Origin of the sequence: Parahaemophilus parainfluenzae (assembly GCF_001053575.1) — a bacterium.
GTDB lineage: Bacteria > Pseudomonadota > Gammaproteobacteria > Enterobacterales > Pasteurellaceae > Haemophilus_D > Haemophilus_D parainfluenzae_S.
This window is the reverse complement of the sequence record NZ_JVSL01000040.1, coordinates 57,672-115,342: the sequence shown is the minus strand read 5'-3', so window position 1 is coordinate 115,342 and position 57,671 is coordinate 57,672. Positions and strand designations below refer to the sequence as shown.

The window sequence follows — 57,671 nt, the reverse complement described above, 5'->3', positions numbered from 1 at the left end:
ATGTTTAATGTTTCAGGCCCTGGTATGCAAGGTATGGTGGGGATGGCAGCTCGCGTATTTTCAGCGATGTCAAAAGCGGGTATTTCAGTTATTTTAATTACGCAATCGTCCTCTGAATACAGCATTAGTTTCTGTGTGCCTGTTAAATCAGCGGATGCAGCGAAAGCGATTTTAGAACAAGAGTTTGCGACAGAATTAAAAGCGCATGACTTAGAACCAATTGAAGTCGCAAAAGATCTATCTATCATCTCAGTTGTAGGAGATGGTATGAAACAAGCTAAAGGTATCGCAGCTCGTTTCTTCTCTGCCTTAGCACAAGCGAATATCAGCTTAGTTGCAATTGCACAAGGTTCTTCTGAGCGTTCAATTTCAGCGGTAGTGGCTCAAAACAAAGCAATTGAAGCTGTGAAAGCCACTCACCAAGCGCTTTTTAATAACAAAAAAGTTGTTGATATGTTTCTAGTCGGCGTCGGTGGCGTTGGTGGTGAGTTAATTGAACAAATTAAACACCAAAAAGAATACCTCGCAAAGAAGGACATTGAAATCCGTGTTTGTGCCTTAGCGAATTCAACAAAAATGCTTTTGGATGAAAACGGGTTGAATTTAGATAATTGGAAAGCGGATCTTGAAAATGCAACCCAACCTTCTGATTTCGATGTGTTGTTATCTTTCATTAAATTGCATCACGTGGTGAATCCAGTCTTCGTAGATTGTACAACGGCTGAATCGGTCGCAGGACTTTATGCACGTGCGTTAAAAGAAGGCTTCCATGTGGTCACTCCAAATAAAAAAGCGAATACCCGTGAATTAGCCTATTACCACGAATTACGTCGCAATGCACAAGCGAGCCAACATAAATTCCTATACGAAACCAACGTAGGCGCTGGTTTACCGGTTATCGAAAACTTACAGAACTTATTGGCAGCTGGTGATGAGCTTGAGTATTTTGAAGGCATTTTATCGGGCTCACTTTCTTTCATCTTCGGCAAATTAGAAGAAGGACTTTCTCTTTCAGAAGTGACCGCACTTGCTCGTGAAAAAGGCTTTACAGAGCCCGATCCTCGTGATGATTTATCGGGGCAAGATGTGGCACGTAAATTGCTTATTTTAGCGCGTGAAGCAGGGTTAGAACTTGAGCTTTCTGATGTGGAAGTGGAAGGCGTGTTACCGAAAGGCTTCTCTGAAGGCAAATCAGCTGATGAATTTATGGCGATGTTGCCACAATTAGATGCGGAATTTAAAGCACGCGTTGAAGCTGCGAAAGCAGAAGGCAAAGTATTGCGTTACGTAGGACAAATTAAAGATGGTCACTGCAAGGTATCAATCATCGCTGTGGATCAAAATAATCCATTGTATAAGGTGAAAGACGGTGAAAATGCCCTTGCATTCTACACGCGTTATTATCAACCAATTCCGTTGTTATTACGTGGTTACGGTGCGGGTAATGCAGTGACTGCAGCGGGCATCTTTGCTGATATTTTAAGAACATTACACCACTAAGAAGGACATAATATGTTAAGAATTTATGCTCCGGCATCGAGTGCAAATATTAGTGTAGGGTTTGACACATTAGGCGCAGCCATTTCACCGATTGATGGTTCATTATTAGGTGATGTCGTACAGATTGAGTCTATTCCAAGTGGTTTTGAACTCGAAAGTGCGGGCTATTTTGTGCGTAAATTGCCAAAAGAGCCGCAAAAAAATATCGTGTATCAGGCCTATGTACTGTTTAGTGAGCAATTAAAATTACGCAATGTGAGAGTTAAACCATTGCGTTTGACCCTTGAGAAAAATATGCCGATTGGTTCGGGATTGGGTTCAAGTGCGTGCTCTATCGTGGCTGCATTAGTGGCATTAAATAAATTCCACGATGAACCATTCTCAAAAATGGAACTGTTAGAAATGATGGGAGAGCTAGAAGGTCGTATTTCTGGTTCAATCCATTATGATAACGTTGCGCCTTGTTATCTCGGTGGTGTGCAATTTATGGTACAATCCCTTGGTAACATTTGCCAAAAGCTGCCATTTTTTGATAATTGGTATTGGGTCTTAGCTTACCCTGGCATTGAGGTTTCAACTGCTGAAGCGCGTGCAATTTTACCGAAAAGCTACACGCGTCAAGATGTGATTTCCCATGGTCGTCATTTAGGTGGCTTTGTGCACGCGTGTCACACGCATCAAGAAAATCTTGCAGCGATGATGATGAAAGATGTGATAGCAGAACCTTATCGTGAGGCTTTATTACCAAACTTCGCGGAAGTGAAACAAGCTACGCGTGATTTAGGCGCGTTAGCGACGGGGATTTCAGGCTCTGGACCAACGATTTTCTCCATCGCACCTGATTTACAAACGGCAACAAAATTGGCGACTTATTTAGAAAATCATTATTTACAAAACAATGAAGGCTTTGTTCATGTTTGTAAGGTCGATAATGACGGCGCGAGAGAGCTAGGTTAAGCAGTCAATCATTTTCCCCTCTTCTTATTAAGAGGGGAATAACATTTTATTAAAACTCTATAATTAACGGATATACAATGAATTTGTACAATATCAAACACCCTGAAGAACAAGTGAATTTTGCGCAAGCAGTACGTCAAGGACTTGGTAAAGATCAAGGTTTGTTCTTTCCGGAAACAATCCCCGCTTTAACCAATATTGACGAGTTATTATCCTTACCATTGGTTGAACGTAGCCAAAAAATTCTTGGCGCATTAATCGGTGAAGAATTACCGAAAGCCACACTAGATGCAATGGTGAAAAATGCATTTACTTTTCCTGCACCGTTAGAAAAAGTAGAAGACAATATTTATGCCCTTGAATTATTCCACGGTCCAACTTTAGCATTTAAAGACTTTGGTGGTCGTTTTATGGCGCAGGCACTTGCTGCAGTACGTGGTGATGGCAAAATTACCATTTTAACAGCAACATCTGGAGATACCGGTGCGGCAGTTGCCCATGCATTTTATGGGTTGGAAAATATCAATGTGGTGATTTTATATCCGAAAGGCAAAATCAGCCCATTACAAGAAAAACTATTCTGTACTTTAGGTGGGAATATCCGCACTGTTGCGATTAATGGCGATTTCGATGCGTGCCAAGCGTTAGTCAAACAAGCGTTTGATGATGCCGAATTACGTCAAGCAATTGGTTTAAACTCAGCAAACTCCATCAACATTAGCCGTTTATTAGCACAAGTTTGTTATTACTTTGAAGCGGTGGCGCAGTTACCAAAAGAAAAACGTGATAATGTCGTGGTTTCTGTACCAAGTGGTAACTTTGGTAACTTAACCGCAGGTTTAATTGCGAAAACATTAGGTTTACCAATTAAACGCTTTATTGCATCAACCAATGCGAACGACACAGTGCCGCGTTATTTAGAATCAGGTAACTGGGCACCTAAAGCGACTGTAGCCACGCTTTCTAATGCGATGGATGTAAGTCGTCCGAACAACTGGCCGCGTGTAGAAGAACTATTCAAACGCAATGGCTGGAATTTAAGTGATTTAGGTTCAGGTATGTTAAGTGATGGCGAAACAGAAGAAACCTTAAAAGCGATGTACGCAAAAGGTTATTTATGTGAACCACACGGTGCGATTGCCTATCAAGTATTGAAAGACCAACTTAAAGCGGATGAAACCGGTATTTTCTTATGCACGGCACATCCTGCGAAATTTAAAGAGTCTGTGGAGCGTATTCTTTCGCTCGATCTTCCATTGCCGGAAGCGTTGGATAAACACAATAAATTACCATTACTTTCTGATGAAATGGATGACGATTTTGCACAATTACGTGCATATTTGTTGAAATAATAAAAAAGTGCGGTTGATTTTGACCGCACTTTTGTTTTATTACTCAAAAGGGCGGGATAAACGCCCTTTATTTTTAGGAGTTAATCTTCTTTTCCTAAGATTTGATTCACTTCACTCTTATAGAGTACGGCTTTAGCACCGAAAATAGCCTGTACGCCACCGCCGACTTCAAGCACATCAATCGCGCCTAATTTTTTCAATGTGGCTTTATCAACAGCTTTCACGTCCTTAACAGAAACACGTAAGCGAGTAATACACGCATCCACGTTTTCAATATTTTCAGCACTACCTAATGCTGCAATAATTTTATGTGCATTTTCTGTAAGTGAGCTAGTTTCTTGTTCTACATTTTCTTCGGTTTCTTCACTGCGTCCTGGCGTCATCACATTAAAGATGCGAATCAAGAAAACGAAAGAGAAATAATAGAGCAGAGCCCAAGGAATACCGACGAAAATGACACGCAACCAATGGGTGTTTTCATCACCTTGTAAGATACCAAAGAGCAAGAAATCAATAAAACCACCAGAGAAAGTATTCCCAATAGAGATATTTAAATAATCGGCAATAAAGAAAGACACCCCATCTAAGAATGCGTGGAATACATAAAGCCATGGTGCAACAAACAAGAACATAAACTCGATTGGTTCAGTAATCCCAGTAATGAATGATGTTAGGGCTGCACCAAGGAATAAGCCGCCAATTTGTGCACGACGTTTTTTCGGTACACAGTGATACATGGCTAAACAGGCAGCTGGTAAGCCAAACATCATGGTATCAAAACGGCCGGCAAAGAAACGGGTTCCTTCAGTAAATAACCCGTGGTGATTTGGATCCGCTAATTGAGCAAAAAAGATTTTTTGTGCACCAACAATCATCTCACCATTGACCATTTCCACACCGCCTAATTCAGAGTACCAAAACAGTGGGTAAATCATGTGATGTAAGCCAACCGCACCAGATAATCGCATTAAGAAACCGTATAAGAATGTTCCAAATGTTCCCATGGATGCGATGCTTTTACCTGCGGATACGAGCCATTGCTGGAAAGTTGGCCAAATGAGGAAGAAAACTAATCCAACGAAAATAGCTGAAAAAGCAGTCACAATTGGCACAAAGCGAGAACCACCAAAGAAACCTAATACTTGTGGTAATTGGATGTTGTGATAGCGATTGTGTAATTTAACGGTAATCAAGCCCATCACCAATGCGCCAATTACACCCGTATCAATGCTTTTTACATCAGGAGAGAAAATCGGAATTAATGCGGCAATGGTACCCGTCATAATGAGATAACCGACAACCGCAGCGAGAGCAGCAACGCCTTTGTCACGTTTGGCTAATCCTATACCTAAACCAATGCACAATAATAAGGCTAAATTAGCGAACACCACGCTACCGGCTGCAGACATGATCTGAAACAGGCCTTGCAGAGCCTCATTATTTAAAATTGGATAAGCTTGCACCGTTGCTTTATTGGAAAGCGCCCCACCAATCCCGAGTAAAAGACCTGCAGCAGGCAAAATAGCAATCGGCAACATGAATGCCTTACCGACTTGTTGAAGTTGTTTAAACATAGAACCTCCTGTGATTACTTTTTTGAAATGTAACGTATTTGATAAGAAAAATCTGTGAAACTGCTCACAGTTTCAATCTAACACCTTGCTTTGATGAGTTTTAGCTTATGTTGGCGTGCGGTGGATTTCCTTTTATAATGCAATCAAACTTGCGTGTTTATTCATTATTTTTATGACAACTTTTATTGCCTACGCCAATATTCAACAACCTTTTCCTTTTGATGAAATTCCTAGAGGGCTCGTCCCTGAAAATTTGTGTACAGAACCGCTGGGAAATTCTCGGATAACGCAACGGCATCAATGCCGTCGATTGGCGCATTTTTTACTTTGGCAGTTGCTAAAAACAGCAGAAAAATCAACCGCACTTTTAGGGCGAATTTATCGTACACAAAGTGACAGACCACAATTTCCCGTCGAGAATATTGATTTTAATATTAGTCACTCTGGTGATTGGGTTGCTGTATTGCTGCATATTAATGAATCAGAAAAAAGTGCAGTCGGTATTGATATTGAATTACCCAAAAAACGGAATTTTTCTGCGCTCATGGCTCATTTTGCGCCACAAGCAGAACAAGATTGGTTTGCTAAACAGCCTGATGCAGACCTGGCCTTTTATCGTTGTTGGTGTTTGCGTGAAGCTGTATTGAAATCACAAGGCGTAGGAATAGTGAAGTTATCAAGTGTGACGCATTTGCCAGAACAACTGCAGATCTTTTCAGATTATTGTCCGAAAGGTAAGTTGATTTTTACAGATGAATTGCCTTTTTACTTTGCGGCATTTATAAATCAGTCAAAAATTCAACCGCACTTTTATCACTGGGATGGAAAAAAATTACTCGAAAAAAATATAAAAAAATCCTTGATTTACCAAGTAAATGAATAAAAGAAAATCCTTGAAAATATTCAAGGATTTTTTATTTTATAAAACTTGATTCGCCACTTGTATTTTCATAGACTAACCCCATTTATTTCGATAAACTCATTAAAATTTTTAGACAAATGGAGTACGTAATGTCGCAAAACGGTCCAGATCAAGATCCTTGGGGTAAACCGGGACAGAGCAGCGGTCCAAAACAGTCAGATAATTCATCAGATAAGCAAAATGAAAATGGCTGGGGCTCGCGAGACAATAAAAATCAGGAGCAATCACCACCAGATATTGAAGAAGTATTCAATAATCTGTTGAAAAAATTAGGTGGGGGTAATAAAAAAGGCGGTTCAAATAATACTTCACCGAATATACCTTCATTCAATTTAGGTAAAATTTTACCGATCGCCGCGGTGATCGGGGGAATTATTTGGGGAGCAAGCGGTTTTTACACCATTAAAGAAGCGGAACGAGGTGTGACGTTACGTTTTGGCGAGTTTCATTCTATCGTTCAACCAGGTTTAAACTGGAAGCCAACCTTTGTTGATAAAGTAATTCCAGTGAATGTAGAACAAGTTCGTGAGCTTAAAACGCAAGGTGCGATGTTAACCAAAGATGAAAACATGGTTAAAGTGGAAATGACTGTACAATATCGCGTGCAAAATCCAGAAAAATACTTGTTTAGCGTGAGTAATGCAGATAATAGTCTTGGACAAGCAACTGACAGCGCACTTCGTTATGTGATTGGTCATATGACCATGAATGATGTGCTGACAACGGGTCGTGCCGTGGTGCGTGAAGATACGTGGAAAGCATTGAACGATATTATCAAACCTTATGATATGGGACTTGAAGTGATTGACGTGAACTTCCAATCCGCACGTCCGCCAGAAGAGGTGAAAGATGCTTTCGATGATGCGATTAAAGCACAGGAAGACGAACAACGTTACATTCGTGAGGCAGAAGCCTATGCCCGCGAGAAAGAGCCAATCGCTCGTGGTGATGCACAGCGTATTGTTGAAGAAGCAACTGCTTATAAAGATCGTGTTGTGCTTGATGCACAAGGGGAAGTAGAACGTTTACAACGTCTTCTACCTGAATTTAAAGCTGCGCCTGATTTGTTAAAAGAGCGTCTTTATATTCAAACCATGGAAAAAGTCATGGCAAATACGCCGAAAGTCATGTTAGATGCAAATAATGGTAACAATTTAACCGTATTACCATTAGAACAATTAATGGGTAAAAAAGCGGCTCAACCGACCACTACAACGCCTGAAAGTGCGGTCAGTTCTGCACCTGTTTCAACACAGGAACGTCGTGTAGAAACGCAAACGGCTCAACCAGTTCAATCAAATGAAGGCATTCGCCAAGGGAGATTTAACTAATGCGTAAATTTTTACTTCCGATTATTGTGGTGATTGCTGCGGTGCTATATTCCAGCGTCGTGGTTGTAACTGAGGGCACTCGTGGCATCATGTTGCGTTTTAACAAAGTACAACGTGATGCAGAAAACAAAGTAGTGGTGTATGAACCAGGTTTGCATTTCAAATTGCCTTTAATTGATAGCATTAAAGTGCTTGATGCGCGTATTCGTACCCTTGATGGTTCAGCTACTCGTTTTGTGACAGTCGAGAAAAAAGACTTGTTGGTAGATTCCTATGTGAAATGGAAAATCAGCGATTTCGGTCGTTTCTATACAGCAACGGGTGGTGGCGATTATAACCAAGCTGCAAGCTTATTAAGCCGTAAAGTGAATGACCGTCTGCGTTCAGAAATAGGTACTCGTACAATTAAAGATATCGTTTCAGGTACACGTGGTGAATTAATGGCGGGGGCGAAAAAAGCGTTAAATTCAGGGCAGGATAGTACCTCTGAATTAGGGATTGAAGTCGTCGATGTTCGCGTAAAACAAATCAATTTACCGGATGAAGTTTCTTCTTCGATTTACCAACGTATGCGTGCGGAACGTGATGCCGTTGCTCGTGAACATCGTTCACAAGGTAAAGAAAAAGCAGCGTTCATTCAAGCAGACGTGGATCGTAAAGTGACCCTAATCTTAGCGAATGCAAATAAAACAGCACAAGAATTACGAGGTAATGGTGATGCGGCAGCGGCAAAACTATATTCTCAAGCTTTTGCCCAAGAACCACAGTTTTATAGCTTTATTCGTAGCTTAAAAGCCTATGAAAGCAGCTTTGAAGGTTCAGATAATATGATGATTTTGAAACCTGATAGTGATTTCTTCCGCTTTATGCAAGCGCCAAAGAAATAAACAAGAGATAATAAAAGCAAAGTGCGGTTAGAAATAACCGCATTTTTTATTGCTTAATTTTAGGGGAATTCTCACTTATAAGATAAAAAGGCCTTTAATGCAATCAATCGAATCCATAGCCAAAGTTAATTAAATCCATACAAAATATAAGCCAATTTTTTGGCATAATCACCTTACTTTAAGCTTTACGTTTCTTTTTATGTTTATTGATCGTTTGGAGGATTATTAGATGAAAAAACTGATTATTGGCGGTGCAGCCATTGCTATCTTAGGTTATTTGGGCGTTGTGGGGTATCTACACCAATTTGATAAAGAGAATTAGACCCAACTTTTAATGGAAAATCGCTATACTGGCGAACAAGAAAAAGTGGCAAAAGCCTTATTTGATAATAGCTGCCAATATTGCCATAGTCCAAACACACCTCTTCCATTTTATTCAAAATTCCCGATTGTGGGTGATGAAATGCAATCGGATATTCAAAGTGGGCTTCGTGCTTTCCGCCTAGATCGTTTACTTGAAGGTTTAAAAGATCCGAGCAAATTATCCCAAGCTGATTTAGCAAAACTACAGCGTGTGCTTGAAAATAATGAAATGCCAATTGCTAAATTCAGACATCTTCACTGGGGAAGTAAACCAGATGAGCAAGAAAAAGTGGCATTGCTTAACTGGATTCGTGAAGCACGTAAAATGTCTTTACCAAAAGAAACACCCAATGTTGATGCAGATCGTTTAGTGCAACCGATTCCAGACAGTATTGCAACAGATGAAGCAAAAGTCACGTTAGGCCATGATCTTTTCTTTGATGGTCGTTTATCAGGCGATGGTTCTATTCAATGTCACACTTGTCACCAATTAGATAAAGGTGGTGTGGATAGACTTGAAACCTCAACAGGGATTGAAGGTAAAAAAGGTCCAATTAACGCACCAACCGTATTTAATGCTGCGTTTAACTTTGTGCAATTCTGGGATGGCCGGGCGGCAGATCTAGCTGATCAAGCGAAAGGTCCTCCAACAAATCCAGTAGAAATGGGCTCGCATTCGTGGGATGACATCGTGGCACGTTTTGAAATGGATGAAGAATTTAAAAAAGAATTCTTAAAAGAATATCCACAAGTGACGAAAGAAACCTTAACTCATGCGATTGGTGAATATGAAAAAACATTAATTACACCAAATAGTGATTTCGACCGTTATTTAAAAGGGGATAAAACAGCGTTAACCGAGCAACAAGTTCGCGGTTATGAATTATTCAAACAGCATAAATGCGATACTTGCCATACAGGTGTAGCAATGGGTGGACAATCTTATGAATACATGGGACTTTACGGCGATTACTTTAAAGATCGTGGTACGCCATTAACTGATGCTGATGAAGGTCGCTTTGCTCAAACTAAAGATCCTTTCGATATGCATCGCTTCAAAGTGCCAACCTTGCGCAATGTCGCGCTTACTGCACCATATTTCCATGATGCCTCAGCAAAAGAATTAAAAGATGCTGTGAGTGCAATGTTGAAATATCAAAGTAATGTGAAACAGCCTGCTCAAAAAGATGTTGAAGATATCACGTCTTTCTTAGAAAGTCTGACAGGTGAGTTTAAAGGTGAAAAATTAAAATAATCCTTTGAGCGATAAATAGAAACGACCGCAAGTGCGGTCGTTTTTTTGTGCGTTTTGGTTAGATACCAAGTCGTAAATGACTTAGTCAAAAAACAGAAAAGCTAAATTTTAGGCATAAAAAAAGCCGCTTACGCGACAATCTTCTTTTTATATTTAAAATGGTGCCCGAAGCCAGACTTGAACTGGCACGCCTCGAAAGGCGAGGGATTTTAAATCCCTTGTGTCTACCGATTCCACCACTCGGGCATCGAGTGATTAACTAACTGCGTGGTTATGGAGGCGTGTCCCGGAGTCGAACCGAGCTACATGGATTTGCAATCCAGTGCATAACCGCTTTGCTAACACGCCGTTAGTTTGGAGCGGGAAACGAGGCTCGAACTCGCGACCCCGACCTTGGCAAGGTCGTGCTCTACCAACTGAGCTATTCCCGCATACGCTGTTAGTGCGGTGAATTTTACGGAAATTTTAAATTCTGTCAATCGAAGATCTGAAAAAAAAATTCAAATGTTGAAAAAATCTTCGTTTCGGTTGAAATTACAGCAAAATCTGACACAAGAATATAATTTTAGCTTAGTTTTCAATTTCTACTTTTATCGTGATTGGGTTTGTGACAAAATTGGAGCGCTTTGTTCGCCATTAAATCAAGAAAAGCGCGGTCAAATTTTTGCATGTTTTAGAGGTAAATTATGACACAACAATATTCTATCGATACATTATTAGCTCAAGCGGGAAATCGCAGTGATGAGCGCACTGGTGCAGTTTCTACGCCAATTTATCTTTCAACAGCTTATGGCCACCATGGGATTGGTGAAAGTACCGGGTTTGATTATACGCGTACGAAAAATCCAACGCGTACTGTTTTAGAAGATACCGTAGCCAAATTAGAAAATGGTGATCGTGGTTTTGCCTTTTCCTCCGGCATGGCGGCAATTCAAGTGTTAATGAATCTATTCAAAGGCCCAGATGAATGGATTTTATCAAGTGATGTATATGGTGGAACATATCGTTTATTGGATTTTGCTTATAAAAATAACAACAGCGTAAAACCCGTTTATGTGAATACCTCTTCTTTAGCTGAAATTGAAGCGGCTATTACAGCAAATACAAAAGCAATTTTTATTGAAACTCCATCAAATCCATTAATGGAGGAGTGTGATGTGGCAGAAATTGCAAAATTAGCGAAAAAACACAATTTATTAATGATTGTGGATAATACCTTCTTAACCCCTGTACTATCTCGTCCATTAGATTTAGGCGCGGATATTGTAATCCACAGTGGCACAAAATATATTGCGGGTCATAATGATAGCTTGGTGGGCTTGATTATTGCAAAAGGACAAGAACTTTGTGATCGTATCGCCTATATTCAAAATGGTGCAGGTGCCGTACTTTCGCCATTTGATTCTTGGTTAACCGTGCGTGGAATGAAAACCCTTTCATTACGTATGAAACGCCATCAAGACAATGCGAAGGCGATTGCGGAATTTTTACGTGAACAACCACAAATTGATAGCGTGTTATATCCAAATAAAGGCGGTATGCTGTCTTTCCGTTTGAAAGATGAAAATTGGGTAAATACGTTCTTAAAATCAATCAAGTTGATTACCTTTGCGGAAAGCTTAGGCGGTACAGAAAGTTTTATTACCTATCCTGCAACCCAAACTCATATGGATATTCCTGAAGCAGAACGTGTCGCCCGTGGTATTACAAACACATTGTTGCGTTTTTCTGTTGGTTTAGAAGATGTGGAAGACATCAAGGCCGATTTATTACAGGCATTTGCACAACTTAAATAATTAGTTTTTATCAATCGGACTAATCTGTGCAATTCAATATGCCTTGTGCTATTATGCACAACATCAATTAACGTTAGGTGTTGATTCGTCAACGTCTTATTAGATAAGGAAACAAAAATGAGCGAAGTATTACATATTAATGATGCAGATTTTGAAACTACTGTTGTGCAATCTGATATTCCAGTATTAGTGGATTTCTGGGCGCCATGGTGTGGCCCTTGCAAAATGATTGCGCCAATTTTAGATGAAATCGCACCTGAATTCGCAGGTAAAGCAAAAATCGTTAAAATCAACGTAGATGACAACCAGTTAGTTGCAGGTCAATTTGGTGTACGTAGTATCCCAACTTTACTACTTTTCAAAAATGGCCAACTTGTTGCCACACAAGTGGGTGCATTACCAAAAAATCAATTAGCGGCGTTTATTAATCAACACCTATAATTGAGTTATTAAACATAAAGAGCGGTCAAAAATAGTGATGTTTTTGACCGCTCTTATTTTTTCTCTCGCCAATAAGTGGCAAAACGAGGTTTTCCAGAATTAGTTAATCCACGATATTTGTAGGTAATCGTGCTACCAATAGGCGGTGGATTTTCGCGCTCACTCAGATTAAATCCTGAACCGATTTTAAATTTTCCCCGATGATTTTCACAGGTGAGCGATCCGAGTATATTCTCAAATTGGCCTTTCCCTTTGTGATGTGCTATCACGGTACATTCTTCATCATAAGTGCTTTTTAACTTTAAAATTTGTGTACTGCGTTTTCTTTCGTAAGGCGCATGAGGATTACGTAATACAATCCCTTCACCTTTTTTCCTTTCAATTTCATGCAAATACTCGAATAAATGTGTTTTATCTCGTATCGGAATTTGCGGAATAATCTTGATATAAGGCGTAGGGTGATCTTTCAAATAATCTTCTAAGATTTTGAGACGTTCAAAGAGATTGCCTGATGCATTAGGCACATCAAAAACATAAAGTGTTAATTTTGCCCAATTATCACCTTTAAAGGATTTCGTGATAGAAGCAATTTCTTCAAATTGATTACGTTCACTAAAGAGTTCACCATCAATGGCAAAAGGCGGAAATTGAGCAATAAAATAGGTCGGCGCAGGCAAGGGCAGTCCTTGACGACTTAATAATGTTTTGCCATCCCAATAACCTCGTACCCCATCTAATTTTTCAGACATCACCCAACCTTGAATATCTTGGTTTTCATAAGTGCCTAATAGCATTAAATCACGCTCATTTGCCCAGGTTATTTGACTGAATAGAAGGCAAAGTAATAAATAAACTACTCGCATAATCTCTCCTTTTTTAATTTATTGAGTTTAAAAAGTGCGGTCATTTTTTACAGCGTTTTTAATTGAATCTGTGATTAGTATCGCAAAATAATGAGAACTAAGCAGGAAAATAGAGAGGTAAGAAAGATCGCTAGATTATTTAAAATGAACGCTATACAATGCCAACGCTATCTCGAATTTTAATTTTTAAGGAGAATAAAATGTATTTTGATCAAATTAAAGCTGAGCTTGTGGAAGCACAAGACGTATTAAATAAGTTTGTTTCAGATGATAACAACATCAAACTCATTGAGAAAGCGGCTAAATTGTTAGCGGAAAGCTTTAAAAATGGCGGTAAAGTATTATCTTGCGGTAATGGTGGTTCTCACTGTGACGCCATGCATTTTGCTGAAGAACTCACAGGTCGTTATCGTGAAAATCGTCCAGGTTATCCTGCAATTGCGATTTCTGATGTAAGTCATTTAAGCTGTGTAAGTAATGACTTTGGTTATGAATATGTATTCTCTCGCTTTGTTGAAGCCGTCGGTAAAGAAGGCGATGTTTTATTCGGATTATCAACATCAGGCAATTCTAAAAATATCTTAAATGCGATTGAAGCGGCTAAAGCAAAAGGCATGAAAGTGATTGCGATGACAGGTAAAGATGGCGGTAAAATGGCGGGCTTAGCGGATGTTGAAATTCGTGTGCCACACTTTGGTTATGCAGATCGTATTCAAGAAATCCATATCAAAGTGATTCATATTCTAATGATGCTAGTTGAATTTGAGATGGCAAAATAGGCCTAATTCGCGATAAGTGCGGTTTAAAATTCAATGAGTTAAAGATCCCAAAAAGTTTTTTGGGATTTTTTTATAAAAACACTTGCATAATTAGTCATTAAAAAGTAATATTTATTCATTCTTAAAAATCAAGAGAGGATGGCAGTAAACTTAGTATGGCGATTAGTGTTAAAAATTTGAATTTCTTTTATGGTTCATCACAGGCATTGTTTGATATCAATCTTGATGCACAAGAAGGCGATACCGTGGTGTTACTTGGACCAAGTGGAGCAGGAAAAAGTACGTTAATCCGTACATTAAATTTATTAGAAGTGCCGACCTCTGGCGAATTGCATATTGCGAATAATCATTTTGATTTGTCTCAAGCGAATAATAATCCGAAAGCCATTCGTCAACTTCGTCAAGATGTCGGCATGGTATTTCAACAATACAATCTTTGGCCGCATTTAACGGTGATTGAAAACTTGATTGAAGCGCCCCAAAAAGTATTAGGCATTAGCGAAGAAGAAGCGAAAAAAGATGCATTAGAACTTTTAAAACGTTTACGTTTGGAAGAGCATGCCGATCGTTTTCCTCTTCACTTATCAGGCGGTCAGCAACAACGTGTTGCTATTGCTCGAGCATTAATGATGAAACCACAAGTGTTGTTGTTTGATGAACCAACGGCAGCACTGGATCCTGAAATTACGGCTCAAGTTGTTGATATTATTAAAGAACTTCAACAAACAGGCATTACTCAGGTGATTGTGACCCACGAAGTGAACGTGGCACAAAAAGTGGCGACCAAGGTCGTCTATATGGAACAAGGTAAGATTATTGAAATGGGCAGTGCAGATTGCTTTGATAATCCAAAAACCGAACAATTTAAACAATATCTTTCACACTCAGAATAAGGAAACACAACATGAAAAAATTACTTTTAAGCGTAATGTTAATGGGCTCAGCTTTTGCTGCAAATGCACAAGAAATCACTTTCGCGATGGAGCCGAGCTACCCGCCATTTGAAACAACAAATGAAAAAGGTGAAATTATCGGTTTTGATGTGGATGTAGCGAATGCAATTTGTAAAGAAATCCAAGCGACTTGTCATTTCAAAAGCCAATCTTTTGATGCATTAATTCCAAGCTTGAAAGCAAAACGTTTTGATGCAGCGATTTCTGCAATGGATATTACTGAAGCGCGTGCAAAACAAGTTTCATTTTCTAATGCGTATTATGACAGCACAGCAAGTTATGTCGCTTTAAAAGGCAAAGCAGATTTAGCTTCAGCAAAAACAATTGGTGTTCAAAACGGAACAACATTCCAACAATATACCGCAGCAGAAACCAAGCAATATAATGCAAAATCTTATGCAAGCTTACAAGATGCGATCTTAGACTTAAAAAATGGTCGTATTGATATCATCTTCGGTGATACAGCCGTATTGTCTGATATGATTTCTAAAGAGCCTGAAATTCAATTTGTTGGCGAGAAAGTGACTAACAAAAAATATTTCGGTAATGGTTTAGGTATCGCGGTGAATAAATCGAGCAAAGAATTGCTAGAAAGCTTAAATAAAGGTTTAGAAACCGTGAAAGCAAATGGTGAATACCAAAAAATCTATGACAAATGGATGACAAAATAATCTATGTTTTATGATTATCTTACATTAATTGGACATGCAGCCCTAATGACCTTAGGGCTTGCTATTTGCTCGTTAATTGTCGGTTTATTGCTCAGTATTATTTTTACGGCTTTAGAAGCGAATAAATATGTCTTTATTGCGAAACCAGCTTCTGTTGTGATCGCTTTATTGCGTGGTTTACCGGAAATCTTGGTGGTTCTACTGATTTATTTTGGTTCAACCCAAGTTGTGGAAATGCTGACGGGTGAGTATATCGAATTCAGCGCCTTTGGTTGTGGTGTATTTGCATTGTCTTTGATTTTTGCCTCTTATGCTTCACAAACCTTACGTGGTGCGATCCAAGCTATTCCAAAAGGACAGTGGGAATCAGGTGCAGCATTAGGATTAAGTCGACCTTATACCTTCATCCATTTGATTATGCCGCAAGTATGGCGACACGCTTTACCGGGCTTAAGCAATCAATGGTTAGTATTATTAAAAGATACAGCGTTGGTGTCGTTAATTGGTGTCGATGATTTAATGCGTCAGGCTGGGTATATCAATACTAACACCCATGAGCCTTTCACTTGGTATGGTATTGCTGCGTTAATTTATTTGGTGATTACGTTGATCAGCCAAGTAGGTATTCGCAAATTAGAATTACGTTTCACTCGATTTGAACGGGGAGTCGAATAATGTTTCAAGAGTATTTAGCAGTCATTGCTCAAGGTATTCCGACTAGCCTGTTACTTACGGTTGTCGCATTGTTTATTGCCTTTTTCCTCGCATTGGGCTTAACCTTTTTGCTTTCTATTGGCAATAAATTAGTCAAAAGTGCGGTCAATTTATTCCTTGTTTTATTTACAGGCACCCCACTTTTAGTGCAATTTTTCTTAATTTATGCAGGTCCAGGACAATTCCAATGGTTGGTGGATAGCCCATTATGGGGATTATTCTCCAACGCATGGTTCTGTGCAGCATTAGCTTTAGCATTGAATAGTGCGGCTTATTCAACCCAGTTATTCCATGGCGCAGTAAAAGCGATCTCTAAAGGCCAATGGGAAAGCTGTGCGGCACTAGGGTTAAGTCGTCTGCAGACTTTAAAAATCTTAATTCCTTATGCGTTAAAACGTGCGCTCCCGTCTTATACTAATGAAATTATCTTGGTATTTAAAGGTACAGCGTTGGCTTCTACCATTACGATTATGGATATCATGGGATATGCACGCCAACTTTACGGTACTGAATATGATGCGCTCACTATCTACGGTATTGCTGGTGGTATTTATCTCATCATTACCGGTATTGCTACTTTATTACTCCGTCAGTTAGAAAATAAAGTGTTAGCATTTGAACGTATTGATACCGCCAAGGCATAAAGTGCGGTCAAAAATAGAAACAAATCGGGCAGTTTTAAAATTGCCCGATTTTTTATTATAAATTCGAAGTGAATCTGTTTTTCAGGCTTATAATATAAAGTGCTGAGGAGGATATTATGAAACCTATTTGTGTCGTATTAACAGGCGCAGGAATTAGTGCCGAAAGTGGTATTCCCACATTTAGAGCGGAAGATGGTTTATGGGCCGAGCATAAAGTCGAAGAAGTTTGCACACCTGAAGCTTTGCTGAAGAATAGAGCGAAAGTGCTCGATTTTTATAATCAACGCCGTAAAAATGCCGCGGTGGCTAAGCCAAACGCAGCGCATCTCGCCTTAGTTGAATTAGAAAAAGCCTATGATGTCAGAATTATCACGCAAAATGTGGATGATTTACATGAACGCGCAGGAAGCTCAAACGTTTTACATTTACATGGCGAACTAAATAAAGCTCGCAGTAGCTTTGATGAAAGTTATATCGTAGATTGTTTTGGCGATCAGAAATTGGAAGATAAAGATCCAAATGGGCATCCAATGCGTCCATATATTGTTTTTTTTGGTGAAATGGTGCCGATGTTAGAGCGAGCAATTGATATTGTAGCGCAAGCAGATGTCGTGTTAGTGATTGGTACTTCTTTGCAAGTGTATCCAGCTAATGGCTTAGTTAATGAAGCGCCAAGCAAAGCGCCAATTTACTTGATCGATCCAAATCCCAATACAGGATTTGTTCGTAAGCAAGTTATCGCAATAAAAGAAAAAGCAGGGAAGGGCGTACCGGAAGTAGTGAGCGTATTGTTAGATAAAATAAAAGATTAATCTGTAGCTAAGCAATAAAGATAAAGTGCGGTCAAAATTCTCATTGTTTTTTGACCGCACTTTTTATTCCCCAGTTAGCCAACTTGCAAGCAAAATAACAATAGTAAAAATAGCCAACCAAATAAGATGGAGCTTAGTGCTTTTTCGATTAATTTCGGTGTTTTGTTGGCGTCTTTGTTCAAGTTTTTGTTTGTAAATTTCAAGATCTTCTTCTTTAAAGGAAAACCCACAATTTGGACAAAATTGCGCGGATTCGCTGATTTTTTTGCGACATTCTGGGCAGCGGGTGAGAGCCATTGATGATCCTTTATTAATTATTTTAATTTATATGCCTATTGTAAGTGAAAAAAACGGAATGATAAACGTGACATGGATCACAAAATTGAAACAATGTAAAAATTAAAATTTTGATTTTGATGATTTTCACTTAGAATACCGCCGACGAAGTCTAGTATATGACTAAATTTCGGTATTCATTTATTCCTGAGGAGTATTTTTTATGTTGTGGTTTTTCTTCTGCGTGGCGTTATTGCTTGCAGGTTATTTCTTTTATAGTCGTGTAATTGAGCGCATTTTTGTGATCAATCCAAACCGTCAAACGCCAGCTTATACAATGAATGATGGCGTTGACTATATGCCAATGTCTAAAACTAAGATTTGGTTAATTCAATTATTAAACATTGCAGGTACAGGTCCAATCTTTGGTCCAATTCTTGGTGCGTTATACGGACCAGTTGCAATGCTTTGGATTGTAGTGGGTTGTATCTTTGCTGGTGCGGTACACGATTATTTCTGCGGGATGTTAAGTGTGCGTAATGGCGGGGCATCTATGCCTAATCTTGCAGGTAAATACTTAGGTCGTCCAGTTAAAGCATTCATTAACGTATTAGCGGTAGTGCTTTTATTATTAGTGGGTGTGGTATTCGTGGCAAGTCCAGCTCAATTAATGGGTACGATTACAATGGATGTGTTCGGTGCCGCATCAGGTAGCATTTCTATTAGCAATGCGGAAGAAATCCATCAAGTAGCTGAAGCAGGTGGTATTACCGTTTGGGGTATGGATAAAGCGACAGTTATCAGTGTTTGGACTGGTATCATCTTCATTTACTATATTCTTGCAACATTACTTCCAGTTGATAAAATCATCGGTCGTATCTACCCATTCTTCGGTGCATTATTACTCTTTATGTCTGTAGGTATGGTATATGGTTTAGTAACTGCAGATCTTAGCTCAGCAGATCCAATTTCTTTCTATCGTTCTGTGGACGGTATGTCTTTTGAGAAATTCTTCCAAAACTTTGAAACCCGTGCAGATTTACCATTATGGCCACTCTTGTTCTTAACTATCTCTTGTGGTGCATTATCTGGTTTCCACGCAACACAAAGTCCGTTAATGGCACGTTGTACTGAAAACGAAAAAGAAGGGCGTTTCATTTTCTACGGTGCGATGATCGGTGAAGGTGTGATTGCATTAGTATGGTGTGCAGTTGGTTTAAGTTTCTATGATTCTTTACCAGATTTGTTAGCTGCGATTAAAGCGGGTTCGCCTTCTAAAGTGGTTTATGATTCTTCAATCCACTTCTTAGGTCTTGTTGGTGGTATTTTTGCAGTATTAGGTGTGGTTGTTCTTCCAATTACATCAGGCGATACAGCATTCCGTGCAGCACGCCTTGTTATTGCAGAATTTTTCCATTTAGAACAAAAAACCTTAGCTAAACGTTTAATTATTGCTGTGCCATTATTCGTGGTTGGTTATATCGTATCAAAAGTGGATTTCTCTATCTTATGGCGTTACTTCACTTGGGCGAACCAAACTACTGCGATGGTTATGTTATGGACTGCAGCAGCGTACTTATACCGTTATAATAAATTCCACTGGGTATGTACAATCCCTGCGGCATTTATCAGTACTGTATGTTTTACTTATCTTGCATACAACAAAATCGGTTTCGGTTTAGACTATCAATTATCTGTTTATATCGGCTTAGGCTTAACTGTTCTTTGCTTGGTATTATTCTTCACACAGCTTAAACCATTAGGTGATCGTGATGAAGAAGCGTATGTAAATAACTAATTAAATCGAGTTAAAAATTGAAAAACCGTTTGAGGGAAACCTTAGACGGTTTTTTTGTTTATTTTATTGCCAAAATTTACCAATCTTTACGTTTTAATTGCTTGCAAGTTAAGGCTACAACCGATAAACTTACGCAAAGTGGTGAAAAGTGGAATTTTGTGGAAAATTCTGCCAAATTTTTCTAAAAATAAACGTTTAAAGGTAGAGAAATGTTTCGTGGTGCAGCAGCGGTAAATTTAGATGCGAAGGGTCGTGTAGCGATTCCTACTCGCTATCGTGCTGAAATCATGGAAAAGAACCAAGGCCAAATGGTTTGTACCGTTGATATTCGTCAGCCTTGTTTATTACTTTATCCTTTAGATGAATGGGAAAAAATCGAACAAAAACTACTTTCACTCTCCAACTTTGACCCAAATCAACGCCGTTTACAACGTGTTATGCTCGGTTATGCCACTGAATGTGAAATGGATGCGCAAGGTCGTATCTTATTAAGTGGTCCATTACGTCAACATGCAAAATTAGAAAAAGGCTTAATGTTGGTAGGGCAGTTGAACAAATTTGAAATTTGGAGCGATACTGAATGGTACGCACAAATTGATGAGGATATCGAAATTGGCTCAAGTGCTGAATTCGGTGCTTCTGAAGAACTAAAAATGCTGTCATTATAGAACAGCAGCACTAGCGGGATAAGCGGTGCTTGCGCCGCTCTATCTTTTCTTTATCGATTTTGATTTAACTTTTACTTTTTATTTATGACTACGCAAAATTCCTTTTCTGCACCTGAACATATCACGGTTTTGCTTTACGAAGCGGTGAATGGTTTGGCGTTGAAAGAAAACGGAATTTATATTGATGGCACCTTTGGTCGTGGTGGTCATTCTCGTCTAATTCTTTCCCAACTTTCTGAACATGGTCGTTTAATTGCCGTTGATCGTGATCCACGTGCGATTGCTGAAGCTGAAAAAATTCAAGACCCTCGTTTTCATATTGAACATAATAGCTTTTCACACATTCTAGATATCTGTCAAAAACTCGATTTAGTTGGTAAAATTGACGGTATTTTGCTGGATTTAGGCGTATCATCTCCACAGCTTGATGAAGCCGAGCGTGGGTTCAGTTTTATGAAAGATGGCCCGTTAGATATGCGTATGGATACTACTCAAGGTTTATCTGCGGCAGAGTGGCTAAAACAAGTATCTGTTGATGATTTAACTTGGGTGTTAAAAACCTTCGGTGAAGAGCGTTTTGCAAAACGAATTGCGACTGTCATCGTAGAGTTCAACAAAAGTGCGGTCAAAAATGGCACAGAATGTTTAAGTCGTACTTCTCAACTCGCTGAATTAATTGCTCAAGCCGTACCGTTTAAAGATAAACATAAGCATCCAGCGACGCGTAGTTTCCAAGCCATTCGAATTTATATTAATGCGGAATTAGATGAATTAGAAAGTGTATTAAATTCTGCATTAGATATGTTGGCCCCTGAAGGGCGTTTATCGATTATCAGTTTCCATTCACTTGAAGACAGAATGGTAAAACATTTTATGCGTAAGCAAAGCAAAGGCGAGGATATTCCAAGAGGCTTACCACTACGTGAAGATCAAATCCAACGTAATCAAAAATTAAAAATCATTGGTAAGGCAATTCAGCCAAGTGAGGCAGAAATTTCAGCGAATCCACGTTCAAGAAGCGCGGTATTACGTATTGCGGAAAGGGTGAAATAAGATGTTAGAAAATAGCGAACGTTATCCTTTACAACATATTCTCGTTGAAGATATTTTTTCTTCTAATAAATTAATTGTCGTCTTACTTTTATTAATTTTAGCTTCTGCAATGGGCACAATTTGGATGACCCACCAAACAAGAGGCTTGATTTCTGAAAACGGGCAGTTGGTATTACAACACCAAGCCCTTGAAAACGAATATCGCAATTTGCAATTACAAGAAGCAACCGAAAGTGATAATACAAGAGTTGAATCCATTGCAATCGGTACATTAAAAATGCAACGTGTTCAAAGTGAACAAGAAGTGGTTATTTTGGAATAGGGATTTTGAATAAAATGGTTAGATTTAATTCCTCTAAGAAACCAGGAAAGCCAAAGAAAACAATTAGAAAATTGGCTCAACCTGCGTCAGTAAAACCAAATAAACCGAAGATGGTGTTTGAGAAATGCTTTCTTCGTGGTCGTTATCTTATTGCGACAAGTTTTATTTTCTTAGGATTAGGTGCATTAGTGGCTCGTGCTGCTTATGTGCAATCTGTTAATTCTGAAACCCTTTCTGGTGAAGCGGACAAACGTTCATTACGTAAAGATGACGTCCTTTCTGTTCGCGGTTCAATTTTAGATCGTAACGGCCAATTGTTATCGGTGAGTGTGCCGATGAGTGCAATTGTGGCTGAACCGCGCTTGATGCTAAAAGAAAATGCATTAGATGATAAAGAACGCATTAAAGCTCTCGCAAATGAATTAAATATGACGCCAGCCGAGTTGGTGAAAAAAATTGAGAAAAATGCCAAGTCAGGTTTCTTGTATTTAGCGCGTCAAGTAGAAGCGAGCAAAGCGAATTATATTCGTGATCTCAAAATTAAAGGTATTTCATTAGAGACTGAACCACGTCGTTTTTATCCTCGTGTAGAAGAGGCGGCCCAATTAATCGGCTTTACCAACATTGATGGTAAAGGGATTGAAGGGGTTGAGGCGAGCTTCAACTCAATGTTAGTGGGTAAAGACGGTGCGCGTGTTGTTCGTAAAGACAAACGTGGTAACGTGGTTGAACATATTGCCGATGAGAAAAAATACGATGCACAAGATGTTACCTTAAGTATTGATGAAAAGTTACAATCCATGGTGTATCGTGAAATCAAAAAAGCGGTAACTGAGAACAAAGCTGAATCTGGTACTGCGGTGTTGGTGGATGTGCGTACGGGTGAAGTATTAGCAATGGCAACCGCGCCTTCCTACAATCCGAATAACTTAGCCAATGTAAAAGACGAGTTAAAACGTAACCGTGCGATTACCGATACCTTTGAACCTGGTTCAACCGTAAAACCTTTCGTTGTGTTGACCGCACTTCAACGTGGTGCAGTGAGACGTGATGAGGTAATTAATACAGGTTCATTTACCGTAAGTGGTAAAGAAATTGTCGACGTAGCACCTCGCCCACAACAAACCTTAGATGAAATTTTGATTAACTCCAGTAACCGTGGTGTGAGCCGTCTTGCGTTACGTATGCCACCTTCAGCATTAATGGAAACTTACCAAAATGCAGGTTTAGGTAAAGATACTGAGTTAGGTTTAATTGGTGAGCAACGTGGCGTATTAAATGCAAACCGTAAACGTTGGGCAGATATCGAACGTGCAACAGTGGCTTATGGTTATGGTATTACTTCAACACCATTACAAATTGCGCGTGCCTATGCTACTTTAGGTAGCTTCGGGATTTATCGTCCACTTTCTATCACTAAAGTTGATCCGCCGGTTATTGGTCAACGTGTTTTCTCTGAAAAAATCACGAAAGACATTGTAGGTATGTTGGAGAAAGTGGCAATCAAAAATAAACGTGCGATGGTTGAAGGTTATCGTGTAGGTGTGAAAACCGGTACGGCACGTAAAATTGAAAATGGTCACTATGTTAATAAATATGTGGCATTTACAGCGGGTATTGCACCAATTAGCGATCCACGTTATGCATTAGTTATTTTGATTAACGATCCGAAAGCAGGGCAGTACTATGGTGGTGCGGTATCTGCGCCAGTATTCTCAAGCATTATGGGCTATGCATTACGCGCAAATGGTATTGCGCCAGATGCAGAACCAACAGAAAAAACAGCAAGACGCACTGTTCGCTTAAGCGATCAAAAACTTGAAAAAATGAATTAAGAAAAGGCAAAACAATGAAAAAATTGACCGCACTTTTTGAGCTTCCGGTGCTTTCAGATATGAATGTGAAGGCGATGGTGTTAGATAGCCGCAAAGTGACTCAAGGAGATCTATTTGTGGCAGTAAAAGGGCATCGTTTTGATGCGAGTCAATTTGTTCCTCAAGCTATTTCTTCTGGTGCAAGTGCGGTCGTTTTAGAGACAGATTTAGAAAACGAGCATTTGAACATCCAATGGCAAAATAATGTGCCAGTGATTCATTACTATCATTTATCTGCTCATCTTTCAGCATTGGCAGGTCAATTTTATGACAATCCTTCCGAAAAATTGACTTTAGTTGGTGTCACTGGAACAAATGGTAAAACTACGGTTTCTCAATTATTAGCTCAATGGGCTACGCTATTAGGCCACAAAGCAGCTGTCATGGGCACCATTGGCAATGGTTTATTAGGTCAAGTCAAAGAAGCCAAAAACACCACGGGTTCAGCCGTTGAAGTCCAAGAAAACCTCGCTGATTTTGTAGAGAAAGGGGCTGATTTTGCTTCTATCGAAGTATCTTCACATGGTTTAGTTCAACATCGCGTTGAAGCCCTTAAATTTAAGGCTGCTATTTTTACCAATTTAAGTCGAGATCACTTGGATTATCACGAGACAATGGAAAAATATGCAGAAGCTAAAAAACGCTTTTTCGTTGATTTAGCCCCCGAATTACAAATTCTCAATGCTGACGATCCAGTTGGGGCAGCCTGGTTAAATGAATTACCAAATGGCATTGCTGTCAGCTGCCGCTCAGATTTCCATCCAACATTTAAACAATGGCTTTATGCAACACAGATTCGTTTTACTCACGGAGGTGCTGTAATTGATGTTGCTTCAAGTTGGGGTAATGGAACATTACATAGCCCATTAATTGGCGCTTTTAACGTGAGTAATCTGTTGTTAGCCACGGCTGTTTTATTGGCGTTAGGTTATTCCTTCGATGATCTTATCCGTACTGTTGCACAGTTAAAGGGAGTAAATGGAAGAATGGAATTAATTAAAAAAGCAGGAAAACCAACAGTTATTGTTGATTATGCCCATACTCCGGATGCATTAGAAAAGGCATTAAATGCTGCGCGTGAACACTGCAAAGGTAAACTTTGGTGTATCTTTGGATGTGGCGGTGATCGTGATGCGGGCAAGCGTCCACTGATGGCAAAAGCGGCTGAGCAGTTTGCAGATTTAGTGATCGTAACCCAAGATAATCCGCGCACAGAAGACCCAAATAAAATTGAAGCAGATATCCTTACGGGGTTTAGTCGCATGGAAGACGTTGGTGTGATTCCGGATCGCGAAGAAGCTATCAAATTTACCATTGAGAATGCCGTTGAAAACGATGTGATTGTGATTGCTGGTAAAGGTCATGAAAACTATCAGATCATTGGGGATAAAACATTTCATTTCTCTGATCAAGAAGTGGCTGAAATCTATTTAACGAAAAAATAAACATAATGATTAAACTTACTACCCAACAACTTGCCCAAATTTTAAATGCTGATCTTATTGGCGATGAGCAGGTCGTTGTTGAAAATATCAATACGGATACGCGTAAAGCGGTATCCAACTCGCTTTTCTTTGCATTAAAAGGTGAGCATTTTGATGCACATCAATACTTAGATAAAGCCGTTGAGCAAGGTGCGACAGCCTTAGTTGTACAAAAAGCTAACACTAACATTTCAACACCACAATTAGTTGTTTCAGATACGCGTTTAGCCCTTGGTCAATTAGCAAAATGGTTACGTGAAAAAATTAATCCTCGTACCGTAGCGATGACTGGTTCATCAGGTAAAACCACAGTGAAAGAGATGACTGCATCGATTTTGCAACAAACAGCAGGCAACCCTGAAGCCGTGTTATTCACGAATGGTAATTTCAACAACGATATTGGCGTGCCATTAACGTTATTACGCTTAACCGAACAACATAAATTTGCTGTTATTGAATTAGGTGCAAATCATCAAGGTGAAATTGATTACACTACGCATCTTGCTCAGCCTGAAGCCGCATTAGTGAATAATGTCGCGGCTGCACATTTAGAAGGGTTTGGTTCAATTGAGGGCGTAGCACGTGCGAAAGGTGAAATCTATCGCGGTTTAACCCCAAATGGTGTAGCCATTATTAATTGCGAACATAATTATATTGAATTGTGGCAAAAAGAAATTGGTTCACATGCTATTCAATATTTTAATGGTGGCGATTACAAAGCTGAAAATGTAAAACATTCATCAAATGGTTCAACGTTTACGTTAGTTTCACCAAAAGGCAGCATTGAAATGAATTTACCTTATTTAGGTGAGCATAATGTAAAAAATGCCTTGGCAGCGACCGCACTTGCTATGAATGTCGGCGCAAGTCTTGCTGATGTTAAAGCAGGGCTTGAACACCGTTCTCAAGTAAAAGGGCGTTTATTCCCTATTCAAGTGAATGAAAATTTGTTGTTATTAGATGATACTTACAATGCAAATGTGGATTCTTTACAAGCGGCAATTGATGTTTTAAAAGGTTACGATGCTTTCCGTATTCTACTTGTGGGCGATATGAAAGAATTAGGCGAGGATAGTCTAAAATGTCATCAACAAGTGGGCGAGCATGCAAAACAAGCTAAATTAGATTTAGTGCTTTCTTATGGAACAGAAAGCGCGGTCATTTCTGAGGCTGTTTTGGGAAAACATTTTAAAGATAAAGCTGAATTAACAGCTTATGCGTTAGATATTATTAAACAGAAATTACAAGAAAACCAAAAAGTCGTCGTATTAGCGAAAGGCTCGCGCTCAATGAAAATGGAAGAGACGATTTATTCATTAAAGGATAGCTTATGTTAGTTTGGCTTGCTGAATATTTAGTTCGCTATGAAACGGCATTCAATGCCATTTCCTATATTACCGTACGTGCGATTTTGGCATTATTGACCGCACTTTTCATTTCTTTATGGATTGGTCCGAAAGTGATCAAACGCCTTCAAATCTTAAAATTTGGTCAAGAAGTGCGTAATGACGGTCCTGAAAGTCACTTTGCGAAAAAAGGTACGCCAACCATGGGCGGTGTGATGATTTTATTCTCCATCGGTGTAAGTACGTTATTATGGGCTAACTTAACGAATCCTTATGTTTGGATTTGTTTATTTGTGTTATTTGGCTATGGTGCAATTGGCTTTGTGGATGATTTCCGTAAAATCACGCGTAAAAATACAGACGGTTTAATTGCGCGTTGGAAATATTTCTGGATGTCTGTTGTGGCATTAGTGGCGATCATTTGGTTGTATTGGTTAGGTCATGATACCGATGCAACTCGTTTAGTCATTCCATTCTTTAAAGATATCATGCCACAATTAGGTTTATTCTATATTGTGTTGTCTTACTTTGTGATTGTGGGCACAGGGAATGCGGTAAACTTAACCGACGGTTTAGATGGTCTTGCAATTATGCCAACAGCGTTAGTGGCTGGTGCATTTGCTTTAATCGCATGGGCGACCGGTAACGTTAATTTCGCAGAATACTTACATATCCCTTATATCAAATATAGTTCTGAAGTGGTGGTGTTCTGTACCGCAATCGTAGGCGCAGGCTTAGGATTCTTATGGTTTAATACTTATCCAGCTCAAGTCTTTATGGGCGATGTCGGCTCTCTTGCACTAGGTGGCGCACTTGGTGTCGTTGCTATCCTTGTTCGTCAAGAGTTCTTATTAGTGATTATGGGCGGTGTATTTGTTGTTGAAGCCTTGTCCGTGATTTTACAAGTGGGTTCTTATAAATTAAGAAAACAACGTATTTTTAGAATGGCGCCGATTCATCATCACTTTGAATTAAAAGGTTGGCCAGAACCAAGAGTGATTATTCGGTTTTGGATTATTTCCTTGATGTTGGTGTTGATGGGGCTTGTAACGCTCAAACTAAGATAATTTTTGTAGGGTGCACTTGTTGCACCCTGCGTGATCCCAGAATACGAGAGAAGAAAAACAACATGACAACTCTATATCAAAATAAAACTATCACCATTATAGGCCTTGGGAAAACAGGCCTTTCTTGCGTTGAATATCTTCAATCTCAACAAGCTAACATTCGTGTAATTGATACTCGCCAACATCCAGCAGGTGCGGATAAATTACCTAAAAATGTTCCCTTACATACAGGTAGCCTAAATCAACAATGGTTACTTGAAAGCGATATTATTGTCATTAGCCCAGGACTCGCGGTAAAAACACCTGAAATTCAGACCGCACTTTCAGCGGGTGTGGAAGTGATTGGGGATATCGAATTATTCTGTCGAGCTGCCACCAAGCCAATTGTCGGGATTACAGGCTCTAACGGTAAAAGCACTGTAACAACATTAGTCTATGAAATGGCAAAAGTGGCGGGAATAAAAGTGGGTATGGGTGGAAACATTGGCATCCCTGCGTTGTCATTATTAAATGAAGATTGCGATCTTTATGTATTAGAACTTTCCAGTTTCCAACTTGAAACCACTTATAGTTTGAAAGCGGCTGCAGCGACGGTACTTAATGTGACTGAAGATCACATGGATCGCTATGTGGATTTAGAAGATTATCGCCAAGCCAAATTACGTATTTACCATAATGCGGAAACAGCGGTAGTGAATTTAGAAGATAAACTCACTTTTGGCGAAGGTGAAAATCAAGCTAAGAGGGTAGTGTCTTTTGCTGAAAATCAAGCGGATTATTGGTTAAAAACCGAAAATGGTAAACAGTACTTAATGGTGAAAGATGAAGTGATTTTACCTTGTGATGAAGCCACTTTAGTTGGTCGTCATAATTACATGAATATTTTAGCCGCAACAGCATTAGCACAAGCTGTCGGCATAAATTTAGAGGCAATTCGTACCGCACTTCGTCAATTTAAAGGCCTAGATCATCGTTTCCAATTGGCCCATCAAGCGAATGGTGTTCGTTGGATCAATGATTCTAAAGCGACTAATGTCGGCAGTACCGTTGCGGCATTGGCTGGTTTATATATTGAAGGAACATTACATCTTTTATTAGGTGGTGATGGTAAAGGCGCAGATTTTTCTGAATTAAAGGATTTAATCAATCAGCCTCATATTTCAACGTATTGCTTTGGTCGTGATGGCAAACAACTAGCCGCACTTTCAAGTCAAAGCCATTTGTTTGAAACCATGGAACAAGCGATTTCATTTTTACGTCCACATTTAAAATCAGGCGATATGGTGTTATTATCTCCTGCTTGTGCAAGTTTGGATCAATTTGCCTCTTTTGAAAAACGTGGCGAAGAGTTTACTCGTTTAGCAAAATTAGCTTAAAGAATTAGGGTAGTAATGGAATTTATCAATAAAATTAAACAAAATTATGAACAATGGGCGAGAGTGACGCCGCAAGGATTACTTTACGATCGCGCATTGTTTTGGCTTTTTGTCGTGCTATTGCTGATTGGTTTGGTAGCAGTAACTTCTGCTTCGATGCCTTACAGTGCACGTGTATTTAATGATACATTCTATTTTGCTAAACGTGATGCCGTTTATGTCTTGCTTTCTTTAGCAACTTGCTATTTAACTCTCCAAATTTCTTCTTCCCAATGGGAAAAGTGGCACGCAAAAGTTTTCTTATTAGCTATTGTTTTACTCATACTGGTTCTTGGTATTGGGACTTCTGTTAATGGTGCTAAACGTTGGATTTCTTTAGGGATTTTAAATTTCCAGCCTGCGGAGTTTGCGAAGTTAGCGTTAACCTGTTTCCTGGCGAGCTATTTTACGCGTCGTTATGATGAAGTACGTGGTAAAAAATTCAGTGCAGCTAAGCCTTTCATTGTGATGGGCGTATTAGGGATATTCTTACTAGCTCAGCCTGACTTAGGTAGTACCGTCGTACTTTTCGTTATTACCTTTGGTATGCTTTTTATTGTCGGTGCAAATTTTTGGCAATTTATTTTGCTAATTGGTACAGGCATACTTCTCTTTGTATGGCTGGTTCTCTCTGCCTCTTATCGTTTAAAACGTTTTACCGGTTTCTTAGAGCCGTTTAAAGATCCTTACGGAACAGGGTTTCAACTGACTAACTCTTTGATGGCGTTTGGTCGTGGTGAAATTAGTGGGGAAGGGCTCGGTAACTCTATTCAAAAACTTGATTATCTTCCTGAAGCACATACTGACTTTATCATGGCGATTATTGGTGAAGAATTCGGCTTTATTGGCATTTTGGTTGTTGTGATTCTTTTAGGTCTATTGATTTTCCGAGCGATGAAAATCGGACGTGAATCACTCATGTTAGAACAACGTTTCCGTGGCTTTTTTGCTTTAGGTATTAGTTTCTGGATTTTCTTCCAAGGTTTTGTCAATCTAGGCATGGCCTTAGGGATGTTACCAACAAAAGGTTTAACTTTCCCATTAGTGAGTTACGGTGGTTCAAGTATCATTATTATGTCGGCAACCGTAGGGATTTTATTGCGTATTGACCATGAAAATAGATTACAACGAGGTGGTCAAGCTCGTTTGAGAGATGATTAGGAATATTTATGAGTAAAAAATTATTAGTTATGGCGGGTGGTACTGGTGGACATGTTTTCCCCGCCATCGCGGTTGCTCAAACTTTACAAAAAGAAGGTTGGGAAATTTGCTGGTTAGGCACAAAAGATCGAATGGAAGCACAACTTGTACCAAAACATGGTATTCCAATTCGTTTTATTCAAATTTCAGGGTTACGTGGTAAAGGCATTAAAGCATTACTTGGTGCCCCTTTTGCTATTTTAAGAGCGGTATTGCAAGCTCGTAAAATTATTCAAGAATATCAACCTAATGCGGTATTAGGTATGGGCGGTTATGTATCTGGCCCAGGTGGCATCGCTGCAAAACTTTGTGGTGTGCCGGTTATTTTACATGAACAAAATGCCGTAGCGGGCTTAACCAATGAATGGTTAGCAAAAATTGCAACCCGAGTTTTACAAGCTTTCCCAACGGCATTCAAAGATGCCGAAGTGGTAGGAAACCCGGTTCGCCAAGATTTATTTGAAATGCCATCACCACAAGCGCGTTTTTCAGAAAGAAGTGGAAAACTGAGAGTGCTTGTCGTGGGGGGGAGCCAAGGTGCTCGCGTGCTCAATCAAACGATTCCACAAGTGGTTGCGCGTTTGGCAGATAAATTAGAAGTACGTCATCAAGTGGGTAAAGGTTCTGTTGAAAGTGTGACCGCACTTTATGGTGAACACGCCGGTTCGGTCAAAATTACAGAATTTATTGATGATATGGCAGAAGCCTATGCCTGGGCGGATGTGGTGATTTGTCGTTCTGGTGCCTTAACAGTATGTGAATTAGCAGCAGTGGGGACGCCTGCGATTTTTGTACCATTCCAGCATAAAGATCAACAGCAATATTTAAATGCAAAATATCTTGCCGATGTCGGTGCAGCAAAAATTGTTCAACAAAATGAATTAAATGCGAATGTGTTAGTTGATTTCTTAGAAAAAATAGATCGTGAAACCTTGTTAGCGATGGCGATTAAAGCAAAAGAAATGTCAGCACCATTAGCGGCTAAACGTGTAGCTGATGTCATCGTAGAGAATGCGAAATAAGAACAGAGAAGTTAAGGGGAGTAAATAAACCCTTGATCTAAAAGTGCGGTTAAAAGTAAAGGTGAAATAATATGAAACATATTTCGGACGAAATTAGAAAGATTATCCCTGAGATGCGTCGGGTTCAACAAATTCATTTCATTGGTATCGGTGGTGCTGGTATGAGTGGAATTGCCGAAATTTTATTAAATGAAGGTTATGATATCTCTGGTTCCGATATTGCAGATGGTGTTGTGACTCAGCGTCTTGCTCAAGCAGGCGCAAAAATTTTCATTGGTCACCAAGCGGAAAATGTGCAAGGGGCAAGTGTAGTAGTTGTATCAAGTGCGATCCATGAAGATAACCCTGAATTAATCGCCGCAAAACAAAATCGTATTCCAGTGATTCAGCGAGCACAAATGTTGGCTGAAATTATGCGTTTCCGTCATGGTATTGCGGTAGCAGGTACCCATGGTAAAACCACTACTACAGCTATGATTTCGATGATTTATACTCAAGCGAAACTGGATCCAACTTTCGTTAATGGTGGTTTAGTTAAATCAGCCGGTAAAAATGCGCATTTAGGTGCAAGTCGTTATTTAATCGCTGAAGCAGATGAAAGTGATGCCTCTTTCTTACACTTACAGCCGATGGTTTCTGTTGTGACTAATATTGAACCGGATCATATGGATACCTATGAAGGTGACTTTGAGAAAATGAAAGCCACCTATGTAAAATTCTTACATAACTTACCGTTCTACGGTTTAGCGGTGATGTGCGCAGATGATGCGGTATTAATGGAACTTGTTCCTCAAGTTGGTCGCCAAGTATTAACCTATGGCTTCAGTGAACATGCTGATTATCGTATCGAAGATTATGAACAAACCGGTTTCCAAGGTCATTACACCGTAGTTTGTCCAAGTGGTGAACGTATTAATGTATTATTAAATGTACCGGGTAAACACAATGCGTTAAACGCAACCGCAGCACTTGCAGTAGCAAAAGAAGAAGGCATTGGCAATGAAGCAATTTTAGAAGCGCTTGCTGATTTCCAAGGTGCGGGCAGACGTTTCGACCAATTAGGCGAGTTTATTCGTCCAAATGGTAAGGTACGCTTAGTAGATGATTATGGCCATCACCCAACAGAAGTTGATGTAACAATTAAAGCGGCACGCGAAGGTTGGGGGGATAAACGTATAGTCATGATCTTCCAACCTCACCGTTATTCACGTACTCGCGATTTATTTGATGAATTCGTGCAAGTATTATCCCAAGTGGATGCATTGATTATGTTAGACGTGTATGCGGCAGGTGAAGCACCAATCGTCGGTGCAGATAGTAAAGCGCTTTGTCGTTCTATTCGTAATCTAGGAAAAGTTGATCCAATTTTAGTTTCAGATACGGAACAACTCGGTGATGTGTTAGATCAAATTATTCAAGATGGTGATTTAATTCTTGCCCAAGGTGCGGGAAGTGTAAGCAAAATTTCTCGTGGATTAGCCGAACGTTGGAAAGCGTAAATAAATCTAAAAATAACCGCACTTTTGATGAAAAATAAAAAGAAAACAGGATAAGACAATGAATTTAAAACAAGAAAAAATTGCCGTGTTGTTAGGCGGTACATCAGCTGAACGTGAAGTCTCTCTTAATTCTGGTGCAGCTGTGTTAAATGCATTAGTGAGTCAAGGCTATAATGCGCACGGTATCGATCCTAAAGAATATAATGTCGCGAATTTAAAAGCAGATGGTTTTGATCGCGTCTTTAACATTTTACATGGTCGCGGTGGTGAAGATGGCACCATGCAAGGTTTATTAGAACAAATTGGTTTGCCTTACACTGGTTGTGGTGTAATGGCTTCAGCATTAACTATGGATAAAATGCGAACCAAAATGTTGTGGAAAGCTTTTGGTTTACCTGTTGCTGACATGGAGATCGTGACCAAAGAAAACGCTCACGAACTAAACCCACAAGCCGTGGTCGAAAAATTAGGTTTACCTTTGATGGTTAAGCCATCTCTTGAAGGTTCAAGTGTGGGTTTAACAAAAGTAAAAGCAGTCGAAGAATTAAAAAGTGCGGTCGATTACGCACTTAAATTTGATAACACCATTTTGATTGAAGAATGGTTAGCGGGTGATGAACTAACAGTGCCTGTTTTAGGTGGCGAAGTATTGCCGGCTGTTCGCATTGTGCCAGAAGGTGAGTTTTATGATTACGATGCGAAATATATTTCAGATAACACTCAATATTTTTGCCCTGCAGGTCTTTCAGCTGAGCGTGAGCAAGAATTAGCGAAATTAGTTAAACGAGCTTATGACGTCGTGGGTTGTCGTGGCTGGAGCCGCATTGATGTGATGACTGATGCACAAGGTAATTTCCGTTTAGTCGAAGTAAATACAAACCCTGGCATGACAAGTCACAGTTTATTCCCTAAATCTGCGTCAACAGTCGGTATTTCATTTGAACAACTCGTCGTGAAAATTTTGGAGTTGAGTGCGTAATGAATGTAATTAAGCGCAAAAATACACCGCCAACGCAATTGGGTCGCTCATCTAATGGAGAAGGTAAATTCCGTTTTATGTTGCAGATTAAACTTGCTTTGGTGTTACTTTGTGCGGGGTTAGGGTATTTCGTTTATTCAAACTGGCAAAGTTGGCTCGAAAGCTTAGACGGTGATAGAAAAATTACTGCCTATGCCTTAGTGGGCCAAAATGAATTTACCACTTATCCGGATGTGCAAGACGTATTGCTCAAAATGGGTTCACTCAAGGGTTTTTGGGGGCAAGACGTTAAGCAAATTCAAGAGCAGCTTGAAACGATTCCTTGGGTAAAAGGTGCGGTGGTTCGTAAAATTTGGCCAAATCGTTTAAGTATCTGGTTATCAGAATATCAGCCAGTCGCCATTTGGAACAAAACAGAGTTTGTTACAAAAGATGGAACAGTTTTCCAATTGCCGATGGATAAGTTAAAAGAAAAGGCTTTACCTTATTTAGGTGGTCCGGATTATCAAAGCTTAAAAGTATTAGAAGCTTGGAATCAAATTTTTGCTGATTTTAAAGCGAAAAATTTGGTGGTTAAAGGTGTGGCAATTGATGATCGTGGTGCGTGGCAAGTTACGCTAGATAATGATATAGTATTGAAGCTTGGGCGCGGAGATTGGAAACCAAAATTAGATCGATTTGTAACGATTTATCCACAAATTGAAGTGCCTGAAGGTAAACGAATTGATTATGTAGATTTGCGCTATGCATCTGCATCAGCAGCGGTTGGATTGACAGAGAAATAAAAAATAATTCATTGGGTGTAATAAGAAAATGGCAAAAGAGTTGGAACCGAAAGTAATTGTAGGTCTTGAAGTTGGTACATCAAAAGTTGTTGCTGTCGTTGGGGAGGTGCTTCCTGATGGCGTAGTAAATGTACTTGGCGTGGGTAGTTGTCCATCAAAAGGGATTGATCGTGGCAGTATCACTGATTTAGATGCCGTTGTTAATTCTATCCAACGAGCCATTGAAGCAGCTGAATCAATGGCCGATTGCCAAATTATGAGCGTGACTCTTGCGATTACCGGTGAACATATTCAAAGCCTGAATGAGAGCGGCTTTGTTGCTATTTCTGAAAATGAAGTGACTCAAGATGAAATTGATGATGCTTTACATACAGCGAGCTCAGTGAAATTACCTGAGGGTCTTTCTTTATTACACATCATTCCACAAGAATATGCCGTAGATAAACAAGTTAATATTAAAAATCCATTAGGTTTACAAGGTGTTCGTTTAAAAGCAAACGTACACTTAATTGCGTGCCACCAAGACTGGCAAAATAACTTAAAGAAAGCAGTTGAGCGTTGCGGATTACAAGTTGATAAAGTGGTGTTCTCCGGCTTTGCTGCAACACATTCTGTTTTAACTGAAGATGAAAAAGATCTTGGTGTTTGCTTAGTTGATTTCGGTGCAGGCACCATGAATATGATGGTTTACACCAATGGCTCATTGCGTTTCAGCAAGGTTATTCCTTACGCAGGGAACATTGTAACCAATGATATTGCTCATGCATGTACCGTTTCTCGTTCAGAGGCAGAGCGCATTAAAGTGAATTATGCGAGTGCATTGTATCCGGCACGTTTACATGGTGATAAGAAAATTGAAGTGGCAAGTATTGGTGGTCGAGCACCACGTGCGTTAACAAAAAGTGATTTATCTTTAATCACTTCAGCAAGATATATTGAACTATTAGGCGTTGTTAAGGACGAATTAGATAAGCTCAAAGCAGATTTAGAAACCAAACATATTAAATTTGAGTTAATTGCTGGTGTCGTTATCACCGGTGGTGGTGCACAGATTGAAGACTTAAAAGATTGTGCCTCAAGTGTATTTGGTTGCCAGGTACGTATTGGTAGTCCATTAAATATTACGGGGTTAACAGATTATGTGAATCGCCCACAATATTCAACTGTGGTGGGATTATTACAATACCATCATCAAAATAGTGATAATGATCCTGTGGATAGTAACTATGGCGATGAAGCATTAGGCAAAAAATTCTGGAAAGGTCTTAAAAATATTTTCAATAAAGTGAAATCAGAATTTTGATCATTTTGGCTTTTTCATTTACAATAGAAAAAATTTAACTTTTATTAATGTGCTAGCAGAGTATTAGCAGTAACGGAGAACAGCAAATGTTATACCCAGAGTATGGTGATTTTGAAGAGCAAACAGGTGCACTGATTAAGGTTGTCGGTGTCGGTGGAGGCGGCGGTAATGCAGTTAACCACATGGTTGCTAACATGGTGCAACAAGAATTCAATGGTAATTTCTTGGGCGAAAGTGCAATTGATAGCGAAGAACACGGTAAAATCGTATTCTATGCGGTGAATACCGATGCGCAAGCATTACGCAAAAGCCAAGTTCAACAAACTGTACAAATCGGTGGGGCAACAACGAAAGGTCTTGGAGCAGGGGCTAACCCAAATGTAGGTCGTAAAGCGGCTGAAGATGACCAAGAAGAAATCCGTAAAATGCTTGAAGGTGCAGACATGGTCTTTATCGCTGCCGGTATGGGCGGTGGTACAGGTACTGGTGCCGCACCAATCGTCGCTAAAGTTGCAAAAGAATTAGGCATTTTAACTGTTGCTGTTGTTACTAAGCCATTTAGCTTTGAAGGCAAAAAACGTATGCAATTTGCTGAATTAGGGATTAAAGATCTTTCACAATACGTGGATTCAATGATCATTATTCCTAACCAACAAATCCAAAAAGTTCTCCCGAAAAATGCAACGTTAATTGATGCTTTTGCTGCTGCAAATGACGTATTACGTAACTCTGTTATGGGCATCTCCGATATGATTACCTCTCCTGGTTTAATCAACGTGGACTTTGCAGACGTAAGAACCGTTATGTCGGAAATGGGCCAAGCAATGATTGGTTTCGGTTCAGCTCAAAGTGAACCAGGTGCGGGCCGTGCAGAAGAAGCAGCACGTCTTGCAATTAAAAATGATTTATTAGAGAAAGTCGATCTTTCTAACGCTAAGGGTATCCTTGTTAACATTACATCTGGTATGGATCTCGGCTTTGACGAATTTAACGTGGTGGGTGACACAGTAGGTAGCTTTGCATCAGAAGACGCTACTATCGTTGTGGGTACCAGTTTAGTCCCTGAAATGAGCAATGAAATTCGTGTCACGATCGTTGCAACAGGTTTAGGTGATGTTGTTGCGGCTGAGCCAGTAGTGATTGCTCGTCCTCAAGCTGCAGTACAACAAGCGCCAGTTCAACAACCTGTAGCACAAGAAACGATTCAACCACAACCGCCAGTTGGTTTACATGGTTTAGATGCATTAAGACATAATCCACAGCCAGAACCAGCACAGGAACAAAATCCGCAATACGGTAACTTAAATAAACCGCTTGATCCAAGTCGTTTAGAACAGTTAAGAAATAACCCTAATTTCTTTAATCCGGCATCATTTGGTCGTGATGAGAAATAAGAGTAGAAGTAATCTTGTTGTGAAGCAATAAGGTAAAAGAGATGATTAAACAAAGAACATTAAAACAAAGCATTAAAGTCACAGGTGTAGGCTTACATAGCGGCAAAAAAGTAACGTTAACGTTGCGTCCGGCTATGCCAAATACTGGCGTGATTTACTGCCGTACTGATCTTAATCCGCCGGTGACTTTCCCTGCGAATGCAGATTCAGTGCGTGATACAATGCTTTGTACTGCACTTGTGAATGAGCAAGGTGTGCGTGTTTCAACCGTAGAACACTTAAACGCAGCATTAGCAGGTTTAGGTATCGATAATATTATTATTGAAGTTGATGCACCTGAAATTCCAATCATGGACGGTAGTGCAAGCCCATTCATTTACTTGCTCTTAGACGCAGGTATTGAAGAACAAAATGCACCGAAGAAATTTATTCGTATTAAGAAAAATGTACGAGTAGAAGACGGTGATAAATGGGCAGAATTTAAACCTTACAATGGTTTCCGTTTAGATTTCACAATCGACTTTAATCATCCTGCGATTAGTAAAAATGTGCGTAATTATGTGATGGATTTCTCTGCACAAGCGTTCGTACATCAAATCAGTCGTGCAAGAACTTTTGGTTTTATGAAAGATATTGAGTATCTTCAATCTCAAGGTCTTGCATTAGGTGGCAGCTTAGATAATGCTATCGTATTAGATGATTACCGAATCTTAAATGAAGATGGATTACGCTTCAGAGATGAATTAGTTCGTCACAAGATGCTTGATGCAATAGGTGATCTTTATATGTGTGGCTATAATATCATCGGTGATTTCAAAGCTTATAAATCTGGTCACGGTTTAAATAATAAGTTACTCCGTGCTGTACTTGCTGATCAGGAAGCGTGGGAATTTGTTACCTTTGAAGATAAGAAACAAGTTCCACAAGGTTATATTGCACCTGCGCAGGTACTCATCTAACAATGTTTTGTTGAAAAGCTATACTTCTTTCGGGAGTATAGCTTTTTTATTTCCCATCTTGCTCTGTTATTTTTGTTTTATGCGAAGGTAAAGAGCGGTCAAAAATAGAGGTATTTTTATTATGAAAAAATTATTTACCGTGCTTCCTCTTGTGCTAGCAACTTCTGCTGCAATGGCATATGAACAGGATAAAACCTATCAATTTACCATATTGCACACGAATGATACGCACGGACATTTTTGGCCGAATGCAAAAGGTGAATATGGCTTTCCTGCTCACAAAACAATTGTTAATCGCGTAAAAGCGGAAGTCGAGCAAAAAGGTGGCTCACTCATTTTATTAAATGCAGGTGATTTTAATACTGGTGTACCTGAGTCAGATATGCAAACAGCAGAACCTGATATTAAAGCAATGAACGCAATGGGCTATGAGGCAACTGTATTAGGTAACCACGAGTTTGATAATCCACTACAAATTCTTGATATGCAAGAAAAATGGGCAAACTTCCCATTCTTATCTGCAAACGTGATTAATACGAAAACAGGTAAAACCTTAGTTAAGCCTTATACGATTTTAAATAAACAAGATCTTAAAATTGCCGTGGTCGGTTTAACCACAGAGGATACTGCAAAATTAGGCAACCCAGAATACCTTCATAATGTGAAGTTTGAAGATCCAACAACGGTAGCAAAAGCCACATTAAAAGAGCTAAATGAAAAAGTTAAACCGGATGTAAAAATTGCTTTAACACATATGGGCTATTACTATGATGCGAGACATGGTTCAAATGCACCAGGTGATGTAAGTCTTGCGCGTAATTTAGATAAAGGCGCATTCGATATGATTATCGGTGGCCACAGTCATGATCCGATTTGTGTGGATGATAAAGGCGTATGGATTAAAGATTATCAACCAACTCAGCCATGTAAACCAGATTTCCAAAATGGTACTTGGATTATGCAGGCCTTTGAATGGGGCAAATATGTTGGTCGTGCTGACTTTGAGTTCAAAAATGGCGAATTAAAATTAGTGAATTATCAATTAATTCCAGTGAACTTGAAGAAAAAAGTGAAAAAAGAAGATGGTAAAACAGAATATGTAAACTATGCCGAAGAGATTCCACAAGATCCTGAAATGGAAAAACTTTTAAAAACTTATCAAGATAAAGGTGATGCATTATTAAGCCAAAAAGTGGGTAAACTAAAAGGTAAGTTAGAAGGCGATCGTACTATCATCCGTTTTGAACAAACTAACCTTGGTCATTTAATTGCAGAAGCACAACGTCAAAAAGCGAAAGCTGACATTGGTATTATGAACTCAGGTGGTATTCGTGATTCTATCCAAGAAGGTGATGTAACTTATAAAGATATTTTAAAAATCCATCCATTTGGTAATATTGTGAGCTATTTTGAATTAACCGGTAAAGAATTACTGGATTATTTAAATGTAGTCGCATTGAAAGAAGTGGATTCTGGTGCCTATGCACAATATTCAGGTATCAGCATGACAGTAAATCGTGCGGAGAAGAAAGTTGAAAATGTGAAAATTCAAGGTAAACCATTAGATTTAAATAAAACTTACCGTATTTCTTTACCAAGTTATAATGCGGCGGGTGGAGATGGTTATCCAGTCATGACAAAAAATCCAACTTTCGTAAACACTGGTTTTATTGATGCGGATGTTTTAAAAGAATTTTTTGAGAAAAATTCACCTATTAATGCTGAAAAATACATCCCTCATAATGAAGTAACCTTTAAATAAGGAATGAAATGGCATTAGATTTATCAGAAATTCGTCAGCAAATTACGCAAATTGATCGCAGCTTGTTAAAGCTGCTTTCAGAGCGTCATCGCCTGGCATATGATGTAGTAAGAAGCAAAGAAGTGACACAAAAAGCGTTGCGTGATTTAGAGCGTGAGCAACAACTCTTACAAGAGCTTGTGCAGTTTGCTGAAAGTCAAAATTATCAGCTTGAACCACAATATATTACGTCAGTCTTCCAAAAGATCATTGAAGATTCTGTGCTCACACAGCAAGTGTATTTGCAGAAAAAGCTCAATGAGCAAAGAGAAGAAACGTTACATATTGCTTTTTTAGGCAAGCGTGGTTCTTACTCTAATTTGGCTGCGCGTAATTATGCGGCTCGTTATAATCAGCAGTTTGCTGAAATCAGTTGTGATTCCTTTGCTCAAATTTTTGAAAAGGTTGAAAGTGGAGAAGCTGATTATGGTGTACTGCCTTTAGAAAACACCACGTCAGGTGCAATTAATGAAGTTTATGATTTGCTTCAACATACCACCTTATCTTTGGTGGGCGAGTTGGCTTATCCTATCAAGCACTGTGTTTTAGTGAATGAGCAGGATGATTTAAGCAAAATTGATACGCTTTATAGCCATCCACAGGTAATCCAGCAGTGTAGTCAATTTATTCAAAGTCTTGAGCGTGTGCATATTGAATTCTGCGAAAGTAGCTCTCATGCAATGCAGCTCGTGGCAAGCTTGAATAAACCGAATATTGCGGCATTAGGTAATGAAGATGGTGGCAAGCTTTACGGCTTACATGTGTTAAAACATAATATTGCTAACCAAGAAAACAATATTACGCGTTTCATTGTCGTAGCCAAACAAGCACGTGAAGTTTCACCGCAAATCCACACGAAAACCTTATTGTTGATGACTACATCGCAACAAGCGGGCTCTTTAGTGGACGCCTTACTTGTGTTTAAAAAGCACGGTATTAATATGACCAAGCTTGAATCTCGTCCTATTTATGGCAAACCTTGGGAAGAAATGTTCTATTTAGAAATTGAAGGAAATATTCATCATCCAGATACCCAAATTGCCTTGGAAGAGCTTAAGCAGTTCAGTAATTATCTGAAAGTGCTTGGTTGTTATCCAAGTGAAATTGTGAAACCTGCGAAGGTATAACGAAAATAAAAAAGAGCGGTCAATTTTAAAGCTGTTTTAAATCGACCGCTCTTTTTATTGGGAATTCTTAAGCTTTTTTCAAGAACTCTGATTTCAACATGATTTTGCCACAATCGACGTTGTGATCACCGTTTACTAAACGGATGTTTTTGAATTTCGTGCCTTTCTTCAACACTTCAGATGAACCTTTTAATTTTAAATCTTTAATTAAAAGCACATCATCACCATCGGCTAATAAATTACCGTTGCTGTCTTTGACAATCAGTTGATCTTCATCGGCTTCAACTGTTTCGTTACCATTCCACTCATTGCCACAATCAGGACAAACAAAATTCACAGAATCGTGATAAACATATTCACCTTTACATTTTGGGCAAGCTGGCATTTGATCCATTTCTTTTTCCTTCTTTATCTGATTTAAGCAAAGTATAATGCGCACGGAGTATAACAAAAAAGTGACTATTCGCCAAAAAATGGGCAATTTCACGGAATTTATGAGGTATTTATGAAAAAAATTATGCTTTTGAGTGCAGTGATGGGGAGTTTAATCTCAATCAATGCATTCGCACACAATATTCAACCTAATCAATTTTTAGCGAACGTAACGGTTTCGGATAAGGGCGAAATCACTTTAAATGGCAATGATGTAGCTTATAAATCGTGGAGCTCAACGGCATTACCTGGCAAAGTCCGAGTGATTCAACATATTGCAGGCAGAAGTGCAGCAAAAGAGAAAAATCAAGCGATGATTGAAGCTATCAAAGCTGCTCATTTTAACCAAGCTAAATATCAAACCACGACGATTATTAATGCTGATGATGCTGTTGTGGGCACAGGCATGTTTGTGAAAAGTAGTGCAGAAAAAGGCAAAAAAGAAAATGCCCACAGCCAAGTGATTTTAGATGATAAAAGTGCGGTCAAAAATGCATGGGGATTGCGAGAAAAAGACAGCGTGATTATTTTGCTTGATAAAACCGGCAAAGTGCAATTTGTGAAAGAAGGGAAATTGACGGATGATGAAGTCAAGGAAGTCATTTCTCGTGTAACAGCATTAATTGCGAAGTAATAAACCAATAAGCGGAAGTTGTCTTCCGCTTTTTATCCTTTGAAATCCTTCATTAATTTTCTCAATGTGCCACAATTTCGTTGAAATTTACGGCAATGCGTACAGATGGCAAGATGTAAATTGAGCCCAATTTTTTCTTTAGTCATTAATGAGCGTTCTTGTGCATCTGAAATAAGGCGAGTCGCTTGACGACATTTCATAAAATCACTCCTTAAAGTTTATGAGATAAGCAGTTTTGAAGTTGTAAGCGGGCACGATAGAGTGTCGTGTGCAAGTTACTTATGCTTAGTTGATTTTCTTGGCAAATTTCTTCGGAAGATAATTCCAAAAACTCTCTCATCATAAAAATCTTGGCTTGTTTGGCAGGCAGGCAAGTTAAGCAAGTTTCAAAAATCAGCCAGAATTCTTCAGAATAGACCGCACTTTCGCTCAGTTCGAGATCGAGTGGAGAATGTTCAGCTTTCCAGTGTCCCCCTTCATCAAAGAAATGATTGGTTTGTTCTTCATCTTCAATTTCGGTTTCTAGCACTAATTTGCCTTTCTGGCGAAGAAAATCAATGATTTTATTTTTTAAGATAGCAAAGACCCACGTTTTAAATGCGGCTTGTCGTTTAAATTGCTCAAGATGGTTAAATGCACTCAAAAAACTTTCTTGAACCAAATCTTCAGCTAATACAGCATTGCCCACCTGTAATGTGGCAAACTTCAGCATTTGCTCTCTAATTTGTATCAGTTCTTTATCGGAAATTCCGGTTTCCATATTTTTTCCTTGGAAAATGTGTAAGAAAAAGGTTCCTGATTCGTCTAATGATAATGAAAGGGAAAGACCTTTCCAGATAACGTTAATTATTCACAAATTAAGGAAGATTCAAAATGAAAAATATTACTTCAAAAACAACCTTTACTGCTATTGCTGCGCTTTTCTTCGCAACCAGTCTTTATGCGGCAGATATGAAATCGAATGAAATGTCGATGGCAAAAGATTCCATGCCGATGACAAAAGACGCTATGCCAATGCAAAACGACAAAATGGCATCTGATGGGATGATGAAATCTCATGATATGAAATCTCAGGATATGAAAATGGATAATATGAAGTCAGAAGAAATGAAATCTGATGAAATGAAAGTAAAAGAAATGAAGAAAAAAGCAAAAACAATGGAAGCCCCGAAAATGTAATGCTTTCTTCTTAAAAGAAAAACTGCGGTCAATTTGACCGCAGTTTTTGTATCAAAGCGAGATTATTGTTTACGCCACGTTGTGCCGTTAGGGCCATCTTCTAATACGATACCCATTGCCGTAAGTTCATTACGTGCCGCATCAGCAGCAGCCCAATCTTTAGCAGCACGTGCTTCGTTGCGTTGTTTGATGAGCGCTTCAATTTTTGCGACTTCATCATCGTCAGAGCCAGCTTGTAAGAATTTTTCTGGATCTTGTTGAAGTAAACCTAAGATACCCGCTAACTCACGTAAACGCGCAGCAAGGCCATTGGCTTTTTCTGCATCTTCAGTTTTCAATTTATTGATTTCACGTGCCATTTCAAATAGGACAGAAAGGGCGTTCGGCGTATTGAAATCATCGTCCATTGCTTCACGGAAGGCTTCCACAAAATTTTCACCGCCTGAAGCGACCGCACTTTGAGCGGTACCACGTAAAGCGGTGTACAAACGTTCTAATGCACCTTGTGCTAAGTTCAGATTTTCTTCACTGTAGTTAAGCTGGCTGCGATAGTGTGCCGTTAATAAGAAATAACGCACCGCTTCTGCATTATAGTGGTTTAATACATCACGAATAGTGAAGAAGTTTCCGAGAGATTTCGACATCTTTTCTTTATCTACCATGATCATGCCGGAATGGATCCAATAATTGACATATTGGCCACCATGAGCACAGCAAGATTGGGCGATTTCATTTTCGTGATGTGGGAACATTAAATCAGAACCACCGCCGTGAATATCAAAATGTTCACCAAGTTGTTTGCAGTTCATCGCTGAACATTCAATGTGCCAACCTGGACGACCTGCGCCCCATGGTGATGGCCAGCTTGGTTCGTTTTCTTTTGACATTTTCCAAAGCACGAAATCCATTGGATTTTTCTTGATTTCATTAATTTCAATACGTGCACCCGCTTGTAATTGGTCAAGATCTTGGCGTGATAATTTGCCGTATTCCTTAAAGCTTTCTACATCAAACATCACGTCGCCATTGTCTGCAACATAAGCATGACCACGTGCAATCAGTTTTTCCACAATCTCAATAATTTCAGGAATATGATGTGTCGCACGAGGCTCAAAATCAGGACGTAGTACGTTTAACGCATCAAAATCTTTATACATTTCTTGCACCATACGATCCACAAGTTGATCGCAGGTTTCTTTGTTTTCTAATGCTCGTTTAATGATTTTATCGTCCACATCCGTGATATTACGCACATAAGTTAAATCGTAGCCTAAAGAGCGTAAGTAGCGAGCAATCACATCAAAACACACAAAGGTACGGCCGTGGCCAATATGGCATAAATCGTAAACGGTCACGCCGCACACATACATACCCACTTTTCCTTCATGGATAGGTTTGAACACTTCTTTTTCACGAGTGAGAGTATTAAAGATCTTTAACATATTTTTTCTCTTCTAATTAGAATCCGACCGCACTTTTTCTGCTCATGGTGGCACTTTCTCACCATTTGTGGAATAATGAACGCCTTAATTTTCAAGAGGAAAACAACATGGTTACATTACACACAAATTTTGGCGATATTAAAATTAAACTTGATTTTGATAAAGCGCCAATCACTGCAGAAAACTTTTTAAATTATTGTAAAAACGGTTTCTATAATAACACAATTTTCCACCGTGTTATTGATGGATTTATGATCCAAGGCGGTGGTATGGAAAGCGGAATGCGTGAAAAAGCAACAAACGCACCGATCCAAAATGAAGCTAACAACCGTTTAAGCAATAAACGTGGCACAATCGCCATGGCGCGTACCTCTGATCCGCATTCTGCAACGGCACAATTCTTCATTAACGTGGCAGATAATGACTTCTTAAACTACCGTTCAAAAGAGATGTTTGGCCGTGAAGTCGTGCAAGAATGGGGCTATGCCGTATTCGGTGAAGTGGTTGAAGGCATGGATGTGGTTGATAAAATCAAAAAAGTGAAAACCGGTAATAAAGGCTTCCACCAAGACGTTCCAACAGAAGATGTTGTGATTACATCCGTTTCTGTAGAATAATCAATTCGGTGTGTGGATGCGTAATCTGCACACCTTTTTCTTAAGTGAAATAACGCGATGCCTTTCTTCGATACACATACCCATCTTGATTATCTTCATCATGATACTGGTGAGCCATTAGCTCAGCTGGTGGATAACGCTAAGCAAGCTGATGTGCAGAAAATCTTGATTGTGGCAGTAAAAGAGTCGGATTTTAAAACGATCCAAAATATGACCGCACTTTTCCCTGAGCATCTTTATTGTGGGCTAGGGTTGCATCCTCTTTATATCAAAGAGCATCAAGAGCATGATTTAGAGATATTGGATGCGGCATTATCTGTTCGTAATCAAGATTGTACAGCTGTTGCTGAAATAGGCTTAGAATGTGCGATTCCAGATTTATTGACGGATGAATTATGGCAAAAGCAACAGCACTTTTTGGAAAGTCAGCTTTATTTAGCGAAGAAGTACAATCTGTCGGTCAATTTACATAGTCGAAAATCCCATGAGCAATTATCCCGTTTTTTAAAACAGGCTAATTTACCTAAATGTGGTGTGGTGCATGGTTTTTCTGGAAGTTATGATCAAGCAAAACGATTTGTGGATTTAGGCTATAAAATTGGCGTAGGTGGTACCATTACTTATGAACGCGCGAATAAAACGCGTCAAGCGATTGCGAAGTTACCATTAGAGGCGTTGGTGTTAGAAACAGATACACCTGATATGCCAGTGTTTGGCTTTCAAGGGCAACCTAATCGACCAGAACGGATTGTTCACACCTTTGAGGCGCTATGCTGTTTAAGAAGTGAAAATGCTGAAGTGATTAAAGAAACGGCTTGGCAGAATAGCTTAACCTTATTCGGTTAAACCTTAAAACGATAAATCACTTGATTGGCTGAACCACGCCAAACCAAGCTTGGGTCAGCCTGTTCTTGTATAAATTTTCCATCAATGAGCACGTCAATATAAGGCAACATTTGACGTTGATAATCATCCAGTTCATCCAGTTTATAACCCGTCCACACCCAAATGTCCTTATCTGGACATTCTTTTTTGACACGTTGTACAAAAGGAAGTAAGGCTTCAACATTACGAGGATGCATCGGATCTCCACCGGAAAGTGTGAGCCCTTGACGTTTAATACGCGTATCTTTTAAATCATTGATGATTTGTTGTTCCATCGCTTCATCAAATAATACGCCATTATCAAAAGACCAGCTCTTTTGGTTGTAGCAACCACGGCAACCATGCGTACAACCGCTAACGAAAAGGGTACAACGTGTGCCTTCGCCATTTACAACATCGGTAGGGTAGTATTGGAGATAGTTCATGGTTTTACCTTAAAAGTGCGGTTGATTTTCTCGTCAAATTCACCGAATTGATAAATTAATCTTTGCAATACAGGGCCAATTCTTGCATAATAACCCACCTAATCGCATTGCGATATCAATGGAAATCTTCTCGGTCTCTCGCAACAGTGTCCGGTTTACTCGGTCAGGTTCGGAAGAAAGCAGCCAAAGTCGGAATTTCTGTGTGCCGAGAATAAGCTGGGAAGATTTCCACCCAACTTATCCTTTCTTATTTTACACTCGCTCCACTAATTGTTTGAAGAATCCTTTTTCTAATTGCAATAATTCTGCATAAGTGCCTTTTTCAATTAGCTTCGCTTCATCAATCACACAAAGCTCATCAAATTGCTCAATCGCCGTTAAGCGGTGAGTTACCATAATTAAGGTTTTATTTTCAGCGTGGGCAAGAATCAAACGCAGAATTTGGCGTTCAGTTTCGCGGTCTAAACCTTCGGTTGGCTCATCTAATAATAAAATTGGCGCATCATTAAGCAAAATACGTGCTAAGCCTAAACGACGTTGTTCTCCACCAGATAGTGGACGGCCGCCATCGCCTAGCCAAATATCTAGGCCTTGTTCTTGTTCCAACAATTTGCCTAAACCAACCTGATTTAACACCTCGATCATTTTTTCATCTGAAATATTGACCGCACTTGCGAATTGCAGATTTTGACGAAGTGTATCGCTAAATACATGAACACGTTGCGTTAAAAAGCAGAATTGGCTGCGTAATGTATCTTCTGCATAATCAGAAATTGGTTTACCAGCAAGGCTTAATTCTCCTTGATTAGCATCATAATTACGCACTAAAAGCTGTAATAACGTGGATTTCCCGCTACCTGTTTTACCTAAAATCGCGACTTTTTTACCTTTTTGAATGGTTAAATTCAAATTGTCTAAAGCACGATTTTGACGTTCAGGATAAGTGAAAGACAGATCTTTCGCTTCAATTAATGTAGTCGCATTTTGATCGAACTCCGTCTTACCATTAAAAACGACTAATGGTTGCTGTTCGATAATATCTGTCACGCGTTCAGCTGAAGCAATTACTTGCCCGATATGTAAGAATGCCGAGCCTAATGGCATTAAGATTTCAAATGAAGCTAAAGCAGCAAAAGTGAAAAGCGCAATAAACGCCATACGGTATTCATCGTTACCAAACTCAGCTTGTGAGCTAAACCACAACATTGCGGCAATAATCAAACCATTTAAGAAGAGTGAAAGAGCGGTTGAAAATCCGCTTAAATTGGCTTCTTTTTGTTGGTCTGCTTGCCAGTTAGTTTCGGTTTTTGCCATGTTATTTTTCAATTTATCTTCGGCATTAAAGAGCAATAATTCAGCTTGCGCTTGGATAAATTCTAGGAATTGTGTGCGGTAAAGTGCACGTGAATGCACGAGTTTGTCGCCAAATTTTTTACCCAGTTGGTAGAAAACGGTTGGAATAACGAATACCAATAAAAGTAGGCTAATGCCTAAACCTAAGGCTAAAGGAGTATTGACGAAACTTAGGCCAATACACATAGCTAGAATCACAAAAATAGCCGTAATAAATGGCGCAATTAAGCGAAGATAAAGGCTATCGAGGGTATCTACATCAGACACTAAGCGGTTTAATAAATCGCTGTTACGGTAGCGATTTAACACACCAGGGCTTAATGGAATAATTTTCTCAAAAACTTGTACGCGTAATTTAGCCAAAATTCGGAAAGTCGCATCGTGTGTCACCAACTTTTCAAAATAACGGAAAAGGGTACGGCCAATGGCAAGTCCACGCACAGAAGCGGAAGGGTAGAAGAAATTAAATAACGTGCCAAGACCCGCAATTGCCGTTGCCGCTAAAAACCAACCCGATGTGGTCAGCAAGCCAATACTGGAGGCTAGACCCGTGATCATTAAAACCAAGCCTAAAAATAAAGGCAACTTGGCGAATTTAAATAAACGTAAAAAGGGAAGTAAAGCACGCATTATTGAATATCCTCTTTTCGTTGAGCCAATAATTCGGCAAAGAAGCCTTGATCTTTTAATTGGTTGAAATGGCCTTGTTGAACAATTTCACCTTCTTGCATCACTAAAATGTTGTCGCATTGTTTTAGATCTTCAATGCGGTGTGTGATCATTAAGGTGGTTTGGTTATGGCTCATTTCTGCAAGGGCAGCAAGTACCAGATTTTCAGATTGAGCATCTAGGCTAGCCGTTGGCTCATCGAGTAATAATAAATTGCCTTTGCGTAGTAAAGCGCGAGCGATCGCTAAGCGTTGCGCTTGGCCTACGGATACCCCTATCCCACCATCTTTAATTTCGCTATCCAAGCCTAATTTATCGGTAAATTCTTTCGCTTGAGCGGAAATCAAGGCTTGCTCAATTTGAGCATCAGTTGCTTGAATATCACCTAAAAGTAGATTTTCTTTGATGCTACCTTGTAGCAGTAATGGGTTTTGACCTACCCACGCAATTTGTTTGCGCCAGTCGCTTAAACGGCTTTGATTCAGTTCAACACCATTAATTTTTAAGCTGCCTTCATAAGGTAAGAAACCGAGTAATACATTGATTAAAGAGGTTTTTCCTGCACCACTTTGGCCCACAAGGGCAATATGGCTTTCTTTCGGAATATGGAATGAAAGCGGCTTCGTTAATGGTTGGCCTTGTGGAGAAAGCGCCACTAAATTTTCGGCCTGAATTTCAACCGCACTTTGTGCTGGAATTTGTTTATTGCCCTGATGTGCAATTAAATAATCCGCTTCTAAGAAATCGACAATGGCATCAGCAGCACCAATACCTGCTGCACGATCGTGATAGTAAGTCCCGAGATCACGCAATGGTTGGTAAAACTCTGGCGCCAAAATTAAGCAGAAAAAGCCGGTAAATAAGGTCAGCGTGGTGCCATAAGTACCAAATTCGACTTGGCCTAAATAGCTAAAACCAAAGTACACCGCCATTAAAGCAATGGAAATGGAGGTGAAAAACTCTAATACAGCAGAAGAGAGAAACGCCATTTTAAGTACAGCCATGGTTGTTTCACGGAAGTCTTCCGTTGTGCTTTCAATATGTTGAGTTTGTTCTGAAGTGCGGTTGAAAAGACGCAAGGTTTCTAAACCGCGTAAGCGATCCAAAAATTGAGCACTTAAGCGAGAAAGGGTAGCCATATTTTTTTGGCTGCTATCTGCAGCTGCAATTCCTACTAGAATCATAAAAATAGGCACAAGCGGAGCCGTGACCATCAAAATCAATCCAGCCGCCCAGTTGAGTGGGAATACAGCAATTAAAATCACCATTGGTACAATGGCAGACAAACTTTGTTGTGGTAAGAAACGCGCATAGAAATTATGTAGATTTTCCACTTGTTCAAGCATAATACTTGCCCAGCTTCCGGCTGGTTTGTTATTGATGGTTGCGGGACCAACTTGATGGATTTTATCTAAAATCTTTTGACGCATGTGATTTCGTAGTAATCGACCTGCTTTAAAGCCAATTTTTTCGCGTAGCCATAAAATGACCGCACGTAAAGCAAAAGTAATGATTAATGCAATAAAATAGGGAACCAGTTCAATGCGATCGACATGTTGCATAATGAGCTTGTTGAGCAATGTTGCAAGAAAATAGGTTTGAGCCACAAGAATTAAGGAAGAAAGTGTGGCAAGGGCAATATTGGTACGCATTAATTTTTTAACAGGTTGTTGCTGCGCACGAAGCCATTTTTGTAAATATTTTTGGCGAAGTTTGTCCATTGTTTTTATTTATCCTAGGATAGGATGAGTTTGGTGGAGGATTAAAAAAATCTACCTTTGAAAAATAATAGGTGCGTGAAACCTTGTTTTACGCACCTTACATGAAAATTTAACGCACTTATTCTTGTGCATCTAAATAACGTTCAGCATCTAATGCAGCCATACAGCCTGTACCTGCTGAAGTAATGGCTTGGCGATAGTTGTGATCCATTACATCACCCGCAGCAAATACGCCTTCCACTGACGTTGCTGTTGCATTGCCTTCAAGACCAGATTTAACGACGATATAACCATTATTAAGTTCAAGCTGGCCTTGGAAGATTTCAGTATTTGGCGCATGACCGATAGCAATAAATAAACCGTCTAATTTCACGTCTTCTTTTTCGCCGGTTTTCACGTTTTCTAAACGTACACCTGTTACACCCATGTTATCGCCTAATACTTCATTCAAAGTGCGGTCAGTATGAAGCACGATTTTGCCTTCTTCGACTTTTTTGTATAAGCGATCGATTAAGATCTTTTCTGCGCGGAAGCTATTGCGACGGTGGATTAAATGTACTTCAGAAGCAATATTCGCTAAGTAAAGTGCTTCTTCAACGGCGGTATTTCCGCCACCCACAACGGCAACCGGTTTATTGCGATAGAAGAAACCATCACAGGTTGCACAAGCTGAAACGCCGCGGCCTTTATAAGCGGTTTCAGATTCTAATCCGATATAACGTGCTGATGCACCTGTTGCGATGATTAATGCATCACATGTGAAGGTTTGCATATCGCCATAAAGTTTGAATGGGCGAGAAGATAAATCGACTTTATTAATGTGATCAAACACGATTTCTGTTTCAAATTTTTCAGCGTGTTGCAACATACGTTGCATTAAACCAGGGCCAGTGGTCATTTGAAAATCACCCGGCCAGTTTTCAATTTCATCTGTAGTGGTAAGTTGACCGCCTTGTTGAAGACCAGTCACTAAAACAGGTTTTAAGTTTGCACGTGCGGCATAAATAGCGGCAGTATAACCTGCAGGGCCTGAACCTAAAATTAATAATTTGCTGTGTTTAACGTCTGACATAAAGAATCCTTTGTTTATAAAATAAAGCATGAGGCTTTTGGAATTCGTTCATTATAAAGCCTTCATGCATAAAAAAATAGTTGATCGTATTAGTAAAGCAATGAATACAGCAATCGGCGATATTTATTGGTGATAGGATCCGCATTGCCAATGGCTGATAAAATAGATAAAAACTGTTGTTTCACTTCACCATTTTCTGCAGAAAGATCTTGCTTAAGAATGCTAAATAATAAATCCAATGCTTCTTCGTTTCGATTAGCCTGATGTAGCTGTACTGCTAATTTTAATGCAATTTCAGGTGTTGGATTTTTCGCATAATCCGCTTGTAATTGCTGAATTTCTGGCGTATCAGCTGCTTTAATTAAAAGCTCAATCTGCGCCTGTAATCCATGCCAACGGCTATCGCGATCCTGAATCGGAATTTGCGCTAAAATATCTGCCGCAGGCTCTGTTTTTTTCATGGCAATGTAAGTTTCCGCATAAAGTAATGCCACATCGCTATTTTTCTTATCTGAAAGTTCCCAAGCCTCTTTCAGTAATGGAAGGGCAGAGTTGTAATCTTCCACTTGTAAAAAATCCAAGGCTTTTTGGAATTTTAAATCTTCTTCTTTTGGCAAAATCGCACTCAAACGTTGTAATAAGCTTGCTTCGTCTAATGCACCAGGGAACGCATCTAATGCTTGTGCCTCTTTGAAAAGGTAGGTTGTTGGCAACGCTTGAATACGAAATTGAGCAGCAATCATTTGCTCTGTTTCACAATTGACTAAGCCGAGGATAAATTGTCCTTGATGTTGTTCTGCAACACGTTGTAGAACTTTTGCAAAATCAGCTGATTCTTTATGACTTGGGGCATAAAAGTTAATGACAAGTGGCGTTTCAACAGAACGTTGCAACGTTTCAGTAAGATTTTGTTCGTTGAGCTCAACGAAGAAAGGTAAATCTGCCATTTTTATTCCTTCATAAATGGAAAATGATGCATGATTTTAACAAAGTGTGGTCAGTTTTAGAAATGTTTTACAGGAAAAGAAAAGGGCAGTGTTAATCTGCCCTTATTCGCTATCTATTTTTATTCTTTTGTTTCTTCTACTTTATCTTCTGGAAGGACAAGGTTAAGAATTAAGGCAAGTAATGAGCCTACTGTGATGCCTGAACCAAGCACTTCTTTGAAAAAGTGCGGTAATTTATCAAGCAATTCTGGACGAGTCGTCACCGCTAAGCCACAGCCAATAGAAATGGCGATGATTAAACCATTGCGTTTACTACGTGCGACTTTATCCAACATTTGAATACCCGCAGCGATAATCATCGCGAACATCATTAAGCCTGCACCGCCTAATACAGGCAATGGGATTGAAACAATTAATGCTCCGAATACAGGGAATAATCCGGCTAGTGTTAGAAGTACACCTGTTAGTGCAACCACGTGACGGCTTGCCACGCCAGTTAAGGAAATCACGCCGATATTTTGTGAGAATGATGAGAAGGGCGTGGTGGACATAATGGCGGCTAAGGCTGATCCTAAACCATCGGCTAAAACCCCGCCTCGTAAATGTCTGCCAGTGATTTCGGTTTTGGTGGCATTACCTAGTGCTAAGAAGTTACCGCTTGATTCAACGATCGTCACTAAATAGGCAATAGACATACCGATAATGCCTGAAATAGGGAAGGCTAAACCAAAGTGTAGTGGTTGTGGAATCGCAAAAGTTTGTGCTTGTTTTACACCTTCAAAGCTCACCCAGCCCATGGCTAAACAGACGATATAACCTGTCATCATCCCAATAACGATGGCGGCTGCAGAGAAAATCCCTTTACCCCATTGCACGAGAGCGACCACGATCACTAAGACAAAGCTCGCCATCATTAAATTTTCTGGTGTCGCATAATTCGCATCACCACGTTGACCACCTGCAAACCAATCAACCGCAACAGGAATGAGGCTTAATCCGATCATCATGACAACAGTCCCCGTCACAAGTGGTGGGAATAATTTACGAATATACGGCATGAAAAAGCTGCCGATAATCATCACTAAGGAACCAATGAGAGAAGAACCTAATATACCGGCGATGCCATATTCACTGAAACCAATGGCAAGTGCAGCAGCAACGAAAGTAAAACTGGTCCCCATCACGCTTGGTAAACGAATACCAATAGGCCCCAAGCCTTTACATTGGATAACGGTCACTACACCTGAAATTAAAAGTGCTGCATTAACTAATGTAATGGTATCTTCAGTCGGTAATTTTAAGACGTTACCAATGACTAATGGTACGGCAATAATTCCCCCTAGTGCAGCAAGTAAATGTTGTGCGGCAAGGAGTAAACTCAATCCGAAAGGTGGTTTGTCTTCCACTGTATAAAGCAGGTTGTTATTCATTTGGTTTCCCTAAGTAAAAAAATTGTGCGAATTATACGTTAATTTTTATTTCAGGCAAACGTTTGCGTAAATAAAATAAAAAAGTGCGGTTAAAAATCATCTTGTTTTTAACCGCACTTTTTCGGTTTTAAAGGTTACATCCAGAAGATATAAGCAATTGTCCCGATAATTAGCATACAGGTTAAATCAATAAATTTACCCACGCGGATCATTTCGGATTGTTTCACAAAACCTGTTGAGTACACAATCGCATTCGGTGGTGTCCCGACCGGCATCATAAAGGCACAAGATGCCCCTAGGCCGATAATCATCGCAAAACCAAGCGGTGGCATATTCAGTGCTTGTGCGATGGAAATAAAGATTGGAACCAGTAAAGCTGCACTTGCAGTGTTTGACGTAAATTCAGTCAAGCAGACAATAAAGGCTGCAACAATTAATGCCATCACATAGTAGTGACCGCCTTCAATAATGAAGACAATACCATCTGCCATGATTTTACTTGCACCAGACTGAGTCAATACCGAGCTTAAGGTTAAACCGCCACCGAAGAGGAACAGTACACCCCATTCTGTATTTTCTTGCACTTGTTTCCAACTTGCGATACCCGTTACACAAATGACAATTGCTGCGGAGAGTGCAACCATACTGTCAAAGCTGCCAATAGGTTTTGGCAAACCTAATGATTGAGAAATAATTGGGTTAAGGTACCCACCAAAAATCCACAGAATTGCTACAGTGATAAAAATGACCAACGTTAAAACACGTTGTTTGGTCATGTGAATTTTTTCAAATTCAGCAGCAAAACGAAGGCCTAATTTAGGTTTAAATACAAGATATAACCAACCAATAATAAGCGGGAATAAAATTAACATGACTGGCGTGCCATACATTAACCAGTCAGCAAAACCTAAATGAAGTTGGGAGGCTGCAATCGCATTAGGTGGGCTTCCCACAAGTGTTCCCATCCCGCCAATGGTGGCACTATAGGCAATCCCTAATAACACGAATACGTAAGTATTGTGATCTTTATTACGGTCTAACTGACTTAAAATGGTCATTGAAAGCGGGATCATCATTGCCGCCGTGGCCGTATTACTCATCCACATAGATAAAAATGCCGTTGCTAAGAAAAGGTAAAGCACCGCAACAAAAAGGCGACCTTTCGCTAATTGCATGATTTTATTCGAAATCATTTTGTCAATTTTTTGCACATTTAATGCAGTAGCAAGGGCAAAACCACCAAAGAATAAGAAAATGGTCGGATCCGCAAAGGCAACAAGCGCTTCACGACTATTAGCCAATCCTAACAGAACAGATAAAATAGGCACGAACAATGCAGTGATCGTTACACTGACGGCTTCGGTAAGCCATAAAATGGCTACAAATGCGAGTAAAGATAATCCTTTATTTGCCGCAGGTTCAAAAGGAAGGGTATTAAGTAAAATAAAAAAGAGCGCGACATCAAAGAGGAATATAATGGTTTGTTTATTCCATGCTTTTCGTTGAGAATTGGTGAAGGGGATTGATTGCATATTTCTCCTTATATTTTTTATGGCCGCCGATTGTAGCACAAGAGTAATTAATCAGAAAATAATGCATACTAAAAATTGATTAGTATTAAAGCAAAGTACGGTCAAAAACTTCCTGATTTTTGACCGCACTTTATGGGTGGAATATTTGTTTAACGGGATAAAATCGCTTTCACTTGTTTTTGTAATGTTGGTACTATTTCTTGTTCAAACCACGGATTCTTCTTGAGCCAAATTTGGTTGCGTGGAGAAGGGTGAACGAGCGGAAGAAATTGAGGGAGAAAATCACGGAAATGGTGAACCGTCTCAGTGACATTAAGGTTATTTTCCGGCAAATAGTATTTTTGTGCATATTGTCCAATAAGAATCGTCAGCTCAATATTAGGCAAATTAGCGAGAATTATCGGATGCCATTTTTCTGCGAAGCCTTTGCGCGGTGGTAAATCACCGGATTTGCCTTTTCCAGGGTAATAAAAGTCCATCGGGATGACAGCAAACAAACCAGAATGATAGAAGGTATCGCGATCCACACCGAGCCATTCACGTAGGCGATCACCGCTTTTATCATTCCAATATAAACGACTTTCTTGGGCTTTAATTCCAGGGGCTTGTCCGACAATATTAATGCGAGCTGTCGTTGGTGCAGCAAAAAGCGGTTCAATGCCTTGTGACGTAAAAGATTGATTGTCGGGGTCTTGCATAATGGATTGTGTGATTTGACTAAGTGTTGGCATGATTCTTCCTTATTTATTGAAATAAAAATAGCTCACTTTTGATGAGCTATTTTATCATAATCAATGTTGCGACATTATAGGTGTTTCACTCGACGTTTTACTTCTTCCTGTTTGCCCGCATTGAATGGACGAGCATCAGGACTACCGAGATAACCACAAACTCGTCGGGTTACGGAGACTTTTGCACTGTCATGGTTGCCACATTTCGGACAAACAAAGCCTTTACTTGTGCAATTAAACTCTCCCGTGAAGCCACATTCGTAACATTCATCAATTGGCGTGTTGGTGCCGTAATAAGGCACGCGATCGTAGCTATAATCCCACACATCTTCGAGTGCTTTCAGATTATGTTGAATGTTAGGGTATTCGCCATAACAGATAAAGCCGCCACTCGCTAATTCAGGATAAGGCATTTCAAAGTCTAATTTATCGTATGGATTCACTTTTTTCTCTACATCTAAGTGATAGCTATTAGTGTAGTAGCCTTTATCGGTAACGCCTTCAATCACACCAAATTGTTTGGTATCTAAACGACAGAAACGATCGCACAAGTTTTCACTTGGTGTGGAATAAAGGCTAAATGCATAGCCGGTTTCTTTCTGCCATTGTTTGACTGCTTCGCTTAAACGACGCACAATAGCGATGCCTTTTTCGCGTAGTTGTTCATCGTCAAAAATATGTCCTTTTTTATACAGCGCATTGATGGTTTCGTGAATGCCAATATAGCCTAAAGAAATTGATGCTCGGCCATTTTTGAAAATATCGGCAACGTTATCATCAGCTTTTAATCGAACGCCGCAAGCACCTTCCATATAGAGAATTGGTGCGACACGAGCTTTCGTATTTTCTAAGCGAGCGATACGTGTAAGCAAGGCTTTCTTCGCAAGGGCTAAGCGTTCATCTAAAGTACGGTAGAATTTTTCTTCATCTCCTTGTGCTTCAAGAGCAATACGAGGTAGATTCAAACTCACTACGCCTAAATTATTGCGCCCATCATGCACTTCATGACCGTTTTCTTCATAGGCTCCCAAGAAGCTACGACAACCCATTGGGGCTTTGAATGAGCCAGTGACTTTAACCACTTGATCATAGTTTAAAATATCTGGATACATGCGTTTTGATGCGCATTCTAATGCCAGTTTTTTAATATCATAGTTCGGATCTTGTTCGTTTTGGTTAATGCCTTTTTTAATGGTAAAGACCAGCTTAGGGAAGACCGGCGTTTTATGATTTTTACCCAAACCACGAATACGGTTTTTCAAAATCGACTGTTGAATTAAACGTTCTTGCCAACTTGTACCTAAACCAAAACCAAAGGTAACAAACGGCGTTTGACCATTGGACGTATGGAGCGTGTTAACTTCATATTCAAGGGATTGAAACGCATCAAAACATTCTTTTTCAATTAGCGCTTTT

The 57,671-nt window shown here is 39.5% G+C and carries 53 protein-coding genes, 3 tRNA genes, 1 other RNA gene and 1 pseudogene (2 of these 58 cut by a window edge); 39 read left to right on the top strand and 19 right to left on the bottom strand.

Annotation, left to right across the window (positions count from 1 at the left end):
* From thrA to thrC, 3 genes are all read left to right on the top strand, one after another.
* A protein-coding gene (thrA, locus tag AC979_RS09280) for a bifunctional aspartate kinase/homoserine dehydrogenase I (RefSeq protein WP_049373944.1) crosses the window boundary here: on the top strand, positions 1–1,500 show its 3' portion. It extends 948 nt beyond the left edge of the window; only the last 1,500 of its 2,448 coding nucleotides appear in the window; its start codon lies beyond the left edge, outside the window; the stop codon is at positions 1,498–1,500.
* Positions 1,501–1,512: 12 nt separating this feature from the next.
* Positions 1,513–2,457 (top strand): homoserine kinase, encoded by a 945-nt coding sequence (gene thrB, locus AC979_RS09275; RefSeq protein ID WP_005697139.1) that lies wholly within the window; start codon positions 1,513–1,515, stop codon positions 2,455–2,457.
* 77 nt (positions 2,458–2,534) lie between these two features.
* A complete protein-coding gene (thrC, locus tag AC979_RS09270; protein WP_049373943.1) occupies positions 2,535–3,809 on the top strand; it encodes a threonine synthase in 1,275 nt (424 codons plus the stop codon).
* 80 nt (positions 3,810–3,889) lie between these two features.
* Here the strand turns inward: thrC and AC979_RS09265 are convergent, their stop codons facing one another.
* Positions 3,890–5,383: a PTS transporter subunit EIIC gene (locus AC979_RS09265; RefSeq protein WP_049373942.1), complete on the bottom strand. Its 1,494-nt coding sequence runs from the start codon at positions 5,381–5,383 to the stop codon at positions 3,890–3,892.
* Between the two features lie 172 nt (positions 5,384–5,555).
* On the opposite strand from AC979_RS09265, the gene AC979_RS09260 reads away from it, so the two are divergent.
* The 4 genes and pseudogenes from AC979_RS09260 (at position 5,556) to AC979_RS09245 (ending at position 10,141) form a co-directional block, all read left to right on the top strand.
* Positions 5,556–6,266, top strand: coding sequence for a 4'-phosphopantetheinyl transferase family protein (locus AC979_RS09260; protein ID WP_049373941.1), 711 nt, complete (start codon positions 5,556–5,558; stop codon positions 6,264–6,266).
* Between the two features lie 128 nt (positions 6,267–6,394).
* Positions 6,395–7,636, top strand: coding sequence for an FtsH protease activity modulator HflK (gene hflK, locus AC979_RS09255; protein WP_049373940.1), 1,242 nt, complete (start codon positions 6,395–6,397; stop codon positions 7,634–7,636).
* Entirely contained in the window at positions 7,636–8,523 is an 888-nt protein-coding gene (gene hflC / locus AC979_RS09250) for a protease modulator HflC (RefSeq protein WP_049373939.1), read from the top strand. The genes hflK and hflC overlap by 1 nt, the downstream gene beginning before the upstream one ends.
* Positions 8,524–8,752: 229 nt before the next feature.
* Positions 8,753–10,141: pseudogene (locus tag AC979_RS09245) on the top strand (cytochrome-c peroxidase).
* 159 nt (positions 10,142–10,300) lie between these two features.
* Here the strand turns inward: AC979_RS09245 and AC979_RS09240 are convergent.
* The 3 genes from AC979_RS09240 to AC979_RS09230 form a co-directional block, all read right to left on the bottom strand.
* Positions 10,301–10,387: transfer RNA gene (locus tag AC979_RS09240), tRNA-Leu, on the bottom strand.
* A 28-nt stretch (positions 10,388–10,415) separates the two neighbouring features.
* A tRNA-Cys gene (locus AC979_RS09235) sits at positions 10,416–10,489 on the bottom strand.
* A 7-nt stretch (positions 10,490–10,496) separates the two neighbouring features.
* Positions 10,497–10,572: transfer RNA gene (locus AC979_RS09230), tRNA-Gly, on the bottom strand.
* Between the two features lie 255 nt (positions 10,573–10,827).
* On the opposite strand from AC979_RS09230, the gene AC979_RS09225 reads away from it, so the two are divergent.
* Positions 10,828–11,937: a methionine biosynthesis PLP-dependent protein gene (locus tag AC979_RS09225; RefSeq protein ID WP_049373938.1), complete on the top strand. Its 1,110-nt coding sequence runs from the start codon at positions 10,828–10,830 to the stop codon at positions 11,935–11,937.
* A 117-nt stretch (positions 11,938–12,054) separates the two neighbouring features.
* Positions 12,055–12,378 (top strand): thioredoxin, encoded by a 324-nt coding sequence (gene trxA / locus AC979_RS09220; protein WP_005696559.1) that lies wholly within the window; start codon positions 12,055–12,057, stop codon positions 12,376–12,378.
* A 53-nt stretch (positions 12,379–12,431) separates the two neighbouring features.
* Here trxA and AC979_RS09215 read toward each other — a convergent pair whose 3' ends face one another.
* Entirely contained in the window at positions 12,432–13,241 is an 810-nt protein-coding gene (locus tag AC979_RS09215) for a DNA ligase (protein WP_049373937.1), read from the bottom strand.
* Positions 13,242–13,441: 200 nt separating this feature from the next.
* Between AC979_RS09215 and lpcA the strand changes: the two genes are divergently transcribed.
* The 6 genes from lpcA to AC979_RS09185 all read left to right on the top strand — a co-directional run bounded on the left by lpcA (position 13,442) and on the right by AC979_RS09185 (position 17,814).
* Positions 13,442–14,020, top strand: a complete 579-nt coding sequence (gene lpcA / locus AC979_RS09210) for a D-sedoheptulose 7-phosphate isomerase (protein ID WP_049373936.1) — start codon at positions 13,442–13,444, stop codon at positions 14,018–14,020.
* Between the two features lie 155 nt (positions 14,021–14,175).
* Positions 14,176–14,913 (top strand): arginine ABC transporter ATP-binding protein ArtP, encoded by a 738-nt coding sequence (gene artP, locus AC979_RS09205; protein WP_049370083.1) that lies wholly within the window; start codon positions 14,176–14,178, stop codon positions 14,911–14,913.
* A gap of 11 nt (positions 14,914–14,924) precedes the next feature.
* Entirely contained in the window at positions 14,925–15,644 is a 720-nt protein-coding gene (locus tag AC979_RS09200) for an arginine ABC transporter substrate-binding protein (RefSeq protein WP_049373935.1), read from the top strand.
* Between the two features lie 3 nt (positions 15,645–15,647).
* Positions 15,648–16,319 carry an arginine ABC transporter permease ArtQ gene (artQ, locus tag AC979_RS09195; protein WP_049373934.1) on the top strand — a complete coding sequence of 224 codons (672 nt, stop codon included), beginning with the start codon at positions 15,648–15,650 and terminating at the stop codon, positions 16,317–16,319.
* Positions 16,319–17,002, top strand: coding sequence for an arginine ABC transporter permease ArtM (artM, locus tag AC979_RS09190; RefSeq protein WP_049373933.1), 684 nt, complete (start codon positions 16,319–16,321; stop codon positions 17,000–17,002). The genes artQ and artM overlap by 1 nt, the downstream gene beginning before the upstream one ends.
* A 116-nt stretch (positions 17,003–17,118) precedes the next feature.
* The gene (locus tag AC979_RS09185) at positions 17,119–17,814 is read left to right on the top strand and encodes an SIR2 family NAD-dependent protein deacylase (protein ID WP_049373932.1); all 696 of its coding nucleotides are present in this window, start codon (positions 17,119–17,121) and stop codon (positions 17,812–17,814) included.
* Between the two features lie 63 nt (positions 17,815–17,877).
* Here the strand turns inward: AC979_RS09185 and AC979_RS09180 are convergent, their stop codons facing one another.
* The gene (locus tag AC979_RS09180; protein WP_049373931.1) at positions 17,878–18,111 is read right to left on the bottom strand and encodes a zinc ribbon domain-containing protein; all 234 of its coding nucleotides are present in this window, start codon (positions 18,109–18,111) and stop codon (positions 17,878–17,880) included.
* A gap of 202 nt (positions 18,112–18,313) precedes the next feature.
* Between AC979_RS09180 and AC979_RS09175 the strand changes: the two genes are divergently transcribed.
* The 19 genes from AC979_RS09175 to pheA all read left to right on the top strand — a co-directional run bounded on the left by AC979_RS09175 (position 18,314) and on the right by pheA (position 41,186).
* Positions 18,314–19,888, top strand: a complete 1,575-nt coding sequence (locus tag AC979_RS09175; protein WP_049373930.1) for a carbon starvation CstA family protein — start codon at positions 18,314–18,316, stop codon at positions 19,886–19,888.
* Between the two features lie 209 nt (positions 19,889–20,097).
* Entirely contained in the window at positions 20,098–20,556 is a 459-nt protein-coding gene (gene mraZ / locus AC979_RS09170; protein ID WP_005696540.1) for a division/cell wall cluster transcriptional repressor MraZ, read from the top strand.
* A gap of 84 nt (positions 20,557–20,640) precedes the next feature.
* A complete protein-coding gene (gene rsmH, locus AC979_RS09165) occupies positions 20,641–21,609 on the top strand; it encodes a 16S rRNA (cytosine(1402)-N(4))-methyltransferase RsmH (RefSeq protein ID WP_049373929.1) in 969 nt (322 codons plus the stop codon).
* A 1-nt stretch (position 21,610) separates the two neighbouring features.
* Positions 21,611–21,931, top strand: a complete 321-nt coding sequence (gene ftsL, locus AC979_RS09160) for a cell division protein FtsL (protein WP_049373928.1) — start codon at positions 21,611–21,613, stop codon at positions 21,929–21,931.
* A 14-nt stretch (positions 21,932–21,945) separates the two neighbouring features.
* Positions 21,946–23,766, top strand: a complete 1,821-nt coding sequence (locus AC979_RS09155) for a penicillin-binding transpeptidase domain-containing protein (RefSeq protein WP_049373927.1) — start codon at positions 21,946–21,948, stop codon at positions 23,764–23,766.
* A 14-nt stretch (positions 23,767–23,780) separates the two neighbouring features.
* The gene (murE, locus tag AC979_RS09150; protein WP_049373926.1) at positions 23,781–25,250 is read left to right on the top strand and encodes a UDP-N-acetylmuramoyl-L-alanyl-D-glutamate--2,6-diaminopimelate ligase; all 1,470 of its coding nucleotides are present in this window, start codon (positions 23,781–23,783) and stop codon (positions 25,248–25,250) included.
* Positions 25,251–25,255: 5 nt separating this feature from the next.
* Positions 25,256–26,626: a UDP-N-acetylmuramoyl-tripeptide--D-alanyl-D-alanine ligase gene (murF, locus tag AC979_RS09145; RefSeq protein WP_049373925.1), complete on the top strand. Its 1,371-nt coding sequence runs from the start codon at positions 25,256–25,258 to the stop codon at positions 26,624–26,626.
* Complete coding sequence (mraY, locus tag AC979_RS09140) at positions 26,620–27,702, top strand: phospho-N-acetylmuramoyl-pentapeptide-transferase (RefSeq protein ID WP_005696533.1); 1,083 nt, start codon at positions 26,620–26,622, stop codon at positions 27,700–27,702. Before murF ends, mraY begins: the two co-directional genes overlap by 7 nt.
* Before the next feature lie 62 nt (positions 27,703–27,764).
* Positions 27,765–29,078 carry a UDP-N-acetylmuramoyl-L-alanine--D-glutamate ligase gene (gene murD / locus AC979_RS09135; RefSeq protein ID WP_049373924.1) on the top strand — a complete coding sequence of 438 codons (1,314 nt, stop codon included), beginning with the start codon at positions 27,765–27,767 and terminating at the stop codon, positions 29,076–29,078.
* A 15-nt stretch (positions 29,079–29,093) separates the two neighbouring features.
* The gene (ftsW, locus tag AC979_RS09130; protein WP_049366214.1) at positions 29,094–30,278 is read left to right on the top strand and encodes a putative lipid II flippase FtsW; all 1,185 of its coding nucleotides are present in this window, start codon (positions 29,094–29,096) and stop codon (positions 30,276–30,278) included.
* An 8-nt stretch (positions 30,279–30,286) separates the two neighbouring features.
* Entirely contained in the window at positions 30,287–31,339 is a 1,053-nt protein-coding gene (murG, locus tag AC979_RS09125; protein WP_049373923.1) for an undecaprenyldiphospho-muramoylpentapeptide beta-N-acetylglucosaminyltransferase, read from the top strand.
* Positions 31,340–31,410: 71 nt separating this feature from the next.
* Positions 31,411–32,838, top strand: a complete 1,428-nt coding sequence (gene murC / locus AC979_RS09120; RefSeq protein WP_049373922.1) for a UDP-N-acetylmuramate--L-alanine ligase — start codon at positions 31,411–31,413, stop codon at positions 32,836–32,838.
* A 58-nt stretch (positions 32,839–32,896) separates the two neighbouring features.
* Positions 32,897–33,817, top strand: a complete 921-nt coding sequence (locus tag AC979_RS09115) for a D-alanine--D-alanine ligase (protein WP_032822683.1) — start codon at positions 32,897–32,899, stop codon at positions 33,815–33,817.
* Positions 33,817–34,602: a cell division protein FtsQ/DivIB gene (locus tag AC979_RS09110; RefSeq protein ID WP_049373921.1), complete on the top strand. Its 786-nt coding sequence runs from the start codon at positions 33,817–33,819 to the stop codon at positions 34,600–34,602. Before AC979_RS09115 ends, AC979_RS09110 begins: the two co-directional genes overlap by 1 nt.
* 28 nt (positions 34,603–34,630) lie before the next feature.
* Entirely contained in the window at positions 34,631–35,905 is a 1,275-nt protein-coding gene (gene ftsA / locus AC979_RS09105; RefSeq protein WP_049373920.1) for a cell division protein FtsA, read from the top strand.
* 86 nt (positions 35,906–35,991) lie between these two features.
* Positions 35,992–37,299, top strand: a complete 1,308-nt coding sequence (gene ftsZ, locus AC979_RS09100) for a cell division protein FtsZ (protein ID WP_005696524.1) — start codon at positions 35,992–35,994, stop codon at positions 37,297–37,299.
* 41 nt (positions 37,300–37,340) lie between these two features.
* On the top strand, positions 37,341–38,258 hold the full coding sequence (gene lpxC, locus AC979_RS09095; RefSeq protein WP_049373919.1) for a UDP-3-O-acyl-N-acetylglucosamine deacetylase: 918 nt from the start codon (positions 37,341–37,343) through the stop codon (positions 38,256–38,258).
* Positions 38,259–38,379: 121 nt separating this feature from the next.
* Positions 38,380–40,020 (top strand): bifunctional UDP-sugar hydrolase/5'-nucleotidase UshA, encoded by a 1,641-nt coding sequence (ushA, locus tag AC979_RS09090; protein ID WP_049373918.1) that lies wholly within the window; start codon positions 38,380–38,382, stop codon positions 40,018–40,020.
* A gap of 8 nt (positions 40,021–40,028) precedes the next feature.
* Entirely contained in the window at positions 40,029–41,186 is a 1,158-nt protein-coding gene (gene pheA, locus AC979_RS09085; protein WP_049373917.1) for a prephenate dehydratase, read from the top strand.
* 67 nt (positions 41,187–41,253) lie between these two features.
* On the opposite strand, the gene AC979_RS09080 is transcribed toward pheA, so the two are convergent.
* The gene (locus AC979_RS09080; protein ID WP_005699889.1) at positions 41,254–41,580 is read right to left on the bottom strand and encodes a zinc ribbon domain-containing protein YjdM; all 327 of its coding nucleotides are present in this window, start codon (positions 41,578–41,580) and stop codon (positions 41,254–41,256) included.
* Positions 41,581–41,691: 111 nt separating this feature from the next.
* Between AC979_RS09080 and AC979_RS09075 the strand changes: the two genes are divergently transcribed.
* Positions 41,692–42,252: a YtfJ family protein gene (locus tag AC979_RS09075; RefSeq protein WP_049373916.1), complete on the top strand. Its 561-nt coding sequence runs from the start codon at positions 41,692–41,694 to the stop codon at positions 42,250–42,252.
* A 32-nt stretch (positions 42,253–42,284) separates the two neighbouring features.
* On the opposite strand, the gene AC979_RS09070 is transcribed toward AC979_RS09075, so the two are convergent.
* Entirely contained in the window at positions 42,285–42,452 is a 168-nt protein-coding gene (locus AC979_RS09070; RefSeq protein WP_049366225.1) for a zf-HC2 domain-containing protein, read from the bottom strand.
* Between the two features lie 11 nt (positions 42,453–42,463).
* Positions 42,464–43,012: a sigma-70 family RNA polymerase sigma factor gene (locus tag AC979_RS09065; RefSeq protein WP_049373915.1), complete on the bottom strand. Its 549-nt coding sequence runs from the start codon at positions 43,010–43,012 to the stop codon at positions 42,464–42,466.
* A 113-nt stretch (positions 43,013–43,125) separates the two neighbouring features.
* Here AC979_RS09065 and AC979_RS09060 point away from each other — a divergent pair, with 113 nt between their 5' ends.
* Positions 43,126–43,431 (top strand): hypothetical protein, encoded by a 306-nt coding sequence (locus tag AC979_RS09060; protein WP_049373914.1) that lies wholly within the window; start codon positions 43,126–43,128, stop codon positions 43,429–43,431.
* Between the two features lie 62 nt (positions 43,432–43,493).
* On the opposite strand, the gene cysS is transcribed toward AC979_RS09060, so the two are convergent.
* Positions 43,494–44,873, bottom strand: coding sequence for a cysteine--tRNA ligase (gene cysS, locus AC979_RS09055; RefSeq protein ID WP_049373913.1), 1,380 nt, complete (start codon positions 44,871–44,873; stop codon positions 43,494–43,496).
* A 107-nt stretch (positions 44,874–44,980) separates the two neighbouring features.
* On the opposite strand from cysS, the gene AC979_RS09050 reads away from it, so the two are divergent.
* Together AC979_RS09050 and AC979_RS09045 are read left to right on the top strand one after the other, a co-directional pair.
* The gene (locus tag AC979_RS09050; protein WP_005699853.1) at positions 44,981–45,490 is read left to right on the top strand and encodes a peptidylprolyl isomerase; all 510 of its coding nucleotides are present in this window, start codon (positions 44,981–44,983) and stop codon (positions 45,488–45,490) included.
* A 57-nt stretch (positions 45,491–45,547) separates the two neighbouring features.
* A complete protein-coding gene (locus AC979_RS09045) occupies positions 45,548–46,336 on the top strand; it encodes a TatD family hydrolase (protein WP_049373912.1) in 789 nt (262 codons plus the stop codon).
* Here AC979_RS09045 and nrdG read toward each other — a convergent pair.
* Positions 46,333–46,800, bottom strand: coding sequence for an anaerobic ribonucleoside-triphosphate reductase-activating protein (gene nrdG, locus AC979_RS09040; protein WP_005696501.1), 468 nt, complete (start codon positions 46,798–46,800; stop codon positions 46,333–46,335). The genes AC979_RS09045 and nrdG overlap by 4 nt on opposite strands.
* 127 nt (positions 46,801–46,927) lie before the next feature.
* Here nrdG and ffs point away from each other — a divergent pair.
* Positions 46,928–47,026: signal recognition particle sRNA small type (ffs, locus tag AC979_RS10170), an RNA gene on the top strand.
* Between the two features lie 26 nt (positions 47,027–47,052).
* Here ffs and cydC read toward each other — a convergent pair.
* From cydC to nrdD, 8 genes are all read right to left on the bottom strand, one after another.
* On the bottom strand, positions 47,053–48,783 hold the full coding sequence (cydC, locus tag AC979_RS09035; RefSeq protein WP_049373911.1) for a heme ABC transporter ATP-binding protein/permease CydC: 1,731 nt from the start codon (positions 48,781–48,783) through the stop codon (positions 47,053–47,055).
* Positions 48,783–50,543 (bottom strand): heme ABC transporter permease/ATP-binding protein CydD, encoded by a 1,761-nt coding sequence (gene cydD, locus AC979_RS09030; RefSeq protein WP_049373910.1) that lies wholly within the window; start codon positions 50,541–50,543, stop codon positions 48,783–48,785. Before cydD ends, cydC begins: the two co-directional genes overlap by 1 nt.
* A 118-nt stretch (positions 50,544–50,661) precedes the next feature.
* Positions 50,662–51,615, bottom strand: coding sequence for a thioredoxin-disulfide reductase (trxB, locus tag AC979_RS09025; RefSeq protein WP_049373909.1), 954 nt, complete (start codon positions 51,613–51,615; stop codon positions 50,662–50,664).
* A gap of 89 nt (positions 51,616–51,704) precedes the next feature.
* Positions 51,705–52,562 carry a co-chaperone YbbN gene (locus tag AC979_RS09020; RefSeq protein ID WP_049373908.1) on the bottom strand — a complete coding sequence of 286 codons (858 nt, stop codon included), beginning with the start codon at positions 52,560–52,562 and terminating at the stop codon, positions 51,705–51,707.
* A 119-nt stretch (positions 52,563–52,681) separates the two neighbouring features.
* Complete coding sequence (locus AC979_RS09015) at positions 52,682–53,992, bottom strand: nucleobase:cation symporter-2 family protein (protein WP_049373907.1); 1,311 nt, start codon at positions 53,990–53,992, stop codon at positions 52,682–52,684.
* A gap of 134 nt (positions 53,993–54,126) precedes the next feature.
* The gene (locus AC979_RS09010) at positions 54,127–55,524 is read right to left on the bottom strand and encodes a DASS family sodium-coupled anion symporter (RefSeq protein ID WP_049373906.1); all 1,398 of its coding nucleotides are present in this window, start codon (positions 55,522–55,524) and stop codon (positions 54,127–54,129) included.
* A gap of 149 nt (positions 55,525–55,673) precedes the next feature.
* Positions 55,674–56,255, bottom strand: coding sequence for a uracil-DNA glycosylase family protein (locus AC979_RS09005; protein ID WP_049373905.1), 582 nt, complete (start codon positions 56,253–56,255; stop codon positions 55,674–55,676).
* A 74-nt stretch (positions 56,256–56,329) separates the two neighbouring features.
* Positions 56,330–57,671, bottom strand: the 3' portion of a protein-coding gene (nrdD, locus tag AC979_RS09000) for an anaerobic ribonucleoside-triphosphate reductase (protein WP_049373904.1). It continues 785 nt past the right edge of the window; the window shows 1,342 of its 2,127 coding nt (coding positions 786–2,127); its start codon lies off the right edge, out of view; the stop codon is at positions 56,330–56,332.

What these genes read in the sequence shown, in the direction of transcription:
- AC979_RS09175 (WP_049373930.1), top strand. Translation starts at nt 18,314, where the DNA reads ATGTTGTGGTTTTTCTTCTGCGTGGCGTTATTGCTTGCAGGTTATTTC.
- ftsL (WP_049373928.1), top strand. Translation starts at nt 21,611, where the DNA reads ATGTTAGAAAATAGCGAACGTTATCCTTTACAACATATTCTCGTTGAA.
- AC979_RS09050 (WP_005699853.1), top strand. Translation starts at nt 44,981, where the DNA reads ATGGTTACATTACACACAAATTTTGGCGATATTAAAATTAAACTTGAT.
- cysS (WP_049373913.1), bottom strand. Translation starts at nt 44,873, where the DNA reads ATGTTAAAGATCTTTAATACTCTCACTCGTGAAAAAGAAGTGTTCAAA.
- AC979_RS09180 (WP_049373931.1), bottom strand. Translation starts at nt 18,111, where the DNA reads ATGGCTCTCACCCGCTGCCCAGAATGTCGCAAAAAAATCAGCGAATCC.
- artQ (WP_049373934.1), top strand. Translation starts at nt 15,648, where the DNA reads ATGTTTTATGATTATCTTACATTAATTGGACATGCAGCCCTAATGACC.
- artM (WP_049373933.1), top strand. Translation starts at nt 16,319, where the DNA reads ATGTTTCAAGAGTATTTAGCAGTCATTGCTCAAGGTATTCCGACTAGC.
- ftsW (WP_049366214.1), top strand. Translation starts at nt 29,094, where the DNA reads ATGGAATTTATCAATAAAATTAAACAAAATTATGAACAATGGGCGAGA.
- thrC (WP_049373943.1), top strand. Translation starts at nt 2,535, where the DNA reads ATGAATTTGTACAATATCAAACACCCTGAAGAACAAGTGAATTTTGCG.
- AC979_RS09060 (WP_049373914.1), top strand. Translation starts at nt 43,126, where the DNA reads ATGAAAAATATTACTTCAAAAACAACCTTTACTGCTATTGCTGCGCTT.
- pheA (WP_049373917.1), top strand. Translation starts at nt 40,029, where the DNA reads ATGGCATTAGATTTATCAGAAATTCGTCAGCAAATTACGCAAATTGAT.
- AC979_RS09115 (WP_032822683.1), top strand. Translation starts at nt 32,897, where the DNA reads ATGAATTTAAAACAAGAAAAAATTGCCGTGTTGTTAGGCGGTACATCA.
- ftsZ (WP_005696524.1), top strand. Translation starts at nt 35,992, where the DNA reads ATGTTATACCCAGAGTATGGTGATTTTGAAGAGCAAACAGGTGCACTG.
- AC979_RS09080 (WP_005699889.1), bottom strand. Translation starts at nt 41,580, where the DNA reads ATGGATCAAATGCCAGCTTGCCCAAAATGTAAAGGTGAATATGTTTAT.
- mraZ (WP_005696540.1), top strand. Translation starts at nt 20,098, where the DNA reads ATGTTTCGTGGTGCAGCAGCGGTAAATTTAGATGCGAAGGGTCGTGTA.
- AC979_RS09005 (WP_049373905.1), bottom strand. Translation starts at nt 56,255, where the DNA reads ATGCCAACACTTAGTCAAATCACACAATCCATTATGCAAGACCCCGAC.
- cydD (WP_049373910.1), bottom strand. Translation starts at nt 50,543, where the DNA reads ATGGACAAACTTCGCCAAAAATATTTACAAAAATGGCTTCGTGCGCAG.
- murG (WP_049373923.1), top strand. Translation starts at nt 30,287, where the DNA reads ATGAGTAAAAAATTATTAGTTATGGCGGGTGGTACTGGTGGACATGTT.
- AC979_RS09265 (WP_049373942.1), bottom strand. Translation starts at nt 5,383, where the DNA reads ATGTTTAAACAACTTCAACAAGTCGGTAAGGCATTCATGTTGCCGATT.
- hflC (WP_049373939.1), top strand. Translation starts at nt 7,636, where the DNA reads ATGCGTAAATTTTTACTTCCGATTATTGTGGTGATTGCTGCGGTGCTA.
- AC979_RS09070 (WP_049366225.1), bottom strand. Translation starts at nt 42,452, where the DNA reads ATGAAATGTCGTCAAGCGACTCGCCTTATTTCAGATGCACAAGAACGC.
- lpxC (WP_049373919.1), top strand. Translation starts at nt 37,341, where the DNA reads ATGATTAAACAAAGAACATTAAAACAAAGCATTAAAGTCACAGGTGTA.
- artP (WP_049370083.1), top strand. Translation starts at nt 14,176, where the DNA reads ATGGCGATTAGTGTTAAAAATTTGAATTTCTTTTATGGTTCATCACAG.
- AC979_RS09065 (WP_049373915.1), bottom strand. Translation starts at nt 43,012, where the DNA reads ATGGAAACCGGAATTTCCGATAAAGAACTGATACAAATTAGAGAGCAA.
- AC979_RS09075 (WP_049373916.1), top strand. Translation starts at nt 41,692, where the DNA reads ATGAAAAAAATTATGCTTTTGAGTGCAGTGATGGGGAGTTTAATCTCA.
- nrdG (WP_005696501.1), bottom strand. Translation starts at nt 46,800, where the DNA reads ATGAACTATCTCCAATACTACCCTACCGATGTTGTAAATGGCGAAGGC.
- mraY (WP_005696533.1), top strand. Translation starts at nt 26,620, where the DNA reads ATGTTAGTTTGGCTTGCTGAATATTTAGTTCGCTATGAAACGGCATTC.
- ftsA (WP_049373920.1), top strand. Translation starts at nt 34,631, where the DNA reads ATGGCAAAAGAGTTGGAACCGAAAGTAATTGTAGGTCTTGAAGTTGGT.
- AC979_RS09020 (WP_049373908.1), bottom strand. Translation starts at nt 52,562, where the DNA reads ATGGCAGATTTACCTTTCTTCGTTGAGCTCAACGAACAAAATCTTACT.
- murC (WP_049373922.1), top strand. Translation starts at nt 31,411, where the DNA reads ATGAAACATATTTCGGACGAAATTAGAAAGATTATCCCTGAGATGCGT.
- AC979_RS09010 (WP_049373906.1), bottom strand. Translation starts at nt 55,524, where the DNA reads ATGCAATCAATCCCCTTCACCAATTCTCAACGAAAAGCATGGAATAAA.
- AC979_RS09015 (WP_049373907.1), bottom strand. Translation starts at nt 53,992, where the DNA reads ATGAATAACAACCTGCTTTATACAGTGGAAGACAAACCACCTTTCGGA.
- AC979_RS09215 (WP_049373937.1), bottom strand. Translation starts at nt 13,241, where the DNA reads ATGCGAGTAGTTTATTTATTACTTTGCCTTCTATTCAGTCAAATAACC.
- AC979_RS09185 (WP_049373932.1), top strand. Translation starts at nt 17,119, where the DNA reads ATGAAACCTATTTGTGTCGTATTAACAGGCGCAGGAATTAGTGCCGAA.
- thrB (WP_005697139.1), top strand. Translation starts at nt 1,513, where the DNA reads ATGTTAAGAATTTATGCTCCGGCATCGAGTGCAAATATTAGTGTAGGG.
- AC979_RS09110 (WP_049373921.1), top strand. Translation starts at nt 33,817, where the DNA reads ATGAATGTAATTAAGCGCAAAAATACACCGCCAACGCAATTGGGTCGC.
- AC979_RS09260 (WP_049373941.1), top strand. Translation starts at nt 5,556, where the DNA reads ATGACAACTTTTATTGCCTACGCCAATATTCAACAACCTTTTCCTTTT.
- trxB (WP_049373909.1), bottom strand. Translation starts at nt 51,615, where the DNA reads ATGTCAGACGTTAAACACAGCAAATTATTAATTTTAGGTTCAGGCCCT.
- cydC (WP_049373911.1), bottom strand. Translation starts at nt 48,783, where the DNA reads ATGCGTGCTTTACTTCCCTTTTTACGTTTATTTAAATTCGCCAAGTTG.
- murD (WP_049373924.1), top strand. Translation starts at nt 27,765, where the DNA reads ATGACAACTCTATATCAAAATAAAACTATCACCATTATAGGCCTTGGG.
- hflK (WP_049373940.1), top strand. Translation starts at nt 6,395, where the DNA reads ATGTCGCAAAACGGTCCAGATCAAGATCCTTGGGGTAAACCGGGACAG.
- AC979_RS09200 (WP_049373935.1), top strand. Translation starts at nt 14,925, where the DNA reads ATGAAAAAATTACTTTTAAGCGTAATGTTAATGGGCTCAGCTTTTGCT.
- murE (WP_049373926.1), top strand. Translation starts at nt 23,781, where the DNA reads ATGAAAAAATTGACCGCACTTTTTGAGCTTCCGGTGCTTTCAGATATG.
- ushA (WP_049373918.1), top strand. Translation starts at nt 38,380, where the DNA reads ATGAAAAAATTATTTACCGTGCTTCCTCTTGTGCTAGCAACTTCTGCT.
- murF (WP_049373925.1), top strand. Translation starts at nt 25,256, where the DNA reads ATGATTAAACTTACTACCCAACAACTTGCCCAAATTTTAAATGCTGAT.
- lpcA (WP_049373936.1), top strand. Translation starts at nt 13,442, where the DNA reads ATGTATTTTGATCAAATTAAAGCTGAGCTTGTGGAAGCACAAGACGTA.
- AC979_RS09155 (WP_049373927.1), top strand. Translation starts at nt 21,946, where the DNA reads ATGGTTAGATTTAATTCCTCTAAGAAACCAGGAAAGCCAAAGAAAACA.
- rsmH (WP_049373929.1), top strand. Translation starts at nt 20,641, where the DNA reads ATGACTACGCAAAATTCCTTTTCTGCACCTGAACATATCACGGTTTTG.
- AC979_RS09225 (WP_049373938.1), top strand. Translation starts at nt 10,828, where the DNA reads ATGACACAACAATATTCTATCGATACATTATTAGCTCAAGCGGGAAAT.
- trxA (WP_005696559.1), top strand. Translation starts at nt 12,055, where the DNA reads ATGAGCGAAGTATTACATATTAATGATGCAGATTTTGAAACTACTGTT.
- AC979_RS09045 (WP_049373912.1), top strand. Translation starts at nt 45,548, where the DNA reads ATGCCTTTCTTCGATACACATACCCATCTTGATTATCTTCATCATGAT.